The sequence below is a fragment of the Pseudomonas frederiksbergensis genome, assembly GCF_003732275.1.
Lineage (GTDB): Bacteria > Pseudomonadota > Gammaproteobacteria > Pseudomonadales > Pseudomonadaceae > Aquipseudomonas > Aquipseudomonas frederiksbergensis_H.
The window spans coordinates 57,490-115,160 of sequence record NZ_MOBM01000043.1 but is presented as its reverse complement, the minus strand read 5'-3'; the positions used below and the strand labels follow the sequence as shown (position 1 = coordinate 115,160).

Here is a 57,671-nt window from a genome sequence, read left to right as displayed (position 1 = left end):
GATTGTCAGCACGTTTTTTCATTGCTGAACTGATTAAATCCTCGCCAAGGAAGCGCGTAGGAAACGTTTCACGGGCGCATTGAAAAATGTCCCGTGAATTTTTTTGTGTGCAGTAAGGAGTTTTACCCATGGCATTAATAAGTGGGGCGACACACCGCGGAGCGAGATCAAAACGTTGGTTAGGCCTAAGCGTGCTGATGCTGCCTGTGTTGCTGGTGACAGTTGATAATACGGTGCTTGGATTCGCGCTACCAAAAATTGCCGAGGCCCTGCGTCCGAGCGCTAGCCAGCAGTTGTGGATGATCGATGCTTATTCGCTGGTCTTGGCGGGATTGCTGGTGTCGATGGGCAGTCTGGGAGATCGAATCGGTCATCGTAAGTTGTTGCTGGCCGGGTCTTTGGGTTTTGCCATTGTGTCGGTGCTAACCGCGTATTCCGATACTGCCACGCAACTGATTGCCGGGCGAGCTTGTATGGGCGTTTTCGGTGCAATGCTGATGCCCTCAACGTTGGCGTTGATACGTTCGGTGTTCGAGGACCGAGAAGAACGCAGGCTAGCAGTCGCGATCTGGGCAACGACGTTGACGGTCGGCTCGGCACTCGGTCCTTTGGTGGGCGGGGTGTTGCTGGAATTCTTCAGTTGGGGATCGATTTTCCTGTTGGCGGTGCCCGTATTGGTGCCACTGCTGTTATTGGGACCACTGTTGTTGCCCGAATCCGAGCGAGATGCTTCAGGGCCGTTGGATCCAATAAGCATCCTGCAATCGATGGTAGCCCTTGGTGCCATTGTTTATGGCATTAAACACAGCGCCAGTAATGGTATCGACTGGATGGCGCTGACAACATTTGCAGTAGGCGCAGTTGCAGGCTGGATGTTTGTGCGTCGACAGTTACGACTGCCAGTGCCGCTGATGGACCTGAGTCTGTTCCGCAGTGGCACCTTTAGCGGCTCTGTCGCGATCAATTTGATGAGTCTCGCGTTTCTCGTCGGCTTCGTATTCTTTACCACTCAGTTCCTGCAGATCGTTCTTCAGATGTCGCCCTTGAGTGCTAGTCTCGCGTTGGTGCCGGGTCAGATCATGGCAATTGTAGTGGGGATGGCGGTCGTGCCTGTTGCACAGCGATTACAGGTGCATGTGCTGATACCGATTTTGATGGCGTTTGCTGGAGCGGCGTTTTTGCTGGTCGCCAGCATGGGCAGTAGCCTGACCGTTCTAGTGGTGTCTTTTGCCTTGCTGAACATTGGCGTGGGCGCGATCGCGACGGTCTCCAATGATGTGATTTTGTCAGCCGCACCACCGGCAAAGGCGGGCGCTGCGTCCGCCATTAGCGAAACAGCCTATGAAGTGGGCGTAGTTTTGGGGACGACAGTAATCGGCGGTCTCGTCACTGCCTACTATCGCGGTGCATTGCAGCTTCCGGGGTTTTTGAGCGAAGTGCAGATGATGCTGGCGAGTGAGACGCTATCTGGTGCCCATCATGTGGCGGCAGACTTGTCGGGTGATCAAGCAAGAGAATTGATGATGCAGGCGGGAAGGGCATTCGAAGGTGGAATCAGTTTGGTTTCGTGGGTGACGTTCGGCTTGGCACTCATGGCTATTTTGATTGCTTGGCGAACTCTGCGGACACCGAAAACGCAATCTGCAAAGGGGCATTGATCAAAAATGAAGGTTGGGCCGCGCATCGCACGGCCCGAGCATTTCAGCGCAATGCTTGCTCAACAGCCGCCCGCAGGTATGCTGGTGACCTGCCAAGGAGATAGAAATGGCCTACGATTTTGACTTATATGTAATTGGCGCCGGTTCCGGCGGTGTGCGGGCTGCGCGGTTTGCGGCGGGTTTTGGCGCGAAAGTCGCCGTGGCCGAGAGCCGCTATCTGGGCGGTACGTGTGTGAACGTCGGCTGCGTGCCGAAAAAATTATTGGTCTACGGCGCGCACTTCGCCGACGACTTCGAGCAGTCGCAAGGCTTCGGCTGGGCCCCGGGTGAGGCGAAGTTCGACTGGGCGACGCTGATCGCCAACAAGGATCGCGAGATCAATCGCCTGAATGGCATTTATCGCAATCTGCTGGTCAACAGCGGTGTGGCCTTGCATGAAGGTCACGCGAAGATCGTCGATCCGCATCAGGTCGAGATCAATGGCGAGCGTTACACCGCCAAAAACATTCTGATTGCTACCGGTGGCTGGCCGCAGATCCCGGAGATTCCGGGGCACGAGCACGCGATCAGTTCCAACCAGGCGTTCTTCCTTAAACAGCTGCCCAAGCGCGTTCTGGTGGTTGGTGGTGGTTACATTGCGGTGGAGTTTGCCGGGATTTTCCACGGCCTGGGTGCCGAGACGACGCTGCTGTATCGCGGTGATCTGTTCCTGCGCGGCTTCGATGGCGCGGTGCGCAAGCATTTGCAGGAAGAGTTGACCAAGCGCGGCATGGACCTGCAATTCAATGCCGACATCGAACGTATCGACAAGCAAGCCGATGGCAGCCTGACAGCCACACTCAAGGACGGTCGTAAGCTGGAAGCGGACTGCGTGTTCTACGCCACCGGTCGACGTCCGATGCTCGACAATCTGGGGTTGGAAAATACCGGCGTCAAACTCGACAAGAAAGGTTTTGTCGAGGTTGATGAGCAGTATCAAACCGCAGAGCCATCGATCCTGGCCCTGGGCGATGTAATCGGTCGGGTGCAGCTCACGCCGGTCGCGCTGGCCGAAGGCATGGCCGTGGCGCGGCGCTTGTTCAAGCCCGAACAATATCGCCCGGTGGATTACAAGATGATCCCGACCGCCGTCTTCAGCTTGCCGAACATTGGCACTGTCGGCCTGACCGAGGAAGAGGCGCGAGAGGCCGGGCTCGATGTGGTGATCTTCGAAAGCCGTTTCCGGCCGATGAAGCTGACCCTGACCGAGTGCCAGGAACGCACCTTGATGAAGCTGGTGGTGGACGCCAAGACTGACAAAGTCTTGGGCTGCCACATGGTCGGCCCGGATGCCGGCGAGATCGTGCAAGGATTGGCGATTGCGCTGAAGGCGGGCGCGACCAAGCGTGATTTCGACGAAACCATCGGCGTGCATCCGACGGCCGCTGAAGAATTCGTCACCATGCGTACGCCAGTCGCGAATTAATCGTCCTTACGCGAGGCTGATGCGCCTGGCTCTGTCGCAACGACAGCGGCCAGGCGCGCGCTTTCATCCAGGCTTGCCTGCAACTTGATCAGTTCAATTTCCAGCGCTTTGTTGATGTGCGACTGTTCATCAATGTTCTGCTTGAGTGACTGACTTTCCAGCAAGGCAATGCGCAAGCGTTCCTGGAGGAGGGTGCGTTCGCTGTCGATACGGTTGACCTGTTCCAGTAGCTGATCCTGTCGGCTATTGGTGTGCTTGAGTTGCTCTTGCGACAGGCTCAGCTCGCGCAGCGTTCCGCGGTTTTCCGTCAGCAAGCGCTCGTTGTCGCGATGCAGTTGGGTGATTTCATCCTGGCGTACCAGTGCGCTTTGCTGCGCTTGACGCAACTCCATCTGAATCTGCTGCACCTGACCTTCGTGGCGCCGCTGTTCCTGCTCGCGCTGGTCTTTGACGGCGTTGCGATAGTGTTCCAGCGCTTCGCGGGCGTGCAGATGCTTTTCTTCCAGTGAGCGGATCTGCTCGTCCTTGTCCTGCAAGCGTAATTCGAAATCCGCCAGCGCCTGATTCAGTCCGGCATTGCGGGTTTGCTCGGTTTGCAGCATGGAGCGGGTGTCGTGCAGTTCCGCCGACTCCTGGGTCAGCGCCAGGCTTTGAAATTCGTATTGCTGCTGCAATTCGGTATTGGCCTCGCGGGCCTCGTGCAGTTGGGTTTCCAGCTCTTTTCGTTGTTGCTCGAACTGTGCGCGTGCTTGATCGATGGGTTCTTGCGCCTGTTCTTTCAGGCGTTGCGCCAGGCGCGACACCAGGCTTGCCAGCTCATCGTCGATAGGCTCGGAAGGTGCTTGCGCGGGCTCGGCGCCGTCATCGAGCTCCTTCATATAGCGATGGATTGTGGTTTTTGAACCGGTATTGCCCATCTCGATCCGCACCGCATCGATGCTCGGGTGTTCGCCCCGGGCGAGGATTGCTGAGCGTGCCGCCTGCACCAGTGCCTTGTTTACGCCGCCACGTGCCATGTGTTCTCCTACGATTTGATACTGTGGTACGTACCACTAATATACGCAATGTACCACGATGCTAATAAAGTTTAAATCCTATGATTTGTCATGCGGGATATACTGGTATTACCCCGTGTGATGCGCTGTAATCCGGGTTTCACCCGCCTGAGCGGTACGTTTTCGAGAACTGAGCCCATGACCGAACTGGATCGCTACCTGCAAGCCGCCACGCGCGACAACACCCGTCGCAGCTATCGCGCGGCCATCGAGCATTTCGAAGTCAGTTGGGGCGGGTTCCTGCCAGCGACGAGTGACAGCGTGGCGCGCTATCTCGTGGCTCATGCGGCCGTGCTGTCGATCAACACCTTGAAGTTGCGCTTGTCCGCGTTGGCGCAGTGGCACAACAGCCAGGGGTTCGCCGATCCCACCAAGGCACCCGTGGTGCGCAAAGTCTTCAAGGGTATTCGCGCGCTGCACCCGGCGCAGGAGAAACAGGCCGAGCCGTTGCAGCTTCAGCATCTGGAGCAAGTGGTGGCCTGGCTGGAGCAGGAAGCGCAAACCGCCAAGGCGCAGGGCGATCAACCGGGACTGCTGCGGGCCAGGCGCGACACAGCGTTAATTCTGTTGGGCTTTTGGCGCGGTTTTCGTAGCGATGAGTTGTGTCGGGTGCAGATTGAACATGTGCGGGCCAGCGCCGGCTCCGGCATCACCCTCTACCTGCCGCGCAGCAAGAGCGACCGCGAGAACCTCGGCCAGACATACCAGACGCCAGCCTTGCAGCGCTTGTGTCCGGTGCAGGCCTATATCCAATGGATCACTGAAGCGGCGTTGGTCCGAGGGCCGGTGTTTCGGGGCATCGACCGCTGGGGTCATTTGAGCGAAGAGAGCCTGCATGCCAATAGCGTGATCCCGTTATTGCGCCAAGCCCTGGAGCGCGCCGGTATTGCGGCCGAGCACTACACCAGTCACTCCTTGCGGCGTGGCTTTGCCACTTGGGCTCATCAGAGCGGTTGGGATTTGAAGTCATTGATGAATTACGTGGGCTGGAAGGATATGAAGTCGGCCATGCGCTATGTTGAAGCCAGCCCGTTTCTCGGGATGACCCGCATCGCTGAAAAGCCATTGGCACCGTAGATCACGTTTTCTTCTATTAATACTGTCGGCTAATAGCGAAAACCAATCAGCAGCATCAGGTTTGCCAATGAGCCAACCGGCGATCGGGTGGGTAGGATTCACCTCATCAACTTCTTAGCCCCTGACGGAGAGTCATCGATGCCTATCATCAACAGCCAAGTTAAACCGTTCAAAGCTGACGCCTTTAAAAATGGCGACTTCGTAAAAGTGTCGGACGCGGACCTGAAAGGCAAGTGGTCTGTCGTGTTCTTCTACCCAGCCGACTTCACCTTCGTCTGCCCGACCGAACTGGAAGACCTGGCTGACAACTACGCCGAGTTCCAGAAACTGGGCGTCGAGATCTACAGCGTTTCCACCGATACCCATTTTGCCCACGCTGCCTGGCACAACACTTCGCCAGCCATCGGCAAAATCCAGTACACCATGATCGGCGACCCGACTCACGCTATCTCCCGCAACTTCGACGTGCTGATCGAAGAAGCAGGTCTGGCTGACCGTGGCACCTTCGTGATCAACCCTGAAGGCCAGATCAAAATCGTTGAACTCAACGACGGCGGTGTAGGTCGTGACGCTTCCGAGCTGCTGCGCAAAATCAAGGCTGCTCAGTACGTTGCTGCTCACCCAGGCCAGGTTTGCCCAGCCAAGTGGAAAGAAGGCGAGGCCACTCTGGCTCCGTCCCTGGACCTGGTCGGCAAGATCTAAGTCTGTGACGCGCTTCATCAGGGCGGAACTCCGCACCTTCTAAGTAAGCTGCACCGCCCCTAAAAAACGCCCGGGCGAGATTCGCTCGGGCGTTTTTTTTCGACTTCTTTTTATCAAATACATGGAAATCGCCCGTATGTTGGACGCCAATCTTAAAGCCCAGTTGAAATCGTACCTGGAACGGGTCACCCAGCCGATCGAGATCGTTGCCTCCCTCGACGACGGTGCGAAATCCCAGGAAATGCTCGCATTACTCAAAGACGTTGCCAGTCTTTCCACCCAGATTACGTTGCTCGACAACGGTAACGATGCGCGTAAACCATCGTTCTCGATCAACCGCCCAGGGGCCGATATCAGCCTGCGTTTTGCCGGTATCCCGATGGGCCACGAATTCACTTCGCTGGTGCTGGCCCTGCTGCAAGTCGGCGGCCACCCTTCGAAGGCAAGTATTGAGGTGATCGAACAGATCCGCTCGCTCAAAGGCGAGTTCAACTTCGAGACTTACTTCTCGCTGTCCTGCCAGAACTGCCCGGACGTGGTCCAGGCATTGAACCTGATGGCTGTACTGAACCCGAACATCCGTCACGTCGCCATCGACGGCGCGCTGTTTCAGGCTGAAGTCGACGAGCGCCAGATCATGGCCGTGCCAAGCATTTACCTGAATGGTGTCAACTTCGGCCAGGGCCGCATGGGCCTGGAAGAGATCCTCGCCAAGATCGACACCAGCGGCATCGAGCGCCAGGCCGAGAAAATCAGCGCCAAAGAAGCCTTTGACGTACTGGTCGTCGGCGGCGGCCCGGCCGGTGCTTCGGCGGCGATCTACGCCGCTCGTAAAGGCATTCGCACCGGTGTGGCGGCTGAACGTTTTGGTGGTCAGGTGCTCGACACGATGGCCATCGAGAACTTCATCTCCGTGCAGGAAACTGAAGGGCCGAAACTGGCTGTGGCGCTGGAAGAGCACGTCAAGCAGTACGACGTGGACATCATGAACCTGCAACGCGCCGACAAGCTGGTGCCGGGCAAAAATGGCGAGCTGCACGAAATCCATTTCGCCAGCGGCGCCTCCTTGAAAGCCAAGACCGTGATTTTGGCGACCGGTGCCCGGTGGCGTGAAATGAACGTCCCGGGTGAGCAGCAATACCGCAACAAGGGCGTGGCGTACTGCCCGCACTGTGATGGTCCGCTGTTCAAAGGCAAGCGTGTGGCGGTGATCGGCGGCGGTAACTCCGGCGTCGAAGCGGCTATCGACCTGGCTGGTATCGTGTCCCACGTGACGCTGCTGGAGTTCGACGTACAACTGCGCGCCGACGCGGTGTTGCAGCGCAAGTTGCACAGCCTGCCGAACGTCACCGTGATCACCAGTGCGCAAACCACTGAAGTGACCGGCGATGGCCAAAAGGTCAACGGTCTGCGCTACAAGGATCGTCAGTCGGACGAGCTGCGCACTGTCGAGCTGGAAGGGATCTTTGTGCAGATCGGTCTGTTGCCTAACACCGATTGGCTCAAAGGCACCATCGAACTGTCGCCACGCGGCGAGATCATTGTCGATGCCCGTGGTGAAACGTCGATGCCCGGCGTGTTCGCGGCCGGTGACGTGACCACCGTGCCGTACAAGCAGATCGTGATTGCGGTAGGCGAGGGCGCCAAGGCTTCCCTGAGCGCATTCGATCACTTGATCCGCACCTCGGCGCCTGCATAAACGCCGACGCTGAAAACACAAAACCCCATGAGCGATCATGGGGTTTTTTGTGTATGCACATTCCAAATTGTGGGAGCGGGCTTGCTCGCGAAGGCGGACTGTCAGTCAGCATCACTGGTGAATGACACACCGCGTTCGCGAGCAAGCCCGCTCCCACAGGGGACCTGTGGTGGGGCGCTTACATCGGTGCTGGCTGAATAATTTCGACCCAGTAACCATCCGGGTCCTTGATGAAGGCCAGGCTCTTCATGCGACCGTCGTTCAGGCGTTTCTGGAAATCGCAGCCCAGCGCTTCAAAGCGCTCGCACGCGGCGCGAATGTCCGGCACCGAAATACAGATATGGCCGAAGCCGCGTGGGTCAGTGTTGCCGTTGTGATAAGCGAAATCCGCGTCGTTCTCGGTGCCGTGGTTATGAGTCAGTTCGAGAATGCCGGGGATCGATTTCATCCACTCGGTGCGCGCCGCGGCATCGGCCGGGATCTGGTTTTTATCGACCAGCGCCAGGAAATACAGGCTGAATTCGGCTTCCGGAAAATCACGCTTTTCCACCAGCGAGAACCCCAGGACGCGGGTGTAGAAATCCAGCGACTGGGTGATGTCCTTGACCCGCAGCATCGTGTGGTTGAAGACGAACTTCTGGGTGGCGGTGTCGGGTTGGGCGGTCACACCGGGAAATGTATTGAGTTCGTGCAGGCTCATGGGCCCTCCGGAAAATAAGTGGGGCTAGGGTCACAATGATACGCAAGGGCTCCGGCATCGCCAAACCAAAACCGCAGGCTTGCCTGACAGCCGGGTGAGGCTCAGACTTTACGGCTCAATTCGTGAGTGTTCATTGCAATGACCCGATTCTGTCGATCGATGTTCGTCCTGATGTATCTGCTTTCAGGTGTTACCCCCGCTTATGCAGAGTCTCCGGTCATGACCTGGCCAAACGGATGGACCGTCGAGGCCGTTCCGCAAGATGAGGCCAAACCGCAGGTTTCCCGGCAGCGCGCGGTAAAAAACGATCAGGAGGGTACACCGGTGATGGTGATGGAGTTGACCATGACTCAAGTGGAAAGTGGTCACCAGGTGAATCTGGAAGGCGTGCTGCTGGAAATGCGCAAGTCGGTGCAAAAGGACTTTTTTCAGGGTGGGTATCAGAGCGTTTGCACTAAAATTCACCCGACTACCTTGAGCCGGCTATCGGCGCTGGAAACTACCTGCACGATTACGCAGAATGGTCGACATGTGCTGTCTCAAACATTGGTCGCTGCGGTAGACGCCGATAAGGCCTATGTTCTTTCCTATGCGGGGCAGGCAGAGGTTTATAAGGCAAGTCAGGGCGACATAGCGGCTGCTCGAAACAGCTTGAAACTTTAGTTTGAGGTTTGCGTATCAGTAGATTTCAGCGTGTTCGGCATTTTTTAGATAGCCAAAGGGATTAAGCATAAAGTTGGACGATATGTAACGAATTGATCGGCGACTATCGTTGCATTTAGACGCTATCCATGAAAAAGCCCTGCATTGGCAGGGCTTTTTTTATGACCGCGAGTGCTTACCCACGCAGCCAGGAATCGACGGTGGCGGCACCGTATTGTTCCTTCCATGCTTTCAGGCCACGGTGGTTGCCGCCCTTGGTTTCAATCAGTTCACCGGTGTGCGGGTTCTGATAGACCTTGACCACGCGAGCGCGGCGGGTTTTAGGCGCTGTTGCCTGCTGCAGGCCGGATTTTGCCGGGTTCGGATCGAGGATGGCGATGATGTCGCGCAAGCTCTTGCCGTAGGTTTTCATCAGCCCCTGGAGCTTTTCTTCGAATTCGATTTCTTTCTTGAGCCCGGCATCGTTCTTCAGCGATTCCAACTGCTTGAGCTGTTCTTGAAGGGCCTTTTCAGCTGCACGGAATTCAGCGAGTCTGGACAATATCTTTACTCCAATAGTGTGTTTGGCTGATACCAACCGCAAACAAAGCTATAAGCCAAGAGCCTTGAAGCGACTCGGTGATAATGGCGCACCTGCCAGTTCTGCGCAGGCATGAAAAATTGTAGTAGTTAATTGGTCAAGAGTAAATCCTGACTTTTTCTTCATGTAACAAGAGTAGTCTTTTGATTCAATTTGGTGCGCATCTTCGTGGCTTCGATGCTTAAAGTGGTTAGTTAATGATCACTTAATGCTCTAATGAATTCTGCGCCGGGCATCGGCCGACCAAACAGATAACCTTGCAGGAAGTTCACGCCGTGGGCTGTCAGATAGTCACTTTGTTCCGCTGTTTCCACGCCTTCGGCGACGATACCCAGATCGAGTTTGGCCGAGAGCTCGATGATGCTGTCCAGAATGTGCCGGGAGAGGGCGTCGACACCAATCATGGCGACAAAGCTCTGATCGATCTTCAGGAAATCCACATTGAACTGACGTAAATAACCCAGGCTTGAGTGGCCGGTGCCGAAGTCATCGATCACGATCATCACGCCCAACCCGTGAAGCTGTTCGAACAATTGCAGGGTGATGGCTGTCGGCTCGATGAGTTCGCGTTCAGTCAGCTCCAGTACCAGGTTGATGCTGCCCGGGGCGAAAGCACTGAGGAATTCGCGACAGTCATCGACCAGTTCCAGATCCCGGCAGTGACTGGCGGTGATGTTGATGCCAATGTGAAATGGCCCCTCGAACGATGCCGATAAGGGTTCGAGCAACGCTGCGGTCTGTCTCATCAAGGAGCGAGTCATCGGTACGATCAACCCGGAATGTTCGGCAAACGGGATGAACAGATCAGGGCGCACCAAGCCTTCCTTGGGATGTTTCCAGCGCATCAATACTTCGGCGCCGGACCACTGCTTATTGTCGCCATGCACCACGGGCTGAAAGTAAGGAATGAACTCTGCTGCCTCCAGCGCACGCTGCATTTCGCGGCTGGGCGACATCGAGCGCTTCTGCAAGACATGCCCGATCGAGCCCGATACCACACCAAAGAACATCAGCAGACTGAACAGTGGCGGGTATTCGCTGCGCATGTAACGCCAGGTTTCTCCTTCGGGAAAGCCGGCGGCCACCGTAAAGGCATATCGCGCAGACGTCAGGGTGTTTTGCGCCACCGGCAAGATGGGCAGGGCATTGTCGTGGACCTTGCCGTCGGCCGACAACCAGTGGGGGCCGACTTGCAGCAACAATAATGTTTGGCGACCAATAAGGCGCAGCACGTTACTCAGGTGATAACCGTCCAGGGTGGACAATGCGCCCTGGTTTCCTTCACTAATCCGATACACCAGCAACGCAGTATTGGGCGTGACCGGGTTGCCGTTCATGAGCCATAGCTTGCCTTGGGTGTAATCGCCGGGATTGATCTTTTCCTGATATTCACCGAACAACGAACTGCAATAGAGGTTGTTGTCCCACACAAGGTTGGTCGAGCGCACGAACGGCCGGCGGGTGACTTGTTCACGCAGGGCCAGTTTGACGTCGTTGCAATTCTGACCGGCCAGCGGCAATAGCTCTTGCGCCGCTTGGGCGGTGTTGTCGAGCATCAGCTCGAATTGGCGAATGGCTTGTTCGCCAGTCAGTTCAGTACTTTGCTTGAGGGTACGTTCAGCCTGCAGGTAGAGAATGGCGACTCCCAACAACACCGGAAGCAATCCGCTCAAAACAGTCACAGCGATCCGGGTGCCACGCTTGCGGCGACTTTTGACGTTCAGTGGCATTCGCAAATCCATCGCGATAAAAGAGGGCTCTCAAAGACTGGCAGGACGACGCGCCTTCCAAAAGAGTTCAGCCATGATAGTTGGCCGACAGCACTTATGCCGTTCAATGATCATTCAGGCTCGAAGCCAGTTTGATAAAGGCCAGCGTCGCGGGTGATGACTGACGCTGATCGAGCACCGCCAGCCCGACCTGGCGGCTGACCGGTGGCGACAGCGGTTTTTTCACGTAGCGGTTGTCGTTGTCGTCAGGCAAAGAGCTTTCGGCAACAACGGTCAGGGCATCGCCACGGCCGACGGTGTCCAGCGTGCTGAGCAACTGCGAGCAGCGATAGCGAATGTTCGGCGTCAACCGCGCCGCATTGAATAGGCGCGACACCAGTTCCGAAGAGCCGGCTTCGGTCAGCACAAAAGGGTCGTGGCATAAATCGCTCAAGCTCAAACTGTCGCGACCGGCCAGCGCATGGTCGGCAGGCAGCAGCGCGACCATCTGGTCCTCGATCAGTCTAAACGTGTCGAAACGCTCCTGGGGCAACACCACAAAGCCGATATCGATACGTCGCTCTTCCAGCCACTGGATCACCTGACGGTCCGGACCTTCGTCGATGTGAACCTCGATGCCCGGGTGTGCGGCGCGGTAATGCTGCAGGATCCTCGGCAGCAGTTTGATCGATGAGGTCGGGCCGAACGAACCGATGCGCAAGGTGCCGCGTTTCATTCCTCTAGCATCGGCCGCTTCCTGGCGCAACGTGTTGGCCAGCCCGAGCATCGCCCGCGCGCGCAGTAATAGCTGCTGGCCGATATCACTCAGCTCGACCTGGGACTGATGCCGGCGCAGCAGTTCAACGCCCAATTCCTGTTCCAGCGACTTGAGCGCGTGGGACACCGCGGATTGGGAAATCTCCAAACGATTGGCCGCCGCGGTGAAGCCGCGCAGTTCGGCCACCAGCGAAAAAATCTCGAGTTGGGTGAGGGTCATGAGTATTTACTCATTTTACGATGATCGGGCATTTAATCGAATGATACGCCATGTGCCCGATTTCTGATGGTGGAGACTTATGACTACGTGTGAACAGACCCTGGCGAATTCCTCGGATGTACCGGTTTATCTGAAACTGGCAGCGGTCACCATGATCTGGGGCGGGACGTTTGTCGCCGGGCGGTTTCTGGCCGACAGCCTCAGTCCGTTGTTGGCCGCGAGCCTGCGGTTCTTGCTGGCGAGCGTGGCGTTGCTGCTGTTTCTGTTGCTGGCACGGGTGCCTTTGGTGCGGCCCAGCGCTCGGCAATGGCTCCAGTTGGCGTTGTTAGGATTCTTCGGAATTTTTTTCTACAACCTGTGCTTCTTTTACGGGCTGCATTACATCAACGCATCACGGGCGTCCTTGATAGTGGCATTGAATCCAGCGGTGATCGGCCTGGCGTCGTGGCTGCTGTTCAAGGAGCGACTGAGCGGGGCGAAAGTGGCGGGGATTACGATCTGCATTGCCGGCGCCAGTCTGGTGATCGTCAGCCGCAATCCGCAATTGCTGGCCGGTGGTACGGATGCCTGGATCGGCGATCTGTTGATCTTCGGCTGCGTGCTCGGCTGGGGCATTTATTCGCTGTTTTCCAAAAGCCTGAATCAAACGCTGGGGCCGGTGCAGACGGTGACGTACTCGATTTTGCTGGGCACGCTGATGCTCTGGGTGACCAGTGCCGTGCGTGGTGAGCTGAGTGTTGCGGCGCTCGCCGAACTCGGCACGCAACAATGGTTGAGCCTGATGTACCTGGGCGTGCTGGGGTCGGCATTGGCCTATATTGGTTATTACGACGGTATCCGCAAAATCGGTGCGACGCGCTCGGGTGTGTTCATCGCCTTGAACCCGCTGACCGCCGTTCTTTTTGGCGCGATGTTGCTGGATGAGCAATTGACGCTGGTGATGTGCCTGGGCGGCGGGCTGATCCTGGCGGGGATTTTTCTGTGCAACAAACCGCTTGCGCAGGCTACAAAAAGGGGGATTTTATAAGAAGGCGGACAAACTGATTTACGCTGTGTAGAATCGGGTTACGCATATAAGAATAATCGTCTTCTGGCAGCAGAAGCCTCGCCCGTAATAGCCTTGGGTCGACAATGAAGATATTTGGGTTTCAATTGATCTACGGTGACTTCCTCGCCCGCAGCGTGCGGGGCATCTCCTGCGCGCCACCCGCCGGTCTCAGCATTGCTAGCAACTAACAATCCGTTAATTGATAAGAAATGATGAGGCGCCAAAATGGCAGATTTATACGAAAACCCAATGGGCCTGATGGGCTTTGAGTTCATCGAATTCGCATCGCCGACCCCCAACACCCTGGAGCCGATCTTCGAGATCATGGGCTTCAGCAAGGTCGCGACCCACCGTTCCAAAGACGTGCATCTGTATCGCCAGGGCGCGATCAACCTGATCCTCAACAACGAACCCAACAGCGTGGCGTCGTACTTCGCGGCCGAGCACGGCCCGTCGGTGTGCGGCATGGCGTTCCGCGTCAAGGATTCGCAAAAGGCTTACAAGCGTGCCCTGGAACTCGGCGCCCAACCGATCCATATCGAAACCGGTCCGATGGAACTGCACCTGCCGGCGATCAAAGGCATTGGCGGCGCGCCGCTGTACCTGATCGACCGTTTTGGCGAAGGCAGTTCGATCTACGACATCGACTTCGTATTCATCGAAGGCGTGGACCGCAACCCGGTCGGGGCCGGCCTGAAGATCATCGATCACCTGACCCACAACGTGTACCGCGGTCGTATGGCCTACTGGGCCAACTTCTACGAGAAGCTGTTCAACTTCCGCGAAATCCGCTACTTCGATATCAAAGGCGAATACACCGGCCTGACCTCCAAGGCCATGACCGCGCCGGACAGCATGATCCGTATCCCGCTGAACGAAGAGTCGTCCAAGGGCGCTGGGCAGATCGAAGAGTTCCTGATGCAGTTCAACGGCGAGGGCATCCAGCACGTGGCCTTCCTCAGCGATGACCTGATCAAGACCTGGGATCACTTGAAAAGCATCGGCATGCGCTTCATGACACCGCCGCCAGACACCTACTACGAAATGCTCGAAGGCCGTTTGCCGAATCACGGCGAGCCGGTCAACGAATTGCAAGCGCGGGGCATTTTGCTGGACGGTTCGTCCGAGTCGGGCGACAAGCGTCTGCTGCTGCAGATCTTCTCGGAAACCCTGATGGGGCCGGTGTTCTTCGAGTTCATCCAGCGTAAAGGCGACGATGGTTTCGGCGAAGGCAACTTCAAGGCGCTGTTCGAATCCATCGAGCGTGATCAGGTTCGTCGGGGTGTGCTCTCCACCGATTAATCCGGTTCAGGCATGAAAAAGCCCGGTCATTGACCGGGCTTTTTTAGATCAAAAGATCGCAGCCTTCGGCAGCTCCTACAGGTGCGTGTTCATCCGCAAATATCGCGGCGAACACGGTCAATGTAGGAGCTGCCGAAGGCTGCGATCTTTTGCGTTATGGACGTCGATGACGCATCAAATGCTTGAACCCTTCAAACACCAACACCAGCACCGCCAACCAGATCGGAATGTAGGTCAGCCATTCGCCGGCTTTGATACTTTCCCCCAGCAGCAACGCAACACCGAGCAACAGCACCGGCTCAACGTAACTCAACAACCCGAACAGGCTGAACGGCAGCAGCCGACTGGCAATGATGTAGACCACCAGCGCCGAAGCGCTGATCACTCCGAGTATCGGGATCAACAGCGACAGCCACGGATGTTGATCAAACACGCCGAAACCTTGCTCGCCGCCCTGCACGAACCAGAACGCCACTGGCAGCATCAAGGCCATGTCCAGCCAGAGCCCGCCAAGGTTGTCCGTCGCCAGGCGCTTGCGCAGGATGAAATAGATCGGATAACCGACCACCACCAGCAAGGTCGCCCAGGAAAAACCGCCGACCTGATACAACTCGTTGAGTACGCCGAGGCTGGCGAAGAACACCGCTATTTTCTGCAGATAGGAAAGACGCTCGCCATAGACAATTCGTCCAGTCAGGACCATCGACAGCGGCAACAGGAAATACCCCAGCGACACGTCGAGGCTATAACCGTTGAGCGGTGCCCACATGAACAACCAGAGTTGCAGGCCCAGCAGCACTGCAGAGCCAATCAGGCCGACAATCAGCTTCGGCTTGCCAGCCAGCCGCCGAACAATCTCGACCACGCGCTTCCATTCACCGGACACCACCATGAACACAGTCATGCATGGCGCGGTCAGCAGCATCCGCCAGCCGAAAATCTCCACGCCGCTCAGGGGTGAGAGCAGCGAGGTGTAGTAATACATGACGGCAAACAGCACCGAGGCCGAAACCGATAAAGCGATACCTTTAGACAAACTGCCCTCGCGAGGTTGAACGTGAAACGGGGGGCGGAGGATACGTGGTTTTCGAACCGAATATTGTCCGACCGATCAACACCCAACGAGTGTGGCAGAAGCACAGGCAAATGGTGGATGCAAAACCGCCATCGCGAGCAGGCTCGCTCCCACATTTTGGCCGGTGTTGTACTCAATACCTGCGGTCCACACAAAACCCTGTGGGAGCGGGCTTGCTCGCGAAAGCGGACTACCCGCCAACATCCATGTTGAATGTGAAACCGCCATCGCGAGCAAGCCCGCTCACACAGTTGAACGCGACGTCCACAGAGCTTGTGATCGACACAAGACCTCCGTGGGAGCGAGCCTGCTCTCGATAAATCTCAAGCCATACGCGGTTTACGCCCCGGCACAAAATGGCTCACATCATTGAACCCCGGCGTCGACGAATGCCCCGGTGTCACCAGCGAATCAATAAACGCTTCGTCCTCAGCCGTGATCTTCACCGCCTGCGCTTTGGTGTACGCATCCCACTGTTGCTCAGTCCGGGGCCCGACGATGGCTGAAGTCACAGCGCCATTGTTCAGCACCCAGGCAATCGCAAACTCGACGATGCCCACGCCACGGCCCTGAGTGTATTCCTGGATCTGCTGGGCAATGCGCAGCGACTCAACCCGCCATTCGGTTTCGAGGATGCGTTTGTCCTGACGCCCCGCGCGGCTGTTGGCGTCTGGTGTCACGTCGGGCGCGTACTTGCCGCTGAGCACGCCGCGCGCCAGCGGGCTGTAAGGCACCACACCGAGGCCATAGTTTTGCGCGGCGGTGATCTGCTCGGTTTCTGCCTGACGGTTGACGATGTTGTACAGCGGCTGGCTGATGACAGGTCTGTCGACACCAAGTTTGTCAGCCACACGAATCACTTCAGCGATGCGCCAGCCACGGTAGTTCGACAGGCCCCAGTAGCGGATCTTGCCCTGGCGGATCAAATCGCCGATCGCCGACACCGTGACTTCCAGCGGTGTGTCGTGGTCTTCGCGGTGCAGGTAATAGATGTCCAGATAATCGGTGCCCAACCGCGTCAGGCTGGCGTCGATGCCGTTGAACAGGTGCTTGCGGCTCAGGCCGCTGCGGTTCGGTACACCGTCCACCGGGCCATAACCGACTTTGGTGGCGAGCACCCATTCGTGGCGGTTACCGGCAATCGCTTCGCCGACGATCTCTTCGGAGCGGCCGTTGGTGTACACGTCCGCGGTGTCGATGAAATTGATGCCCTGATCCCAGGCCTTGTCGATGATTCGCAGGGAATCTTCGGTGCTGGTCTGTTCGCCGAACATCATGGTGCCCAATGTGAGGGTCGACACCTGTAAACCCGAATGACCCAGCGTGCGATAGCTCATGACGAAATCCTTTTACCGGTCAGAAAGCCCTAATCAAATACCAGAACGGCTGTCGGGAGCAATCTGAATTATCAGCTCAATACTCCTGTGGGAGCGACCTGTGGCGAGGGGGCTGTTGTGGCGAGGGGGCTTGCCCCCGTTCGGCTGCGAAGCAGTCGTAATCCCGTTACATGGGGTTTTAACTTTGAAATGCCGGGGCCGCTTCGCGACCCAACGGGGGCAAGCCCCCTCGCCACAACAACATCTGTGCGCCCATGAAATGAGAAACGGCCCGAAAGGGCCGTTTTTGTTTTCGCAGAACCTTACGCGCGCAACGTCCGCGTCATGCGCAACGCCAGCAAACTCCCACAAACAATCACACCCGCCAGCAGATACAACGCCGCATCAGTCGACCCGGTGCTGTCCTTGACCCAGCCCACCAGATACGGGCTAAGGAAACCCGCCATCTGCCCCATGGAGTTGATCAGCGCCAACCCACCGGCAGCCGCACCCGCGCTGAGCATGGCGGTCGGCACAGGCCAGAACATCGGCAGGCCGGTGAGGGCGCCCATGGTGGCGAGGGTCAGGCCGAGGATGGCGATGGCCGGGTTGGCGGCGAAGTTCACCGCGATCAGCAAGCCCACCGCGCCCATCAGCATCGGCACCATCAAGTGCCAACGGCGTTCTTTGCGCAGGTCCGCCGAGCGACCGACCATCAACATGAACACCGCCGCCAGCAGATACGGAATCGCACTGAGCCAACCAATCACCAGGTTATCGCTGAAACCGAGGTTTTTGATGATCGACGGCAACCAGAAGTTGATCGCGTAGACACCGCTCTGGATGCAGAAATAAATCAGGCCGAAGGCCCAGATCGCCGGGTTCTTGAACACCGCCAACAACGAATCAGTAGCGGTTTTCGGTTTGCTGGCCAGGTCTTCAGCGTGATCGGCCTCAAGCACCGAGCGCTCGTAAAGGGTCAGCCACTTTGCGTTGGCGTAACTGTCGCTGAGCAGGAAGTAGGCGAGGGCGCCGAGGATCACCGTCGGAATACCTTGCAGCAGGAACATCCACTGCCAGCCGGCCAAACCGGCCTGGCCTGCGCCGAAGTGGTTGAGAATCCAGCCGGAAAACGGGCTGCCGAGCAAACCGGACACCGGAATCGCCGACATGAACAACGCCATGATGCGGCCACGGCGGAACGTCGGGAACCATTGCGAGAGGTAAAGCACCACGCCCGGAAAGAACCCCGCTTCGGCGGCACCGGTAAACAGGCGCAGGGTGTAGAACTCGGTGGGTGTGGTGACGAACAACAGGCAAGTCGAGAGCGTGCCCCAGGTGATCATCATCAGCGCGATCCAGCGGCGCGGGCCGAATTTGGTCAGGGCCAGGTTGCTCGGTACGCCACAGAGCACGTAGCCGATGAAGAAGATCCCGGCACCGAGGCCGTACACGGTTTCGCTGAATTTCAGTGCGTCGAGCATCTGCAGTTTGGCGAACCCGACATTCACCCGGTCGAGGTAATTGAACAGGTAGCAGATGAAAATGAAGGGGATCAAACGCAGGGTAATGCGTTTGTAGACGGCGTTTTTGTCGTCAGCGGTGGCCAGGGTAGCTGCGGCGCTCTGTGACATGGCGGGCTCTCTCTTTATTATGATTTTTTTGCGACGCAAGGGTAACGTTGATCGCCCAGTGAGTCTCGGCCACCCCTTGGGTGGTTGTCTTTGTGCCTGAGCACAGGGTTTACGACCAAGGCCTGTGCGGGTGAACAACCCGCTCCATCACGTTTTCAAGGAACCGCGCTATGTTCGAACTCGATCACGACCTGGCCCAGGACATCGTCGACCGGGCGATGGCCATCCTGCCGTACAACGTCAATGTCATGGACAGTCAGGGATTGATTCTCGGCAGCGGCGAACCGGAGCGCATCAACACCCGCCACGAAGGCGCGCAATTGGTGCTGGCCAACGGGCGCGTGGTGGAGATCGACGCGCAGACCGCGATTCACCTCAAAGGCGTGCAACCGGGCATCAATCTGCCGCTGTTGCTCGATCAGCGTTTGATTGGGGTGCTGGGCATCACTGGCGAACCCGAGCAATTGCGCACTTACGCTGAATTGGTGCGCATGACCGCCGAGATGCTAGTGGGCCAGCGCAATCAGCAGGCCGAGCAGCAATGGCGGCGCCAGCGGTGCGATGATCTGCTGGCGCTGCTGCTCAGCGAGGCGGGGGATTCGCCGCGGTTGCTGGACGAAGCGCAGCAACTGGGGCTCAAACCGCAGTTGACGCGAGTGCCGTATCTGTTCGAGTTGGGCATGGAACACGGTCCGGGCCAGACCGTCGAAGCGCTCAGCGCCTGGTTGATGTCGCGCTACCCGGACAGTTGGTGCGTGAGCTCGGCCAAGTCCTCGTTGCTGTGGTGCCGACCGGCGACGCCTGCGATCGAGAACGATCGGCTGCTGGAGAAGCTCGATGGCCTGGGCTGGAATATTTTGCGCATCGCCGTGGGCGGGCAGGCCGATGGATTGTCGGGGTTGCGCCGCTGCTATCGCCGGGTTGGTGACTTGCTGGCCTATGGTCGTGATGTATTGCCGCATTCGCGCTTGCTGACCCTGAACCGTTATCGATTGCCGGTGATGCTCTGGCGGCACCGCAACGACGATGCGCTGGATGAACTGCTGCGACCGCTGCGCAAAGTCATCGCCAAGGATGGCAACGGCCAGCTGCTGGCGACCCTGCGCAGTTGGTGCGAACACGACGGCCAGAGCCAGGCCTGTGCCGATGCCTTGGGCATCCATCGCAACAGTTTGCGCTATCGCATGGAGCGGATCGCCGAACTCAGCGGCGTCGACCCGCTAAAACTGGATGGGATGCTCGCACTCTACCTCGGCGTCCAGCTTCTGCCCCAAACCGACTGATACATAGGGTCTCACCGGTCGATCACGTGTATTCATTCGCACGCGTTCAAATGTAGGAGCTGGCGAAGCCTGCGATCTTTTTATTTGATCTTCAGTGAGCCCGAAAAGAGCAGGATCAAAAGATCGCAGCCTTCGGCAGCTCCTACGGTGAGAATGTGTGTAGGCAGTGGGTTTTGTGAAAATGAACAATAATCCTCTTGGGCGCTTGTGCAGCGGACCGGCGTTATTGTTCATGGCGGCTGGCAGCATGGACGCATTGGAACTGGAGAATTCGCATGAAAATCGTCATCGCCCCCGATTCGTTCAAGGACAGCCTGAGTGCCCAAGGTGTGGCCGAGGCCATTGCGCTGGGGGTGGCCGAAGTCTGGCCGGATGCACACTTGCTCAAGTGCCCGATGGCTGACGGCGGGGAAGGCACGGTCGAGTCGATTCTGGCCGCGTGCGACGGCGAACTGCGCCGTACCCATGTTCGCGGGCCGCTGGGCGCCACGGTCGATGCCGCTTGGGGCTGGTTGCCACAGAGCCACACCGCGATCATCGAAATGGCCGAGGCCAGTGGCCTGCAACTGGTTCCGCCGAACCTGCGGGATGCCTGCACCAGCAGCACCTATGGCACCGGTGAATTGATCCGCGCCGCGCTGGATGCCGGCGCGCAACGGGTGATTCTGGCGATTGGCGGCAGCGCCACCAACGATGGCGGCGCCGGGGCGATGCAGGCTTTGGGTGTGAAACTACTGGACGCTCAAGACCAAACCCTGATCCCGGGCGGTCTGGCCCTGGCGCAACTGGCCCGCCTCGATCTGAGTGACATCGATCCGCGTCTGGCCGAGGTGCGCTTCGACATCGCCGCCGACGTCAATAACCCGCTGTGCGGCCCTCATGGTGCCTCAGCGATTTTCGGCCCGCAGAAAGGTGCGTCGCCCGAACAAGTCGAGCAACTGGACCACGCCCTCGGCCACTTTGCCGAACTCTGCGCGCAAGCGCTGGACAAAGACGTGCGCGACGAGCCGGGCAGCGGCGCGGCGGGCGGCCTGGGGTTTGCCGCCAAGGCGTTTCTCGGCGCGCAGTTCCAGGCCGGGGTGGAAGTGGTCGCCGAATTGGTGGGGCTGGCCGAGGCGGTCAAAGGCGCCGATCTGGTGATCACCGGTGAAGGACGTTTCGATGCCCAGACATTACGCGGCAAAACACCGTTTGGCGTGGCACGCATTGCGCGGCAACACGGCGTGCCGGTCATCGTCATCGCCGGCACCTTGGGCGAGGGGTATCAGGCGCTGTACGAGCATGGCATCGATGCGGCCTTTGCCTTGGCCAGCGGACCGATGACATTGGAGCAGGCCTGCGCCGAAGCGCCGCGTTTGTTGCGCGAGCGCGCCCGTGATATTGCGCGGGTATGGCGGGTGGCGGCCCGCAAGGCCTGGTAAACACCGCAGCCCTTGTGGGAGCGAGCCTGCTCGCGATAGCGGCGGGTCAGATGACATTGATGCTGAAGGTGCCGCCGTCATCGCGAGCAGGCTCGCTCCCACAAATTCCGCGTCTTGACGGGTGAGTGTTTCACCGCTGAAACACTCCTGCTTCCCTCGAAAAATATTTCTCCAACCCCTGCAACAAACCTCAACCCCGGCCGATACAGCGAACAGGCGCACACAAACCAACTACAAAAGTGGCGCCAAAACTGCAAGGTACGCGCGCCATCGCCCGCCCGAACAGTGATCACCGCAAGGATGCTCGCCGCCTCAATTACCGAGATCATCCTATGTCACTGCGTAATCTGAACATCGCGCCTCGAGCTTTCCTGGGTTTCGCCTTCATTGCCTTGCTGGTGATCGTGCTGGGTGTGTTTGCCGTGAACCGCATGTCGATCATTCGCCAGGCCTCTGTCGATATGGAAATGACGCAGTTACCCAGCATCGGGTTTCTGGGCAACGTGACGGAAAACGTCCTGCGGCTGCGGATTCTCTCGTTCCGCGTACTGGTCAACCGTGATCCGGCTGCGTTGCAGGAAGCCCAGACGCGCATCGGCGTGCTCGTCGACAAGGTGCGCACCGCCCAGGCCAGTTATGCCGTCTTGCCGGCCGGCCCTGAAGAAGCAGCGCTGTACAAAACCTTCGCGACAACCCTCGACAACTACATGCAGGCCCAGAGCCAGATGCTGGAACTGTCGCGGCAGAACAAACTGGATGAGATGCGCGCCCTGATCAATACGCGGATCAAGGAAGGCACTGATCAGATGGGCGAGCAACTGAACAAACTGGTGGCGATCAATGCCGCCGATGCCAAAGCCGCGTCGGCCAAAGCGGGTGAGCACTACAGCGAAGCCTTTATCGGTATCGTGACGGTGGCGGTGATGGCTTCGTTGCTGACCGTGCTGCTGGCCTGGCTGTTGACCCGCAGCATCCTCACGCCGCTGAACCGCGCAGTGCTCGCCGCCGAAACCATTGCCGGCGGTAACCTGAGCAAGGTCATCGAAGTCGACGGTAACGACGAACCCGCGCGTTTGCTCGGTGCCTTGTCCGCCATGCAGACCAACCTGCGCAAAACCATCGAGCAAATCGCCGGCTCCGCGACGCAACTGGGCGCCGCCGCGGAAGAACTCAGCACCGTGACGCAAGAAGCGTCCCGCGGCCTGCAACAGCAAAACAACGAAATCGAACAAGCCGCCACCGCCGTCAACGAAATGACTGCCGCGGTTGAAGAAGTGGCGCGCAACGCGGTGTCGACCTCCGAAGCCTCGAACCAGTCGACCCAAGCGGCCCGCGAAGGTCGTGACCGGGTGGTAGAAACTGTCGACGCGATCCAGACCATGACCCACGATGTGCAAAACACGGCGTTGATGATCGAGGGTCTGGCGGCTCAGGGCCGCGACATCGGCAAAGTGCTGGACGTGATCCGCGCCATTGCCGAGCAGACCAACCTGCTGGCCCTCAACGCCGCGATTGAAGCGGCCCGTGCCGGGGAAGCCGGGCGTGGGTTTGCGGTGGTGGCGGATGAGGTTCGGGCATTGGCCCATCGCACCGCGCAGTCGACCCAGGAAATCGAGAAAATGGTCGCCGGCATCCAGAACGGCACCGGCGAAGCGGTCTCGTCAATGCAGCAAAGCAATCAGCGCACCCAAAGCACCCTGGAAATGGCCCGTGCTGCAGGTATCGCCCTGGAGCAGATCACTCAATCGATTCAACTGATCAACGAACGCAATCTGGTGATTGCCAGCGCCTCGGAAGAGCAGGCTCAGGTGTCCCGTGAAGTCGACCGCAACCTGGTGAACATTCGCGACCTGGCCACCCAGTCCGCCGCCGGTGCCAACCAGACCAGCGCCGCCACCCACGAACTGTCGCGATTGGCAGTTGATTTGAACGCAATGGTGGCGCGTTTCGTGATTTGAGATAGGGTTGAAACTGGAACTCGCGCGTTAGGAGAAGTACATGCGCTATTCAGCCTTGACCCAACGAATCGCCGGTGACGGAGCGGCAGCCTGGAAGATTCACGATCGAGCGCTGGAATTGCGCGAGCAGGGTGTCGACGTGCTGTTGCTGTCGATCGGCGATCCGGATTTCGACACGCCGCTGCCGATCATTCACGCCGCCATCGATAGCCTGTTGGCCGGCGACACCCATTACTCGGATGTACGCGGCACCCGCACACTGCGCAGCAGCATCGCCAGCCGTCACCAGCGGCGCAGCGGCCAGTTGGTGGATGCCGACCATGTGATCGTGCTGCCCGGCGCGCAGTGCGCGGTGTATTCGGTTGCCCAATGTTTGCTCGATCCTGGCGACGAAGTGATCGTCGCCGAACCGATGTATGTGACCTATGAAGGTGTGTTCGGCGCCTGCGGGGCCAGCGTGGTGCCGGTGGCGGTGTGTCCAGAGAACGGCTTTCGGGTTGAACCGGCAGATGTCGCGGCGCTGATCACCCCGAAAACCCGCGTCATTTTGCTCAACAGCCCGAACAATCCCTCCGGTGCCAGTCTGTCGTTGAAGAGCTGGCAGGCGTTGGCCGCGTTGTGCGTGCGGCATGACCTTTGGCTGATCAGCGATGAGGTCTACAGCGACCTGCTGTATGAGGGCGAGCACATCAGCCCGGCCAGTCTGCCGGGCATGGCCGAGCGCACCGCGACGATCAACAGTTTGTCCAAATCCCATGCCATGACCGGCTGGCGGGTGGGCTGGATGATCGGCCCGAAACCGTTGGCTGAACATTTGATGCATCTGTCGCTGTGCATGCTGTTCGGCCTTCCGGATTTCGTCCAGAACGCCGCGCAAGTAGCGCTCGATAAAGACTTGCCGGAAGTGGCGCTGATGCGTGAGGAATATCGCCAGCGTCGTGACCTGGTGTGCGCGAGGTTAAGCGGCTGTCCGGGCATTCGGCCGATAAAACCCGATGGCGGGATGTTCGTGATGGTCGATGTGCGCCAGACCGGCCTTGGCGCACAAGGTTTTGCCGAGCGCTTGCTGGAAGACTATGGCGTGTCGGTGCTGGCCGGCGAAGCCTTCGGGCCGAGCGCGGCGGGGCATATTCGCATTGGCTTGGTGGTGGATCAGGGAAGGTTGGCGGACGCGTGCCGCCGGATTGCCTCGTGTGCGGCGGAGTTGCTGGAAGCGCGACGGGCGTGAGGTTTTTTGATGGGTTTCAGGGCGTCATCGTCGGCTCGATCTCAGCAAAAAAACAGGGGTCTACCTATCAACTTTGACAGTATCGCTTTTTGCTCGACGAGTGCTTAATGCGCCGAAGGTCAGTCAGGCCTGCTGCGCGCAAAAATTTATTGGACTTGCCCGCAGTGCCCTTGCTGTCGACCGACGGAGTGGCCGTAGCCTCGCCTATGGCTCAAATGGCGTGACAGGAGGGTTGGAGCATGTCGATCAAACAGGACATACAAACGCCGCAAGAAGCGAATAGCGCATACCTGAAAATGCGCTCCGAGTATCGCGCGAAGCTTGCCGATATGGTGATAGAAATCAAGGATGAGGACTATGCCGACAAAGCGAGCGGTCTTCTCCATGGGCCCAGACTTGTGGAGAACAACGGGCTGACGCCGGGTATCCTTGCGTGGCCAAATCTGCCACCACCGGGGGCCAGCGATAGAGTCACACTTTATCTTGACAATGGATCAGGACGTTGGGACAAGGTGGCGGAACACGAGTTCACGATTCCGGCCGGTGGAGGACCTTTTCCGGAGTCATTTCCTTATCCCATGCCTATCAACGCCAATTATCTGCCGGACGATGCGACGTGCAGGCTGAAGTACATCATTACCGATTACACGGATTTCGAGACCGAATCATCGGAGACTCAGGTCATTTGTGATCGGCTGCCACCTCTCAAGCACCTCCCGCCAAACGCATTGAAACTCGCCGCTGATTACCTGGATGATGACAATCTTCCTGTCGGTGGTGACTTGAGCGTTACGATTCCTGGTTATCCGGACTGGGAAAGCAGCGATAAAATCGCGATTTATCTGGTGGATGCTGCAGAGATTCCTGAAGATCCAACAGACGCCACGTTAGTGTTCTTAAACAATGTTCCTTCCCCAGGTATTACCGATACGCCGGTGCAGATTCCTGCCGCCAGTATCCGTAATTTCGGCGATGCGGAATGCGTGTTTCTTTATGTGTTAATTGATAAGGCACAAAACCCCAGTGCAGTGTCGGTCCACAAAACCGTCGGCCTGACATTCGGGCCGCTTCCCGCTAATTTACATCCGCCGAAAGTTCCACAAGCCGATCCCGGACCGCTGGTGAATGAGCATGTTCGGGCAGGCGTAAGTGTATGGCTCGATAAGTACGATAACTGGAAAGCCGGCGACAAGGTTCGGGTGACATGGGGCGCTACTCGCGTGCAGCCGGATCTCGACTTTCTCAATATGCCCACTGTGGAGGTTCCGGTGTTGCCCGCCGAGCTCTTGCTTAGAGAATACGGAGAAAACACCACCGGCATCAAATCAACGGCAGTCAGTTATCAGATCTTGCGCAAGGGGCGCCCCTTTGGCCCTCAAACCAAAAACTTTCCGGTCAACTTCGAGGTGCCCATTCCGTGGGTGCCCTGGCCTCCCATTGACTGGCCGGATCCCGTCCATCCAGACCTGGGGGAAGGGGAAGTCAAGAATCACGATGAAACCCGAACAAATGAACTGACAAGGGCCGACAAAGGCGAAAACGCTAAATTCATTTTCACTTGGTATGACACGGCACAGAATGACGATGTCGTCGATTTTTTCTGGAATGGGGTGATTGTCGAAAGTGCTCAAGTCATCTTTGATGATGCAATCCATACCCCAGGCGATGATCACGAAGTCGTTATTCCCTGGAATAACATCAAAGCGGGGGGCAACAATTCAACGGTGCCTGTGCATTATCAAGTCCACCGTCCAGACGTGGAAAACGATTTGTGTTCGTCACCCACCAAGGTTGATGTCAATGCGATAGCGGTTGAGCTGCCAGCCGCCAGCTTCCCGAAAATTCCCAATCCAACAGGTTATCCAGGCTGTTCGGCTCTGGAGGCTGATGGAGCATTAATGGTCCGGATGCCCGACCTGACAGGGCTGCTAAAGCCTGGAGAAACCATCAGCTTCGAGTTCATTCCCATGAAAGGCAGCGATCTTGCCCAACCCGACGATCCAATTCCCGGTGTGAAGTTCGAAAAGGATTTTGTATTGGGTAGCGCTGATGCGCCCCTGACGGGCTTCGATTTTCCGGTAGAGCCTTACAGCACCTATATCCAACCGCTTTATGACGAAAATCCGGATCGCAGGGGCGCGCCAAGATTCAGTATTTCTTCAATGACGGTACGGAGAACGTCTCCTCCGAAGCATTAGTCACACGCACCGCGTTTCATAGTCCGAGTGACCAGTGTCCGATTACGCCTTAGTTACATTTTCAGGGTCGACACGGATGTTTGCTGTCCGTGCCGACTTTGATTCAAGCAAGGTCTATGAACTGGGCCATACAGTTATCTGAGAGAGTTTCTGTGCTCGTTAGGATTAGTCCTACATATCTGTCGTAGGAAGTTGATTAGGATCGCCAGCCTTTCAGAAACACGATCTGTGAGGTGCTAGCAGGTGGTGTTTCTACCTATAGCCGACAGACTCAGGAGCGACACTATGCACGTCAGCCACTCATTCTCAGTTTCACTGCTCGCCCGGACGCTCAAACTTGCCACTCTGGCGCCGATGCTGTTGATCAGTCCGGGTGCGCTGGCACTATCGACGATCGAAAACGGCAGCTCAAGGACGATTGATGACACGACGACGATTGACAGTTGGCTGGTGCGTGACGGCTCCAGTCTGACAGCCAACGGCGCCACCACCGACGAGATTCGGGCGCAGGCGGGTTCCAGGCTGGTGCTCAACGACACGAAGGTAACTGCCTCAGGTACAAGCAACGGCGTCGAGTTGTCCAACAGTGCTGCAACCATCACCAATAAAAGTCGAATCGTCAGCGATCGTACTGGGCTGCGTCTGATAGCGACGGCCCTCGGCGGCTCCACTGCACGGGTCAGCGACAGCGAGATCATCGGCGGCCAGTTTGGTGCAAGCCTCAGCGCGCAATCGCAACTGAGCCTGGAATCCGGTACCACAGTCACGGCCACAAACCCTGATGGCATCGGCGTCCAGAGTTTCGGCGGCAAAGTCCTTGCCAGCGAAAGCAGGATCGTTGGCGGGCTCCATGGTGTCAGTCTGTTTGCCGCCGGTAATTTGCCTGCGAACAATACGTTGATTCTCGATAAAACCCATGTCGAAGGCCAGAGCGGATCGGCCATCATTGTTAACGGCCAGACCCAGACCAACGTCGAGCGGGTTAATATTCAGGTCAACAATGGTTCCACACTGAAGGGCGGCAACGGTACGCTGCTGGAGGTCATCAACGGTGCTTCGGCCAACTTCAACCTCGATAACAGCCATCTTATCGGTGATGTCATCGTGGCAAATGGCGCCAGTGCCGACGTCCTGCTCGACCATTCCGCAACCCTGACCGGGCGCCTGGAAAACGTTCAGAATCTGGCAGTCAACAACGATGCCAGCTGGGTGATGGTGGGTGATGGTCAGGTGCAGAACCTGACGTTGAACGGCGGTGCTGTCCAGTTTGGCAATCCGGGGCAGTACTTCAAATTGTCCGTGGACACGCTCTCGGGTGAGGGCGGTACGTTTCACATGCACAACGATTTTACCACCGGCCAAGTCGACACCCTGACGGTGACGGGAAATGCCAGCGGCAACCATACGATTGCGCTCGACAGCCGAGGCACAGAACCGGTGGGGGCAGGCGCGACGCCCATAGTCCATATTGGTTCTGGCGACGCAACCTTCGCCCTTAAGGGCGGCGCCGTAAACCTGGGAGCTTTTTCTTACGACCTGATCAAGCAGGGTAATAATGACTGGGTCCTGGACGCCGCCAGCCGGGTCATCAGCCCAGGCACTCAATCGGTGCTGGCACTGTTCAACGCCGCGCCGACTGTCTGGTACGGCGAACTCAGCACCCTGCGCACCCGCATGGGTGAAGTGCGCATGGACCACGGCAAGGCCGGAGGCTGGATTCGTGCCTATGGCAATAAATACGATGTGAGCGAAAGCGCCGGCGTTGCCTACAAGCAAACCCAGCAAGGCCTGTCTTTCGGAGCCGACGCGCCGTTGCCGATCGGCGATGGGCAATGGCTGATGGGTGTGCTGGCCGGTTACAGCAAATCGGACCTGGACATGAGTCGTGGCACCACCGGTGAAGTCGACAGTTACTACCTGGGTGCTTACACCACATGGCTGGATGCACAGAGCGGTTACTACTTCGACGGAGTCGTGAAGTACAACCGATTCCAGAACGAGTCCGACGTGCAACTCAGCGACGGGAAAAAAGCCAAGGGCGACTACAACAATAATGGCGTGGGTGCGTCGCTGGAGTTCGGCCGGCATATCAAGCTGGCTGATGATTACTTTGTCGAACCGTATGCGCAATTGTCCGGCCTGATCATCGACGGCGCCAATTATGACCTGGACAACGGTCTGTCTGCCGATGGCGATCGTGCCCATTCCTTGCTCGGCAAGGTGGGCGCCACTGTCGGGCGCAACTTCAAGTGGGCCGAAGGCAAAACTGTACAACCTTACCTGCGCGCTGCTTATGTGCACGAATTTGCCAACAATTCTGACGTGGATGTCAACAACATCGGTTTTAAAACCGATCTGTCCGGTTCCCGTGGCGAGCTCGGTGCAGGTGTGGCGTTGGCCGTGACCGACAAGGTTTCGATGCATATGGATCTTGATTACAGCAACGGCGACAAAATCGAACAACCCTGGGGTGTCAACGTGGGCGCCCGTTACAGCTGGTAAACACATGAGCTGAGGTAGTCGCGCAGGCGTGTTGGCTGCGCTGCGGTTCAACGTTCTTTAAATAAAGTGGGGGGTGGTGGCCTAGGTCATTGTCCCCTTGCTCTTTTCTAAGGAGTCTTGTCCATGAGCGAGCCAAAAAATCCCCCGGCCTTCAGAACCCTTTTACCCTCACCTCGGGTGGATGGGTTGCTTGAAGATGTGCCCGGCGGCGACCCCAATCTGCTTCCGCAAGCCAAAACAGATGATGACCTGAAGGTCTGGTTTGAGCTATGGGCAAACTCCGACCCTTCGCTGGGCGATGAATCGGTCGAGTTGTTCTTTGACGATGGACATGCAGATATCAGGGTATGGGATGCACCCATCGAGGTTTCAGACCGGTTCGTCACATTGCCCCAACGAATGCTGCGCGGCAACGACGGACAGCACCGGTTGCGCTACGAGGTCACAGGCTACAACGGCGAAGCTGATGACTCTCTTGAACTGGTTATCTCGCTCGATACCACAGCCCACGTTCTGGCGACCGACAGCCGATTGATTTTCCCTCCTGAAGTCTCCCCCCCTCCTAAAAAAATCACTGCCGCTTACCTGGCCGACCCCGCAAACAGCGATCAGGTGGAGGCAAAGCTGCCTGATTACAACGAAAAAAAAGTGGGCGATGTGATCACTTGGTATTGGGAAGAGTTTCCCGACAGTGAAGATGTTGTCGATACCCTGACACTGGACCCGACCAATATCGGCCACCCTTTGCTGCTTTCTTTCAAGGGGGATATGCTGCGCGATCGCGATAATGGAATGCGCTATGCCACCTATCGAGTGCGCGATCGGGCTGGCAATGAGTCCACCCCTTCGGCGAATGTGCGCATTCAAGTGGAAATCCTGCCACCGCCACTGAGGCGACATCCCACCGTTGAAGAAGCACAAAATGGGGTAGGGACAGCGGTGTTGGATCCACTGTTTTATGGTGTTTCAGGTGTGACTGTCATGATCCCGAGGCAGGACGACGAGGGCCAGGGGCATAAGCGTGAGGTTTATTGGCGTGGGTACGGTGATTTGGGGTCTCATCATGCCTTGGAGCCAGCCCCCTCTGATCCATCCAGATTTCCCATTCCAGCCACAGCCATTCCAGCCAACATTGGTGCGAATAGAATGGTAGAGGTTACTTATCGCGTGAACGGTGAGCCTGAATCAGATCCCCTCAGGCTTACAGTCCGCGCTATCGCGGCGAGTAAATTCATGCAAATTGATTGTCCCCAGGCCGCACGAGGTAGCCCTCTGAAACTCAGTCGCAATGCTGTTCCGCCTGGAGGAACAGACCTGACATTAGCGGCCTGGGTTTATCAGGCGCAGACTCAGCTGATCAATATCTGGTTGACCGCTGCCAGTCTTCCTGACGAGACCATACGTAGCGCATGGCCGGTCACCAGAGGAATAAACAGAGCGACGTTACCTAAATCGTACCTGGAGCGCCTAAGTATCAACTCCATATTTAGGGTCAATGTCAGTGTCAGCTTTGATGGGGGAGATAGCTATCTCGCCTTTCCGGCCCGGGACATACAACTACTCACGTGATCGACGTCGTTCAGGCTCAAAGATACGTAATGGTAAAGCTCAACGAACCCTTGGTTGAGCCTGCTGCTACCCGATCCGACGGTTCGGTCTGGTAGAGGCGAGCCTTGAAGCCAAGTGTCGTATTACCGGGGGTAATGGGCTTTAGCCGAACGTCACTGGCCAAACCGATGGGCGTTTCATCTTCATGCAGTATTTGTATGACAACCCCTCTAGCGGTCGAGCCGGTGCCCAGGGTAAATTGGCCTAAATTGGCGTCATGGGTCATTGACCCTGCAGTGGGGTCCAGCCGGATATGTGCATAGGTGATAGTTTCCGGGGGCAGTCGATTATCGGCAATGCATGAATTCAGTGTGATGTTGAAAGATTGTGGCGTTGTGGTGTGGCCGACACTAGTGAACTCCGAGACGTCCCACGCTCCCAGATCCACGGGGTCAGCGCTGACCGGGTTTGAGGAAACCGAGCACTCCGCCTGAATGACAGTACCTGTCAGGGATACATTAAAGCCGGTGCCGATTCCGGTAAATTCACCGCCCAGCAGATTCGATACATTCAGGGTATGTATGCCTGGCCCGATATCGCCTGTTTTGATCAATGTAATCTGCGGTATCAGCAGCGAATGAGAAAGCACGTTTGGCATATAACGATTTATGTAGGCCTCATAGGGAACTGCGAAACTGCGGCTGGACGACGTCCATTGCGTGGAATAGGGAGTCCCCAGTTTGACTCTGACACCGATACCATCAATATTGGTTCTTATCACTTTCCCAGTGATGTCTTCGCCGTTAACGGGGTCAAAAATACCTGGCGCGATCGGTTCACGATTCTGTGCCTTAAAGTCGATTTGGGCCCCCTGGGTGAGGCAGTCAACTGCCAGCCCGCCACCGGATACTGGCCCATAGCGCTTGTCCACTGGGCCGATAGGTGTGCTTCGTCGGACGTCTCTGGGCACGTAATGGGTTCCTACATTCACACTGTATGAAATAGGTCCGGCGTTGCCGTCCTTCCAGTAACAGCCATCGGCAGCGTACCCAAGGCTGAAAGGGATCATGGGGCTAACCACAACAAAGGTCAGGCTTCTCAGCAGGTGTTTGTTCGGTGTCATTTTCAATCCTGAGATAAACAAGCCGATACATTCTCAGTGCATCGGCTTAGTCGCCTTACATCAAAGGCAGGCTGATTCCCGTATCTGATAGCCTTGTTCTTCAGGCTGGCTGTCAGCGTCCAGATGCAATTGGCATTGCTCGGCAGGTTTTTCACCCCAGCGCACATGCAATATTTGTATATTGTGGGTAGTTCCCAGCATGAACTGTCCGGCTTGTCCGACAATTCCCAGTGGCTTACCCGTCGCGTCGCTGACTTGAGCGCCGAATGGCAAGGGCTCGCCGTCGCTATTACGTGCAGTAATGACCAAGCGTTGGACCTTGCGTGCACTAAAGCCTGCCTTGACCACCGCACCGCGGCGCGGCACCACGTGTGCTACGCCATTGTCGATTTCAACGTTCGGACCCAGTTCGCTGCTATCGAGCACTACCCGGTTGACCCGGTAAGGTCGTAGATATGGAATCAAGGCATAACCACGCTCATTGGTCTTGACGGCGGTGCTGTTCAATACCCGATGCCGGCGATATCCGGGACGTCTACCAGGCCGCTGGTTTCGCCCAGGTAAGGCCCCATTTCAAGTCCGCCTTCGTGCAACAGCAGTGCGCCACTGGCATTCATCGAAAGGCTGCTGTACCGCGCGCTTTGCGTCACACCAGCACCAACGCTCGCAACGGGCGCTTGATAGTTCATCGACAATTCCGCGGCTTGCTGGTTGTGCGTACTGTTGGACAGAGCGGCGCGATAGTTCATGCGGTATTGGTCGGCGCTACCGGAAAGACTGGCGCGCTGGCTGAACTGCCCTTGGCTCTCTCTGATATCGAAGGTGGCCGTTGTCGACCGGGCGAAGTCCAGTGGAAGCGAAATGCCAAAACTTATTTGCCGGTCGCTGAGCCCCGACTCAGTCAGCGATTGTGAGGCGTACAGGTTGTAACTGACGTTTTTGTATTGCGTATTGAACTGAAACTGGAACTGCCGTTGCTGGTAATGGGTACGCCAATAGTCTTCTTGGGACAAGGTCAGATTTATCGAACTTGAGGTGCCGATATTTTGATAGATCGCTGCCTCAAGGCGACTGCGCCGGCTGCCGTTGAAGCGAGTATCGTGAGCACGCTCGCGCAGCGCTTCGTCGAAGTCACGATAACCTTCTGTTGAATAGCGATAGCCGGCAAATCGCAGATTGGTACGGGTTTCGAAGGTTTTCCCGTACTTCAGGGCGTAGCTCATGCCCTGCGTATGCTGACCATTATTGGTGGGGTCGGTATCGGCACGGGATTGAGTAACATCGAACGAGAGCGCCCCTATCTGTCCGAGATTTGTACCAAACCCCAATGCGCCGGCTCGATAAAAATCGCTGGCCAGCAGACCACCGTACAGCGTCGAAGTCGCACTGGCGCCGACAGCCAAAGTGCCTTGCCAGAGCAGCGGGTCCTCCAGGGTAACGCCAGGCGCGTTGTAGCGACCTACGCTGGTGCTATAGCGCCAAACGCCTTCACGTAGCAGGTTGCTGAGCGTGGAATAGGATTGGGTGAAACGCCGGACCTGTCCATCGGCTTCGGTCAAGATGATTTCCAGTTCGCCACTGCCGCCGCCGGTGCTGAGATCATTGATCTCATAGGGGCCGGCGCTGACGTAGGTCGAATAAATCGGATAGCCATTCTGACGAACTTCGAGTTTGGCCCTTGTCTGCGCAACCCCACGAATGATCGGCGCGTAGCTTTGCAAGGTATCGGGTAGCATCTCCATGTCCGAGGCCAATTGCACGCCTTTGATGGGTACGCTACGGAAGACGTCACCGGGCGTGGTGGTCTCGCCGATGGTCAATTGCGAGCGAGTGCCGGGCACATCTCGCTGTACATAGGTATAAGCCCGGGTCCATTCACGCTGGCCCTGGCTGTCGTGACGGAATGCATGATTACTGCGCAGACGCCAAGATCCCAGATTGATACCACTGTTTAGATACAGATCCTGGTTATTAGACTGCCCGGCGCTTGCGTTCCGGCCTTGTTGGGCTGAAGCCTGATAACTAACAAAAGCGGCATTGATGCCGTAGTCCCACAATTGCGGGTCGACATAGCCGGCCACATCACGACGCATAGCAATCTGTGGGATGGATACCGATAGTAGCAGTTGACTGGCATCGAAGTCGGTGATGGCGCCGGGTATAAACGTGCCGATATCGATGCAAGAAGGTGCAGTGCCTTCAAGCTCTGGAAAACTATCGAGCTTGATGCCCATTTCCTTGAGCAGCCCGTATGACAGGCAGGGATAGATTTCTCCAGTGCCGGGGGAAGCCAGGAAGTCGATTTCACGCTGATCAAAAAAAACGTGATTGATGTGGATACGGACCAGGTAACGGCCCGGGCCTAAATCCTGATGGGCGGCCAAGGCATTCAACGCCAGGGCGCCGGCATTACCAGGGTGGCTGTCGAGTTGACGCATGAACGTGGACTGGAATTCCAGCGTTTCGCTCGCACGCGCTGAGTCGATCTCCAAGAGCAGGATGCTACCGCTGCTGATAACAAAGAGAGGAAAGAGACACCGCCGAGTCGATGGGCACAGACGCCGGGTTGGAGAAGACATAGTCATGTTCCGGACAAGAGCATTTACGCCAGAGACTTAAAAGCCAGAGCTGACGGGCAAAGTAATAGGCTGGGTAAAACCGCCATAATCGGTAATCGCCGAAAACGTAACTTGCATGCCTTGGGTGGGCTTGACGCCGCGTAGATTGTAACGTTGGCTGGAAAGAGGCGAGAGCATGGCGGTGTTATCCAGTACAACGACCTGGCCGTTGCTGATGACTTCTATCCGGATGAACGACACGTGAAACGGGCTGGGATTACTTGCCAATAAATAAATCTGATTCCGTTCTTTTTGTAATGACCAGCTCAGGTCTTTCAGCCGATCTACTGGATTGTCTTTTAATTCCTGCGGTCGGTAAAAAAATTTAATCCGAGTGCGCAGGGCAATATTGAGTTGATTCGCTTCGGTGGTCTGTATTTGGGGAATTTCTTGTACATTTAGATAAAACAGAGACTCGCGATCACGGGGCAATGCGTTGGGTAAGCCATTGATTTGAATTTGCTGTTCCTTGTTCGCGTTTAATCGGAATAATGGCGGGGAGACAATAAACGGCACCGCAGTGGTTTGATCGTCAGTAACGGTATTGACCCAACTTTGAACAGCGAAAGCTTTGTCGCTCGGGTTGGAAATGGTCAATGAAACATTGCGTTTTTCGCCATTGAAAACAACCCGCGTACCACTGAGGGTCAATGCTGCTTGAGTGCTGGGCAAATAAAGGGAAAAAAAAGCAGTGAATGTGCAAGTGATGCTCACGGCTCTGATATTTAGCGGCCATTTAAATAAGCCAGGCATGAATGAGTTTCCTTGAACGATTTGTCAAACAGACCCGGCGGGCCGTAACTAAAATAGAGCGCCAGAAAATCGAAATTTTCTGGCGAGTGTAATGCGGAACTTAAATGATATTGACGGTGAAGTTAACGTCCGATTCCGCAGGGCCTGCGGTTACGGCAGTCAGATACGACTTGTAAACGGCATGGAAGGTCAGGGTGCTTGGGTCCGTAATAGAGATTGGATACGATCTGGAGGCGTCGCCATTAGGGATGAGAGCTCCTCTGCTGTCTTTGATCGCTACGCCAAGGCCTTGGGCAACACCTGCAAGAGGTTTAAGGCCGTGATAAGCATCGCTCGGGCCTACTCCGCCATAAACCGAACTGAACGTCACAGTCGCCGCGGTACTACCCGGCGGCACCACGCAACCACCGCCTGGGGTCAATTTTAGTGCAAATGTTTTGCCGGCGCTTTCGTCGCCGATGCTGGTGAACTGTTTGGTGTTGGCAAAACCAATAAGAACGGGACCGTTTACTGAACCGCTAACCGGATCAATGACTTCGATGGGGCACGTAGCGCTGTCAATTCGGCCCTGGAAGTTGATGGTGCCGGTGAAAGCAAATGCCGCCTGGCCTGCGAGAGTTAGCGTCAGGCCCAGCGGTAAAGTCAATAAAGATTTCTTCATGTTGCCATTCCTTTGAATAGAAAAAGTCCGAGAATTAAAGTGCGAGACAGTCTCGGGAAGCTTGCCGCGCGGTAAGCGGGGTGAGTGGATGTAGTGCGTTGTCTCGGAAGAAGGAGTTTAAAAGTAGGGCGGGGAGGGGGATATGAGAGAACTCTCAATTATGTGAAAAGGCTCCAGCCTTTTTCATAAGATTGGGCTGGAGCTTATTCTCGGTTTCGGTTGTTAGAAACGTTGCGCTAGAATTAGTTGGTTTAAAATCCGTACGCGATTGGTCCTAAATGATACATCACCTCGGTCGCCAGCAAATCTGGGTGGAGTATCTGAGACAAACATGGTGATGTCTTCGTCTTGGTACTGCCATGATTCAGGTAGATTCATATCTACTGTTTTGTTATTTAAGACAGGCTCGCTGGGTTTTGTCTTTACCTGAGTCACTTTGGGCGTGGCATTTCTCGATAATGAATTGGAAACTTTAAGGCTAGGTACGGCCGGGACTTTAGGTGCAGATTCTACCGCCACATTTTTTGTTATATTACCGTTAGCCGGATTCGGACTAATAGAGGTGCGAACTAGATTTTTTGAACTTTTCAGATTTGAAAAAACTGGAGCCTCTATAGTCTCCATCCTTAAAGGCGACTGTGGTACTGAGGTCTTCACCGCCGCTGCCCCAATCCGTCCCATCGCATACACCCCCAACCCCGCCCCCATTGCAATGTACCCAGTGTACATACTGGCTTTTTCCATACCCTCATTCCCCGTCACAATCGCGGCCACCCCTGTAATGGCGCTCGCGGCACTCGCAGCGAAGGAGGTGATCGTCAGTAAACCGCCAGCCATACTTGCGGCACTGGCCCCGGCAGATCGATGTCCTTGGGCAACGCCAGACATACACCTATAACGCTCGCGCACAGTTGACTGAAACCCGACTGGGCGACACCTGTTCGACGTTCACCTACGATGACCTGGCGCGAATCAAAACGATCAAGACGGTCGATGGTGCTCAGGCGCTGGAGACTGGTATTGCCTACGACGACTTCGGTCGCGAAGCGTTGCGTACCTTCAAGTTTGGCCAGGAGGAAGCCACCCAGACATTGGCCCAGGTTTACGATGAGGCCGATCGGCTGATAAACCGAACCTTGAAACAAGGCAGCGATGTCTTGCGCGACGAAACTTATGCCTATGACGACCGCGGGCGATTGGTGGATTACAGTTGCGAAGGTAGTCAATGCCCGGTGGATCCTTATGGCAAAACCATCATTGGCCAGATGTTCGGTTTCGATGAAAAGGACAATCTGACTTTTCTGGAGACGACATTCGATGAAGGGCACCACACGATCGATTTCGAATACAACAATGACGACCCTTGTCAGCTGAGCGCGCTGGTAAACACATTGCGACCTGAGCGCCCTGATGATCCGTCCTATCCGCCCAGGATTGATTTCGAGTATGACGCCAACGGCAATTTGTTGAATGACGAAGCGGGTCGTTCCCTGGACTATGACAGTTTGAGTCGCTTGATCAGCGTCAGTGCCTTGTCCGGTGAAACGGCTAATGACTATCACTATGACTCGCTGGATACCCTCAGCGGCAGCCAGTCGGATGGCAGTGCCGAGCAGCGCTTCTACCAGAACGGTGAGCTGGCGAATAGTGTTCGGGGCGCTGACACCAGTACCTTTGTGCGAGCTGAAGGTATCGTGCTCGCCGAGCACCAGGAAGGTGCTGGCCCAAAGTCCCTGTTGCTGGCCAGTGATGACAAGAACAGCGTGCTGTGTGAGGTGAGCCTGGATGGGCGCAATGAAATCGCTTATTCGGCGTACGGGCATCGTGGGGATGACGCGGCGATGAGGAGTCATTTGGGTTACAACGGCGAATTTCGGGAAGCACAAACGGGGTGCTACTTGTTGGGCGGTGGGTATCGGGCGTTCAATCCGGGGTTGATGCGGTTTCATAGTCCGGACAGTTTGAGTCCGTTTGGGGACGGGGGATTGAATGCGTATATGTATTGTCTGGGGAATCCGGTCAGTTTTACTGACCCGACAGGGCATATTTCAATCCTTTCCAAGCTTGTCGTGTTCTTTATGATGACTGGTGACGATGTAACCCGAGTGGCAGGTAGCGCTGGTTCAAATGCCGCAAAAACAGCAGGCCGCAGTTCTCGACAATTAGCGAACGTCACCGATGAGCTGGCAAGCGTTTCTGTGTCTGCCCGACCTTCAAGACCGTTCGCGCGTCAGTCTGCGACAGGTGCCCGTTCTAGAACACCAACACCGGACTATGACTCCTCTGTTCCACAAACCTTGGCCAGAGAGAGGGGGTTCTACGTCGCGTCCAACTCACCAGAGGAAGCATCTAGGATGACGTTCAAGCAGGCGAAAGCTGAAAATCCAGCTCTTGAAATGCCAGTCACTAGAACATCACCTGCGCACAAAAAAGTTTCAGCTCCCGACCAACACTCATCCAGACCAAAACAACCAAAACAACCAAAAACACAAACTGAGCAGGAGAAGCGGGATGCGGCTTTTTTAAGCAGGAAACGAATTGAGGACATCAGGAAAAACGACGGCAGGTTTTAAACCCTGATCATCGAGATACACATTCGGGTAGTTCGATGTGTAGTAGTGGACTCACCCCCACAACCCGCTCACCCGCGCAAACTCCACCAACCCACTGTCATGGCCAAGCCCCAACTTGTCCATGGCGGTGCGTTTTTGTCGGCTGATGGTTTTTTCGCTGCGGTTCAGTTGCGCGGCAATTTGTCGGCCGGACAGGCCCTGGACGAACAGCCGCACCACTTCCATTTCTCGTTGAGAAAGACTCACCGATGGCGTCTCAGTGCTTGAGGACGACAAGGTCTGGGCATTGAGAGTCTCGGCAAAAGAAGGGCTGAGGTAGCGACGGCCCTTGAGCACGGTCTGCACGGCCCGTTTCAATTCGATCAAAGGGCTGCGTTTGTCGAACAGGCCGCAGACGCCATGATTGAGCAGTGCTTGCAGAAGGGAAGCGTTGCGCAACATGGTCATCACGATCAGTGGTAGGTGGCGAAAGTGCCGGTTCAAATAACCCATCAACGCCAGGCCATCGGGAAAGCGCCCGTAGGGCATCGAATAGTCACTGATCAGTATGTCGCACGGTGTGCGTTCCAGATGGGCGATCAGTTCATCGGCGTTGTGCGCCTGGGCGACAATCGAGAACGCGTTGCCGCAGAGGGCCATTTCGGCCCCCATCAGCACCACGGGGTGGTCATCGGCGAGGATGATCCGGAGTGCTTTCGGATCGCAATGCCGACGCGATATCGGGGCATCGTCGCAGGCATTGTCGAGGGGCAGAACAAGGGGCAAGTCGGTAAGCGTCTGGGCCGGGTTCATGCGGTGTCTCTGTGAAGAACAATGGGCGCCGTACGCCCCGGCCAGCCCCGGTTCAAGGCATATGTATCAAGCCTTGTCCCAGCGCTTTGACCACGGCGCTCCAGCGTGAACTCACGCCGAACTTTCGGCGGATGTTGCAAAAGTGGTAATTCACCCCGGCTTCGGTACAGTTGACGATCTGACCGATTTCCCAAGACGACTTGCCGACTGCGCTCCATTGCAGAACTTCTCTTTCCCTGGAAGTGAGTGTTATCGCTTTGCGTTGTTCGGGCTCCTCTGACTGAAAACTGACCTGGGCTGGCGATGACCGGACTGGAGTTGGGTTGGTACGGTACATAACGGGCACTCTCCCATTTATCATCAATGATGGCGTGGGCGCGGCAGAATCTTCCTTCTTCATAAAGGGCATGGTTCGCGCGACTGCCTTCAAGTACCTCTATCAGGGCTTGTCGGCATGGCTGAGTTATAACGCGAAATCACGCCCTTGGAACCTGTCAGAAATTACAGGTAGGCGATTTTAATGAGGAGATTGTCGAAATAGCTGTCGGCTATTGCGCTCTTCTGGGTAGGAATTTTCTTTCTACTGCCTCATGAAACATCCTGAACAGTAAAGCCATGATTAAACTAGATTTTTTGTATTTTTCTGGTGAGTGTAAGCGCTGGAAACGAAAAGGATTTTCCAGATTTTTGCCGGCCCCGGGTATCAGATATCCCACCTCGATTCCTCGTCCCAGCCGATGAACGGAGCATCGTGATGCTGAATAAAACCTGAAGTCCTAGACCGGTGAGCAGGACATGCCCAAAGGTAGAGCACCATCATGAAAAATAGCCGGGTGCAACTAGCAGTTCTGTCAGTGGTGTTGCTGCCGGGAGGGATATTTAATGGAGTCTGATTCCACTGACGGGACAGATCGAGATGAACTCTGACGAAGAGGCACCATCGCAAGCTATCAGTCATGCGACAGCCCAAGCGCTATCTCCGCCCCAGGCTGGATTAGCGCGACCCGGTATACCAATTGCGGTAGTAATTGGTACTTCAGAATCATCCATCAAAATTTCATGGGCATACGCTGCTGGTGGGTCGGAGACCGGATCTCGGGTGAAATGGGGACTCGATCCGTCGCCCGACTCGTTCATCGACCAGATAAATCTCCTTTTACCCATGAAAATTTTTGATATCACCGCCCTGATGCCCGGGACCCGTTATTACATCCATGTATACGGTACCAAAGCGGAGGAGTTGTCAGCGCCGAAGCGGATTGTTGAAACGACCAAACCTGCCACGTCTGTACCCGTCAGCCCGACGAATCTCAAGGCTGTGCCAACCAACAACACGGTGGCGCTGACCTGGACCGGCCCGCCTAATGCCTCCAGCTACAAGATCGGTTATGGCATTGCACCCAGCGGCTCGGTAACCAATACCACTTCGCTCAGTCCAGCCTGTACGATCAGTGGGCTGATTTCCAATACCAACTATTACTTCGACGTTCGCTCGTCTAATAGCAATGGCGATTCGGCACCGACACGCATCGTTAAACAGACGCTGCAGGTACCTGCGCCGCCAAATGATCTGCGTGCAACGCCAGCGATCATCACGATGGATCTGAACTGGACCGCATCCGCTGGGGCTACCCAATATGTCATCCGTTATGGTGTCGAGCCCGGTGGCCCCCCTCAGACTATAGTGACGAGATCCACGAACTATCAGCTGACCGGCCTGAGTAAAAATACGCTGTACTTTGTCGAAGTGAGTGCAGCCAATACCAACGGCGAATCGTTGCCGACGCGGATCACGCCAACCACGTTAGACGGCCCCCCCTTGCCACGTCCCCCCTATAACCTTGTAGCTGCGGCCTTGGCGGGGCAGATTACTTTCCGATGGAGTGGAGATCCTAATGCAACGAAGTACGAAGTCAGTTATGGCCTCGCGGACAGTGAGGACGTCATTGGCAGAGACAGCACCAGTTATGACATTCATACGTTCAAGGGGCTGATGCCAGACACCCGTTATTCGCTGAGGGTGCAAGCTACAAATGCCAGCGGCAGTTCAGCTCCGGCAAGCACCAGCGCACGTACCCAACGGTTGAATCCGCCAGTGGTTTTTTCGGCTCACTCAAGGTTGGATTATCTTTTCGTGTCGTGGTCAGCAGGCGAAGGCGCAACGGGATACAACCTCAGTTATGGTCTTGAAGCCAATGGTATTGTTATCAACACCATATCTACCGCCACCTTGAACCATGTGATTACGGGCCTGCTTGAGAACACCCGCTACTTTGTCGAGTTGCGCTCCACTAATGGGGATGCAGTTTCGGAGCCAAAACGTATTGTCAAGCCGACAGCCAAACCAATGATCGCTCCCCTGAATTTACGTAACCCCGGAAGGACTTACAATCAAGCCGCTTTGGTTTGGGATCGCCCCGAGGATAGTTGGGGATTTATCGATTACGAGATTAGCCGCAATGGCGAGCGAGAGGCACGGAGCACTGTGGGAAGCTTTCTTGCTACGAACTTGATCCCGGGTGTTTCCAATACCTTCAGGATACGTACACGGGTCATACCGAACACGCTTTCGGACCCTGTTTCCATCGTCGTAACCACTTACGACTGGGTGCCTCCGACCAAGCCGAAAGTACTGAAGCTCACACCCTTGGCACCTGGCAGTGCAACGTTGAGTTGGCTCGCCGCAGAAGACAATGTGGGCGTGACCGGTTATGAAGTCCGCCGCAATGGTGAGGCCTGGCGCCCGGTGAGCGGAACCAGCCACCCTGTCACCGGTTTGATAGATGGCATCCTCAATACATTCGAGGTACGGGCCAAAGATGCTGCCGGAAATAAATCTATCCCGGCTTCACTCACGTATATTCCTGATTTGACTAAACCGACGATGCCCGGCATTCCAGTCTCAAGCAACTTAACGGAGACGTCGGCCGTACTGACCTGGACACCATCAACTGACAATGTAGGGGTGAAGACCTATCGGGTCTCCCTCAATGGCGCAGCCCCGGTCCTGGTTGCCCAGAACAGCTACCTTTTCACCGACTTGAAAGAGGCTACCCCATACACTGTTGTGGTTAGTGCTGTGGATGCAGCGGGAAATATTTCCGATTCAAGTACGGGAATATTCAGCACACTGGATGTGACAGCGCCTGGCAAACCGGGCACACCAGTAATCAGCAACCTGACCGTCAACTCGGCGACGGTGACCTGGACCGCATCCACTGACAATGTGGCAGTGACGGGCTATAAAGTCTCCCTCAATGGCGCTGTACCTTTCTCTGTCGCCCAGAACAGCCACCGTTTTACTGATCTGAAAGAGGCGACCCCATACACAGTCGTAGTGAACGCTGTAGATGCCGCTGAAAATGTATCCATCCCCAGCTCGGCTACGTTTATCACTCTGGATGTCACGAAGCCAACCCAACCGACCGGACTTGTTGATGTCAATGTTTCCAGCAGAGCCGTTGCCCTTGTCTGGAACAGGTCAAGCGACAACGTAGGAGTCACCCACTATGAAATCCTGAAAGAGGGAGGCGTTATCGATACAACCAAGGACTCAACGCCGGCCTATCTCGCTATCGGGCTTACAGCGGGAACCTGCTACAGCTTTGCCGTACAGGCTCTTGACGCGGCGGGTAATTGCTCTGAGCCAAGCATGGCCATTGCGGTAAAAACTGCGCCTCTAAGTGCGCCAAAAAATGTTCGGACGTCAGTCAGCCACAACACGATACACCTTCAGTGGGACCGGCCGGATGATGCAATCGGGTTGCTGGGGTACAGGACAGAAGCAGACGATCACAACGGCTCTTATCGGAAAGTCGAAGCGCCTTTGCAGTCAGTAGCGTTGACCCTGCTCAAGCCATCAACCGAATATACCGTTAGCATTCGCGCTCATGATGCCTCGCAGTTCTACGGGGAGCCATTAACGTTCAAGGTAACCACAAAAGCGAGATGAGTGACTGTAGACCTTTAGGGGGGCTCAACCAAAGAGCCTCGCCGCAATAGAGAAACCAAGTATCGCGGCATTGAACAGAAACCCGGTGACCTATGAAGGTGTATTCGGCGCTTGCTGAGCGAAAGTGGTGCCAGTGACGGTGCGCTCGGAGAATGGCTTTCGCGTCGATCCGGCGGCTGTTGCGGCGCTGATTACGCCCAAGATAGCTGTCATGCCAGTGTGGGTCATAGGCGTGCCCCTCGAAATGCGCGCGCAGCGTCTCGATGCCGGGGTCGGCGTCCTGGGCCAGGTCGATCCAGTTGCGAGAGGTCATGCTGCACCTGTGAGACGATGCTGTGGAATTTAACGCTGCACCGAGGGGTTCAGGCGCTTGGCAGCAGCATCAATTTAACGGGGTGTTGGTGTCCGGTTTTGTGGGGGCAAGTCCAGACATCGTTTTTACTGGGCCACAGGGCAACAATCTCCCTTACGGCACGACCCAGACGTCCTTGAAACCGCTCTTGTATCCATTGACACACTACAAAGTCAGCATCACCGCACTTGACGCCATTGGACGTTCACTACCGTTGAACGACGAGTTTACAACGTAATACGGTCCACCCCGGATTGATGGAGAGGGCGTTCACCCAAACAACCCTGCGGCGATATTGATCGAAAACCCCAATATCGCCGTATTGAACAAAAAGCCAATCAACGATTGCGCCAGCACGATCTTGCGCATGCCCCGGGTGGCCACACCGACATCCGAGGTCTGCACCGCCACGCCGATGGTGAAGGAGAAGTACAGAAAGTCCCAATAGTTGGGCGTTGTCAGGTCTTCGGTAAAGCGCAATGCCGGCTCCCTGCCGTTCCAGGTGTAAAACAGCCGAGCGTAATGCACGCTGAAGATCACCCCGGTCAGCAGCCAAGAGCCGATCACCGTCAAGCCGGTGAAGCCGTAGCGCAGGAGTTTGTGGGTGGTGTCCAGGTCTTTGCTGCCGACCAGTTCGAAGGTAATGGTGGCGAGGCTGGCTATCGCCGCGATGCAGACCACCAACAGCACCAGCCCGGCATTTTCGTCTTCGATTTCGGCAATGCGTTTGACGTCCGGGGCCTTGGCACGCATGGTCAGCCAGAGCATCAGCATCAGATAGGTCCAGACCCCGGCGTTCCAGCCGATGAGAATTTTGCTGATGATCGAGTCGGCTGGAGCCAGAATGTCCACCGCGACGCCGAGTGTGGCAGCGGCGGACAGGCGAGGGTGGGTGCGGGCGAGTAGGGGCATGGAGGCTCGATGCGTCTGGGCTTTGCAAACACCATAGCCCAGCGTTATCCATTGTGACCACAAAGCTGAATCCAATGGGCTCTAATGTGGGAGCGAGCTTGCTCGCGAAGGCGGCGTGTCAGTCAACATCAATGTTGAATGTGACGGCCCTTTCGCGAGCAAGCCCGCTCCCACAGGTGATTGGTGTTGTTGGTTAGAGGTCCTTGTGGCGTTTGCGCACCAGCTTCATCACCACCACAAAGAACACCGGTACGAACACCACCGCCAGGGTCGCGGTGATCATCCCGCCGATCACCCCGGTGCCGATGGCTTGCTGGCTCGCCGAACTGGCGCCGGTGGCAATCGCCAGCGGTACCACGCCAAGGATGAACGCCAGCGAGGTCATTACGATGGGGCGAAGTCGCAGGCGTGCGGCTTGCAGGGTGGCGTCGATCAGGTCATGACCTTCGTCATACAGGCTTTTGGCGAATTCGATGATCAGGATCGCGTTCTTCGCCGACAGACCGATGATGGTAATCAGCCCGACCTTGAAGAACACGTCATTGGGCATCCCGCGCAGGGTCACGGCCAGTACCGCACCGAGCACACCCAGTGGCACCACCAGCAGCACCGACGTCGGAATCGACCAGCTCTCGTACAGCGCCGCCAGGCACAGGAACACGATCAACAGCGACAGCCCGAGCAGAATCGGTGCCTGGCTGCCGGACAAGCGTTCCTGCAACGACAACCCGGTCCATTCCTGACCCAACCCCGCCGGCCCTAGCGCCACCAGCCGTTCGATTTCCGCCATGGCTTCGCCGGTGCTGTAACCGGGCGCCGGTTCGCCGGAAATGCTGATGGCCGGGTAGCCGTTGTAGCGGGTCAACTGCGCCGGGCCCTGGGTCCAGTTCGCCCGGACGAAGGACGACAATGGCACCATCTTTTCGGCGTCGTTGCGCACGTGAATCTTCAGCAGATCATCGACCTGACTGCGTTGATCACCTTCAGCCTGAACCACCACCCGTTGCATCCTTCCCTGGTTGGGGAAGTCGTTGATGTAGGCTGACCCGACCGCCGTGGACAACACATTGCCAATATCGGCAAACGAAATGCCCAGGGCGTTGGCTTGCTTGCGGTCGACTTCCAGTTGCACCTGCGGCGCTTCGGCCAGGGCGCTTTCGCGTACGTTCATCAGGATCGGGCTCTTCTCGGCGGCGGCCAGCAATTGGCTGCGCGCCTGCATCAGCGTGGCATGGCCGAGGCCGCCGCGGTCTTGCAGACGGAACTCAAAACCGCTGGACGTGCCGAGGCCATCGACCGGCGGCGGCAACACCGCAAAGGCCATGGCGTCCTTGATCTGACTTAGCGCGATGTTGGCACGGTCGGCAATCGAACTCGCCGAGTCGTCGCTGCCGCGATCCGACCAATCCTTGAGCGTGGTGAACGCCAACGCGGCGTTCTGCCCGCTGCCGGAGAAGCTGAAACCGAGAATCACCGTGCTGTCACCAACGCCCGGTTCAGTGGCGTTGTGCGCTTCGATCTGTTCGACCACCTGCACCGTGCGATTCTTGCTCGCGCCCGGTGGCAGTTGAATGTCGGTGATGGTGTAACCCTGGTCTTCCACCGGCAGAAACGAGGAGGGCAGACGACTGAAGCACAGCCCCAGACCGATCAGCAGCACGCCGTAGATCAACAGGTAACGGCCGGTGCGTTTCAGTGCGTAGGCAACCCAGCCCTGATAGCGCTCGGTCAGCTGTTCGAAGCGTCGGTTGAACCAGCCGAAGAAACCGCCCTTGGCATGATGCTCGCCCTTGGCAATTGGCTTGAGCAGCGTCGCGCACAGCGCCGGGGTCAAGGTCAGGGCGAGGAATGCCGAGAACAGAATCGAGGTGGCCATCGACAACGAGAACTGCCGGTAAATCACCCCGACCGAGCCCTGCATGAACGCCATCGGAATGAACACCGCCACCAGCACCAGGGTGATGCCGATGATCGCCCCGGTGATTTGCTTCATCGCCTTGCGCGTCGCGTCCTTGGGCGACAGGCCCTCGGTGGCCATGATCCGCTCGACGTTCTCCACCACCACAATCGCGTCGTCCACCAGAATGCCGATGGCCAGCACCATGCCGAACATGGTCAGCACATTGATCGAGAAGCCCAGCGCGAGCATGGTCGCGAAAGTCCCCATCAATGCCACCGGCACCACCAGCGTCGGAATCAGCGTGTAGCGGATGTTCTGCAGGAACAGGAACATCACCGCAAACACCAGCACCATCGCCTCGGCGAGGGTATAGACCACTTTGGTGATCGAGACTTTGACGAAGGGCGAGGTGTCGTACGGAATCTTGTATTCGACGCCGGCCGGGAAGTAACGCGCCAGTTCATCCATCTTCGCCCGCACCAGCGTCGCGGTGCTCAGGGCATTGGCACCCGGCGACAGTTGCACGCTGACGGCGATTGACGGTTTACCGTTCAGCCGCGTGGAGAATTGATATTCCTGGCTGCCGATCTCGACGCGCGCCACATCGCCGATGCGCACCGTGGAGCCGTCAGGATTGGCCTTGAGCACAATGTCGGCGAATTCTTGAGGCGTCGACAGCTGGCCTTTGACCAGAATGGTCGCGGTGATTTCCTGCGTGGTGCGCGTCGGCAAGTCGCCGATGCTGCCCGCGGAAACCTGAGCATTTTGCGCAACGATGGCGGCATTGACATCGGCCGGGGTCAGGTTGAAGCCGATCAACTTCTGCGGATCGATCCAGATCCGCATCGCCCGTTCGGCACCGTACAGCTGGGCCTTGCCGACGCCGTCCAGACGCTTGATCTCGTTCATCACGTTGCGCGCCAGGTAATCGCTGAGCGCTACGTCGTCGAGCTTGCCATCGCTGGAGGTGAGGGTGATCAGTAGCAGGAAACCGGCGGAGACTTTCTCCACCTGCAAACCCTGCTGAGTCACCGCTTGCGGTAAACGCGACTCCACCACTTTGAGGCGGTTTTGCACATCGACCTGTGCCATTTCCGGGTCAGTGCCCGGCTGGAACGTTGCGGTGATGGTGGCGCTGCCGAGGCTGCTTTGGGATTCGAAATACAGCAGATGGTCGGCGCCGTTGAGTTCTTCCTCGATCAGGCTGACCACGCTTTCGTCCACGGTTTGCGCCGAAGCGCCCGGGTAAGTGGCATAGATTTCGACTTTCGGCGGCGCAACGTTCGGGTATTGCGCCACCGGCAACTGCACAATGGCCAGCGCACCGGCGAGCAGGATGAACAAGGCGATCACCCAGGCGAACACCGGGCGGTCGATAAAGAACTGCGGCATAAAAAAGCGTCCTGCTTACTGACCAGAAACCTGGGCAAGTGGGAGAGGGGTGTCATCTATCTGGACTTTTTCACCGGGGCGCGCATGTTGCAGGCCTTCAGTGACGATGCGGTCGCCGGGCTTGAGGCCGCGGGTGACGATCCAGCGATCGTTCTGCACCGCGCCCAGTTCGACCGGTTGCTGGCCGACGCGCTGCTCGGCGTCGAGCAGCAATACTTGGGCAACGCCGGCGCTGTCACGCTGGATGGCCCGTTGCGGCACGCTGATGCCTTGCTGATTGAACGCTTGCTCCAGACGCACACGAACGAAGCTGCCCGGCAGCAAGTCGAGGTCCGGGTTGGGGAACTCGCTGCGCAGAATGATCTGACCGGTGCCCGGGTCGACGGTGATGTCGGTGAACAACAACTTGCCCGGCAGCGGGTAGAGGCTGCCGTCGTCCTGAATCAGCGTGGCTTTGGCCTGACCTTGACCCACTTCCTTTAACTGGCCGGAACGGAACGCGCGGCGCAGGTCGTTGAGTTCACGGGTCGATTGCGTCAGGTCGGCGTGGATCGGGTTCAACTGCTGAATCAGTGCCAGCGGCGTGGTTTCGTTCTGCCCGACCAGCGCGCCTTCGGTTACCAGCGCTCGGCCGATGCGCCCGGAAATCGGTGCGGTGACGGTGGCGTAACCCAGGTTCAGTTTCGCCCGCTCCACGGCGGCTTTATTGGCGGCGACATCGGCGGCGGTCTGCCGGGCATTGGCCCGAGCGTTGTCGTAATCCTGACCGCTGATAGCGTTGCCTTCGATCAATTGGGCGTAACGCTGCTCTTGCAGTCTGGCCTGGAACGCATTGGCTTCGGCCTTGCGTAGTGCCGCCTCGGCGCTGTCCAGATCGGCCTTGAACGGCGCCGGATCGATACGGAATAGAACGTCGCCTTTTTTTACGTCGCTGCCTTCGCGAAAGGCCCGTTGCAACACCACGCCGGCCACACGGGCGCGCACTTCGGCGATGCGTGGCGCGACAATCCGCCCGCTCAGTTCGCTGCTGATCGACAGCGGCCGGGCTTCGATGGTCTCGATCCGCACGGTGGCCAGTGGCGCCTGTTCTTCGGCGGTCGAGGACTGGTCACAAGCGCTCAGCGTCAACGCCAGTGCAATCAGGCTGAGCCGGGCAAGCAGATTCTTTGACATGTAAGTACCCCAATAATGACCTCCCGTATCCTACGGGGGGCCGGCGAGGGTAGCGGTGAAGCTTTGTAGGGGCTGTGTGAAATTGTGTAAGGGTTTTGCTCATGGGAGTGTGAGGGCGTATATCCTTGGCGGCTTGATTCCTTTGCGCCTGTTATGCCGCCTTCGCGAGCAAGCCCGCTCCCACACTGGATCAGCGTCGCACTGAAGATCAAATGTGGGAGCGGGCTTGCTCGCGAAGAGGCCCTGACAGGCGCCACTGCACTTTCTGGAAACACCCCATGCCCAACATCCTCCTGGTCGAAGACGACACCGCGCTCTCCGAACTGATTGCCAGCTACCTGGAACGCAACGGCTATTGCGTCAGCGTGATCAGCCGTGGCGACCTTGTGCGCGAGCGGGCGCGGGTCAATCCTCCGGACCTGGTGATTCTCGATCTGATGCTGCCGGGGCTTGATGGCTTGCAAGTTTGCCGCTTGCTGCGAGCCGATTCGGCGACCTTGCCGATCCTGATGCTCACCGCCCGCGACGACAGCCACGATCAAGTGCTGGGCCTGGAGATGGGCGCCGACGACTACGTCACCAAACCCTGCGAACCACGGGTGTTGCTGGCCCGGGTGCGCACCTTGCTGCGCCGCAGTAGCCTCAGCGAACCGCTGACCGCCAATGACCGTATTCTCATGGGCAATCTGTGCATCGACCTGTCCGAGCGCACCGTGACCTGGCGCGAGCAACTGGTCGAACTGTCCAGCGGTGAATACAACCTGCTGGTGGTGCTGGCCCGACATGCCGGCGAAGTGCTCAGCCGCGACCAGATTCTGCAACGCTTGCGCGGTATCGAATTCAACGGCACCGACCGCTCGGTGGACGTGGCCATCTCCAAGCTGCGGCGCAAGTTTGACGACCACGCCGGCGAGGCGCGCAAGATCAAAACCGTGTGGGGCAAGGGTTACTTGTTCAGCCGCTCCGAGTGGGAATGCTGAGTCGATGTTCAGAATCCTGTTTCGCCTCTATCTGGTGACCGTCGTCTCGTTCAGCGCGGCGATCTATCTGGTGCCGGACCTGGTGATCCAGGTCTTTCATGAGCGCTTCATGACCTACAACCTCGATTACTCCCGAGGTTTGCAAACGCTGATCGTCAAGCAGTTTCGCGCGGTTCCGATTGAGCAGTGGCCGGCGCTGGCGGCCGAAATGGACAAGGAATTCCAGCCGCTGCACATCGTACTGACCCGCAACGACGACGCCGAATTTACCCTGAATGAACGTGCGCGCTTGCAGCGCGGGGAAAACGTGGTGCGCATCGGCGACTGGGGCTGGCGCACCTTGGCCGTGACACCGTTGAACGAGCAAATGGTGGTGGAAATGGTCGTGCCGCCGGACCCGACGGACGTCAGTTGGTTGTACTGGAGCATCAACGTGCTGATCGGCGCGACCATGCTCGCCTGTCTGTTGCTGTGGTTGCGCCCGCACTGGCGTGATCTGGAACGTCTCAAAGGCACCGCCGAACGCTTCGGCAAGGGCCACCTGAGCGAGCGCACGCAGATTTCCCCCAACTCCAACATCGGTAGCCTGGCCCACGTGTTCGACACCATGGCCGGCGACATCGAAAACCTGCTCAACCAGCAGCGCGATCTGCTCAACGCCGTGTCCCACGAACTGCGCACGCCACTGACACGGCTGGACTTCGGCCTGGCCCTGGCGCTGTCCGACGACTTGCCGGCCACCAGCCGCGAACGTCTGCAAGGCTTGGTCGCACACATTCGCGAGCTGGATGAATTGGTACTGGAATTGCTGTCTTACAGCCGTCTACAAAACCCGGGGCAGTTGCCGGAGCAGGTCGACGTGTCGCTGGATGAGTTCATCGACAGCATCCTCGGCAGTGTCGACGAAGAACTGGAATCCCCGGAAATCGTCATCGATGTGCTGCTTAACGGCCAGCTCGAACGCTTCTCGCTGGACCCGCGATTGACCGCCCGGGCGATCCAGAACCTGCTGCGCAATGCCATGCGCTATTGCGAAAAGCGGATTCAGATCGGTGTGCAGGTGTGCGCCAAGGGCTGTGAAATCTGGGTGGATGACGATGGCATCGGCATTCCGGAGGAAGAGCGGGAACGGATTTTCGAGCCGTTCTATCGGCTGGATCGTAGTCGGGATCGCGCAACGGGTGGGTTTGGGTTGGGCCTGGCGATCAGCCGCCGGGCGCTGGAAGCACAGGGCGGCACACTCACCGCGCAAACGTCGCCGCTGGGCGGTGCGCGGTTTCGACTTTGGCTGCCGACCCCGGTTTAAAGGCACTTTCTCCGACGATTCGCGTTTGCGGGTTTTACTCGATCCAAATGTAGGAGCTGCCGAAGGCTGCGATCTTTTGATCTGGCTTTTCAAAGAACAAAATCAAAAGATCGCAGCCTTCGGCAGCTCCTACAGAGAGCGGGGCTGCATCGCGACCCAACAGGGCGGCGTTCCGACAAGCCCCCTCGCCACAGGAATCACCAAGCACAGGTTTTTGACAAGCTCAGCCGAGTATTTCGGTTGATGAAATCAGCCCAACCCCAGCCACCTGCATCCGGTCAATTGCTGCCGCCAGCGATCCATCCAGATCAATCGCCCGACACGCATCCAGCACCACAAACGCATTGAACCCCGCCGCCCGCGCGTCCAGCGCAGAAAAAATTACGCAGAAATCCAGTGCCAGCCCGACCATGTAAACCGCGTCGATGCCGCGCTCTTTAAGGTACCCGGCCAAGCCTGTGGTCGTGGTTCGATCCGCTTCCAGAAACGCCGAATAACTGTCGATGTCCGGGTTGCAGCCCTTGCGGATGATCAGTTGGGCGTGGGGCAGGTCCAGTTCTGGGTGGAACTCGGCGCCGGGTGTGGCTCGCACGCAATGCTCAGGCCAAAGTGTCTGTTCACCATAAGGCAACTGAATCACGTCATAAGGCTTGCGACCGGGGTGGCTGGAAGCGAATGAGGCGTGGCCGGGCGGGTGCCAGTCCTAGGCGATGATGACCTGCTTGAACTGGCGGCCGAGGCGGTTGATCAAAGGCACGATCAGGTCGCCCTCCGGCACCGGCAATTGACCGCCGGGGATGAAGTCGTTCTGTACGTCGATAACCAGCAGGGCTGCACGTGAAGAGATTGGCATGGGTGGGGTTCCTCCTTGGAAAGTCAGGTGCAAGCATAGTGACAACTTTGCTCGTGCGCTAAGCCGGTTTCTCAATAATTTCGGTGGTGCGGCCAATCGCGAGCAGGCTCGCTCCCACATTGGATCTGGGGCGTTCACAAATCCCCTGTGGGAGCGAGCCTGCTCGCGATGAGGTCACCCCAGACGCTAAAGATTTATAAGCAAGTCCCGCATTTGGCCGAACCGCTGCCTTACTGCCGGCACTGATGCCTTGTTATAGTTCGGGCCTCATATTCTGCCCGGTAAAGGATCACTGCCATGTCTCAATACACCGCCTTCAGCGTCGAACTGGCCGATAACATCGCCCATGTGCAGATCAACCGCCCGGAAAAGATCAATTCGATGAATGCCGCGTTCTGGAGCGAGATCATCGAGATTTTCCAGTGGATCGACGATACCGATGAAGTGCGGGTGGTGGTACTCAGTGGCGCCGGCAAGCATTTTTCTTCGGGCATCGACCTGATGATGCTGGCCGGTGTGGCCAATGAGCTGGGCAAGGATGTCGGCCGCAATGCGCGTTTGCTACGGCGCAAAATCCTTGCACTACAAGCGTCCTTCAATGCCGTCGACAACTGCCGCAAACCGGTGCTGGCGGCGATTCAGGGTTATTGCCTGGGTGGCGCCATCGACCTGATTTCAGCCTGCGATATGCGTTACGCCGCCGAGGATGCGCAATTTTCCATCAAGGAAATCGACATCGGCATGGCAGCCGATGTGGGCACTTTGCAACGCTTGCCACGGATAATCGGTGACGGCATGCTGCGTGAACTGGCTTACACTGGTCGCACCTTTGGCGCGGAGGAAGCGCGCAGCATTGGCCTGGTCAATCGCGTCTACAGCGATACCGCCAGTCTGCTTGAAGGCGTGATGGGCATTGCCCGTGAAATCGCCGGCAAGTCGCCGATTGCTATCACCGGCACCAAAGAGATGATCAGCTACATGCGTGACCATCGCATCGACGACGGCCTCGAATACGTCGCCACCTGGAACGCCGCCATGCTGCAATCCACCGATCTGCGCGTGGCCATGGCCGCCCATATGAGCAAACAGAAACCCGAATTTCCGGATTGATTAACCATGATTTCACGCTGGACCACCGCAGTACTGGACACCGATCAACCCGGCGGTTGGGCCGTGGCGCGCAGCCCTGAAGGCTTTTTGTTCGATGACAATGGCGCGCTGTTTCCACGGGAATGGCTCAAGCGTCAGGACCTGTCGATTCTCGCCGAGCATGGCATCGGTCACCTGGATGGCGAACCGGTTTATCTGCTGGAGCTGCGCAGTCACAGCGAAGTGCCGGGCTGCAACTGGAAAGGCCTGCGAGCGTTCATGCTCGAGGGCGATCATACCGTTTACAAGGTTCTCGGCTACGCCGCGCAAATAGGTACCTGGGCCCGTGAACACCGCTTCTGCGGCAATTGCGGGCAGGTGATGAGCCAGGTGCCGCGTGAGCGGGCGATGTACTGTGAGCCGTGTGACATACGCCACTATCCGCGCATTTCACCGAGCATGATCGTGCTGGTGACCCGCGGCGACGAGGTTCTGCTGGCTCGTTCGCCGCGCTTTGTCACCGGGGTCTACAGCACGTTGGCGGGGTTTGCCGAGCCGGGTGAGTCGGCCGAGGATTGCCTGATTCGCGAGGTCCGCGAAGAGGTGCAGATCGAGGTCAAGAACATCCAGTACATGGGCAGTCAGTGCTGGCCGTTCCCGCATTCGATGATGCTCGGTTTTCACGCCGAGTACGCCGGGGGCGAGATTGTCTGTCAGGAAGACGAGATCGAAGACGCCCAGTGGTTCAACGTGCATGAACTGCCGCCGTTGCCGGCGTCACGCTCGATTGCCCGTTATCTGATCGACGTCTATGTGGCGCGGCGCTTAGGCCATGCTGAACCAGTGCTGCCAGGCTAACCGGACAGTCAAGCCGAGCACCACGGTGATGAACACCGGGCGAATGAATTTCGCACCGCCGCTGATGGCGGTGCGCGCGCCGAAGAAGGCGCCGACCATCACCGACAGGCCCATGCTCAGGCCGATGATCCAGTCCACCTGGCCGGAAAAGATGAACACCGACAGCGCCGCAATGTTGCTGACGAAGTTCATGCTGCGCGCCACGCCGCTGGCCTTGACCAGGTCGATGGGGTAGAGCAACAGGCTGCTGACGGTCCAGAACGCCCCCGTTCCCGGTCCGGCCACGCCGTCGTAGAAACCGAGGCTGAAGCCTTGGCTCGATTGCCACTTTTTCTTGATCGGTGCATCGCTGTCCAGTGGCGCCTTCGGTATGCCGCCGAACAACAGATAAAGGCCGCAGGCGAAAACGATCACCGGCAGCATCTTGTTCAGCCATTCCGCCGGCAAGTAATGAGCGACCACGGCGCCGGTGAGTGCGCCCACCAGTGTACCGACGATGGCGTGCGTCCATAGCCGAGGATGGAACAGCTTGCGCCGGTAGAAAGTGAAACTGGCAGTGGCCGAGCCGAAGGTCGAACTGAGCTTGTTGGTGCCCAGCACCAGGTGCGGCGGCAGGCCGGCAGTCAGCAGCGCCGGAGTGGTCAGCAGACCACCACCGCCGGCGATGGCGTCGATGAAACCGGCAATGAAAGCGACGAGGGCCAGAACGGCCAGAGTAGTGAGGTCAACGCTGAGTTCGAAAGGCATGGAATGGGCTTATTCGGCAGGGCGCAGAAAAGGGGCTGCGGGGGAAGGCCGGTATCTTACCCATATCCAAACTTTGCGGCGACCGGTCTGGCGCAATGCATTGTAGGAGCTGCCGAAGGCTGCGATCTTTTGATTTTGCCTTTTAAGATCAAAAGATCGCAGCCTTCGGCAGCTCCTACAGGGGTTGTGTGCAACCTTAGATTTTGTGCTGCGGCCCATTACCGATCTGCCACACAAACGGCGGTTCAGTCCCGTTAATCGCCCAGTCCCCGACAATCCGCGCCTTGTAGATCACCGGATTGTGCGACGACACGGTTCGCGCATTGCGCCAGTGCCGATCCAGCGATTTACCTTCGCGAACATCCGAAGCGCCCAAGGCATTGAACAGCGCCGTGGTCGCACGCTGGATCAATTCCGAGACCACCACCTGAGCCTTGGCCGACTCAATCTCCGCTGCCACATTCGCAGCGCGCTCCAGCGCTTCATCCTCCGAGAACCGCGCCAGATAAGCCCGCTGCGCCGGTTGCGCAGCCTTCAAGGCACTGGCTTCGGCGGCATACACCCATGCCGCCACTTCACCAACCACCTGCTGCACTTGCGAATCCTCGCTGACCCGCTGCGCATTGCCGTGGCTGTAGATGCGTTTACGCTCGCGCACCTGATGCGCCACATCGCGCAACGCGGCGCGGCCAATCCCGGCCAGGGTCGCCAGCAGCACCAACTGATAAAACGCCGTCTGGTATTTGAAGCGGGTAGCGAAGTCGATGATGTTCTCGGCGTCCACTTCAGCCTCGATAAACCGCGAAGTGCCGCTGCCCGTGGTGCGCTGACCGAAACCGTCCCAGTCATCGCTCTGCACAATTCCCGGTTGGCGTGTGCGGACCGCAGCGATCACATCGCCGCCGGTATCGCTGCGTTGGGCATAGACGTCGATCCAGTCAGAGAAAATGCTGCCGGTGCTGTAGAACTTCTCGCCGTTGAGTCGCCACTGATCACCGTCGGGCGAAACCTTGGTGATCACATCACCAATCGCCACGCTGCCGATTTCGGTCCAGGCGCAACCGACGATATCGCCCTCCACGAAGCGTTTGAACCAGACATCCCGAGCCGGCCCCGGTGCCGCGTTCAACCGATCCTCGGCAAAAGCGAAATGCCCGCGCAGGGCCTGGGGCACGTTGGAATCGGCTTCGGCCAGTTCGATCAACAACTCGAACAACTGCGGCAGGGACGCGCCGCCACCGCCGTATTCAACCGGCACCCGCACCGCGCCGAAGCCAGCGTCCTTGAGCCATTGAATCGGTTCATGAGGCAGACTGCGGGTTTGTTCGCGCTCAACGGCACCGGCGGCGATGCGCTGGAAGATCGGTCGAAAACGTGCGGCCAGCGCTTCATAGTCGGTGCCGGTGGACAGCGGGTTGATTACTTGATGTTCGGTCATGGGACAGCTCCTTGGAACGGCAGTGAGTGCCATGGGGGATTGCACGGTCCATGCCGAAGCTCGCAGACCATGGTTTATTGGATGTTGTGGATTTCGGCGCGGCCTGAATTGTTGCTGTGCCAACAGCGCATCAGCAAATTGTTTCAGCACATCACATACCAGTGGCGAGGGAGCTTGCTCCCGCTGGGCTGCGCAGCGGCCCCAAAATATTTGTGAGCGCTGCGCACTCAAGCGGGAGCAAGCTCCCTCGCCACAGTGTTGCCTCAAGATTCAGCGCTGGCACGGTTGCTGCTCTGGCCTCAAGACTTACCTGAAAACCCGAGGACACGCCAATGAGTCAGCAAGCCGTCAAATTTGCCTACTGGGTACCGAACGTCAGCGGCGGGCTGGTGGTCAGCAAGATCGAGCAGCGCACCCACTGGGGCATCGACTACAACCGCAAACTGGCGCAACTGGCCGAAGAGGCGGGGTTCGAATATGCCCTTACGCAGATTCGTTTCACCGCCGGTTATGGCGCCGAGTTCCAGCATGAATCCGTTGCTTTCAGCCATGCGCTGTTGGCCGCCACCACTAAACTGAAAGTCATCGCGGCGATTCTGCCCGGGCCATGGCAACCGGCGCTGGCGGCCAAACAACTGGCAACCATTGATCAACTCACCAACGGCCGGGTGGCGGTGAACATTGTCAGCGGCTGGTTCAAGGGCGAGTTTCAGGCCATCGGCGAACACTGGCTGGAGCACGATGAACGTTATCGCCGCTCTGAAGAATTTATTCGTGCATTGAAGGGCATCTGGACCCAGGACAACTTCACCTTTCGCGGCGACTTCTACCGCTTCGACAACTACAGCCTCAAACCCAAGCCGCTGGGTCAGCCGGAAGTCTTTCAGGGTGGCAGTTCCCGCGCGGCCCGGGACATGGCGGCGCGGGTTTCTGACTGGTACTTCACCAACGGCAACACCCCCGAAGGCATCAAGGCGCAGGTCGACGACATCCGCACGAAAGCGGCAGCGAACAATCATTCGGTGAAGGTCGGGGTGAATGCCTTTGTCATCGCTCGCGACACCGAAGAAGAGGCGCGGGCGGTGCTGGCGCAGATCATCGATCAGGCCGACCCGCAAGCGGTGAACGCGTTTGGCGATGCGGCGAAGCAAGCGGGCAGGGCGTCGCCGGAGGGCGAGGGCAACTGGGCGAAATCGACCTTTGAAGACCTGGTGCAGTACAACGATGGTTTCAAGACCAACCTGATCGGCACACCGCAGCAGATCGCCGAGCGGATCGTCGCGTTGAAAGCGGTGGGCGTGGATTTGGTGCTGGCGGGGTTTTTGCACTTTCAGGAAGAGGTGGAATACTTCGGGAAACGGGTGTTGCCGTTGGTGCGGGA

At 57.4% G+C, this 57,671-nt stretch carries 42 protein-coding genes and 4 pseudogenes (1 of these 46 running past the window's edge); 23 read left to right on the top strand and 23 right to left on the bottom strand.

What is annotated here, in order from left to right; translation table 11 throughout:
- Nucleotides 1-128: 128 nt before the first annotated feature.
- Both BK662_RS34205 and gorA read left to right on the top strand, forming a co-directional pair.
- The gene (locus BK662_RS34205) at nt 129-1,658 is read left to right on the top strand and encodes an MFS transporter (RefSeq protein ID WP_123361245.1); all 1,530 of its coding nucleotides are present in this window, start codon (nt 129-131) and stop codon (nt 1,656-1,658) included.
- A gap of 106 nt (nt 1,659-1,764) precedes the next feature.
- On the top strand, nt 1,765-3,123 hold the full coding sequence (gorA, locus tag BK662_RS34200; RefSeq protein ID WP_123361244.1) for a glutathione-disulfide reductase: 1,359 nt from the start codon (nt 1,765-1,767) through the stop codon (nt 3,121-3,123).
- Here the strand turns inward: gorA and BK662_RS34195 are convergent.
- Nucleotides 3,120-4,139: a DNA-binding protein gene (locus BK662_RS34195; protein ID WP_123361243.1), complete on the bottom strand. Its 1,020-nt coding sequence runs from the start codon at nt 4,137-4,139 to the stop codon at nt 3,120-3,122. The genes gorA and BK662_RS34195 overlap by 4 nt on opposite strands.
- A 177-nt stretch (nt 4,140-4,316) precedes the next feature.
- Here BK662_RS34195 and BK662_RS34190 point away from each other — a divergent pair, with 177 nt between their 5' ends.
- The 3 genes from BK662_RS34190 to ahpF all read left to right on the top strand — a co-directional run bounded on the left by BK662_RS34190 (nt 4,317) and on the right by ahpF (nt 7,656).
- The gene (locus tag BK662_RS34190; protein ID WP_123361242.1) at nt 4,317-5,255 is read left to right on the top strand and encodes a site-specific integrase; all 939 of its coding nucleotides are present in this window, start codon (nt 4,317-4,319) and stop codon (nt 5,253-5,255) included.
- 138 nt (nt 5,256-5,393) lie between these two features.
- A complete protein-coding gene (ahpC, locus tag BK662_RS34185; RefSeq protein WP_038983195.1) occupies nt 5,394-5,957 on the top strand; it encodes an alkyl hydroperoxide reductase subunit C in 564 nt (187 codons plus the stop codon).
- Between the two features lie 136 nt (nt 5,958-6,093).
- Nucleotides 6,094-7,656 carry an alkyl hydroperoxide reductase subunit F gene (ahpF, locus tag BK662_RS34180; protein ID WP_123361241.1) on the top strand — a complete coding sequence of 521 codons (1,563 nt, stop codon included), beginning with the start codon at nt 6,094-6,096 and terminating at the stop codon, nt 7,654-7,656.
- 178 nt (nt 7,657-7,834) lie between these two features.
- Here ahpF and gloA read toward each other — a convergent pair whose 3' ends face one another.
- Nucleotides 7,835-8,356 carry a lactoylglutathione lyase gene (gene gloA, locus BK662_RS34175; protein WP_030131431.1) on the bottom strand — a complete coding sequence of 174 codons (522 nt, stop codon included), beginning with the start codon at nt 8,354-8,356 and terminating at the stop codon, nt 7,835-7,837.
- Nucleotides 8,357-8,494: 138 nt separating this feature from the next.
- Between gloA and BK662_RS34170 the strand changes: the two genes are divergently transcribed.
- Nucleotides 8,495-9,019, top strand: coding sequence for a DUF4946 domain-containing protein (locus tag BK662_RS34170; protein WP_123361240.1), 525 nt, complete (start codon nt 8,495-8,497; stop codon nt 9,017-9,019).
- Nucleotides 9,020-9,194: 175 nt separating this feature from the next.
- On the opposite strand, the gene BK662_RS34165 is transcribed toward BK662_RS34170, so the two are convergent.
- The 3 genes from BK662_RS34165 to BK662_RS34155 all read right to left on the bottom strand — a co-directional run bounded on the left by BK662_RS34165 (nt 9,195) and on the right by BK662_RS34155 (nt 12,305).
- Nucleotides 9,195-9,560, bottom strand: coding sequence for a histone-like nucleoid-structuring protein, MvaT/MvaU family (locus tag BK662_RS34165; protein ID WP_007900052.1), 366 nt, complete (start codon nt 9,558-9,560; stop codon nt 9,195-9,197).
- 233 nt (nt 9,561-9,793) lie between these two features.
- Nucleotides 9,794-11,329, bottom strand: a complete 1,536-nt coding sequence (locus tag BK662_RS34160) for an EAL domain-containing protein (RefSeq protein WP_123361239.1) — start codon at nt 11,327-11,329, stop codon at nt 9,794-9,796.
- A 103-nt stretch (nt 11,330-11,432) separates the two neighbouring features.
- Entirely contained in the window at nt 11,433-12,305 is an 873-nt protein-coding gene (locus BK662_RS34155) for a LysR family transcriptional regulator (RefSeq protein WP_123361238.1), read from the bottom strand.
- A gap of 79 nt (nt 12,306-12,384) precedes the next feature.
- Here BK662_RS34155 and BK662_RS34150 point away from each other — a divergent pair, with 79 nt between their 5' ends.
- Together BK662_RS34150 and hppD are read left to right on the top strand one after the other, a co-directional pair.
- Nucleotides 12,385-13,332 carry a DMT family transporter gene (locus BK662_RS34150; RefSeq protein WP_123361237.1) on the top strand — a complete coding sequence of 316 codons (948 nt, stop codon included), beginning with the start codon at nt 12,385-12,387 and terminating at the stop codon, nt 13,330-13,332.
- Nucleotides 13,333-13,578: 246 nt separating this feature from the next.
- On the top strand, nt 13,579-14,655 hold the full coding sequence (gene hppD / locus BK662_RS34145; protein ID WP_123361236.1) for a 4-hydroxyphenylpyruvate dioxygenase: 1,077 nt from the start codon (nt 13,579-13,581) through the stop codon (nt 14,653-14,655).
- 154 nt (nt 14,656-14,809) lie between these two features.
- Here the strand turns inward: hppD and rarD are convergent, their stop codons facing one another.
- The 3 genes from rarD to BK662_RS34125 all read right to left on the bottom strand — a co-directional run bounded on the left by rarD (nt 14,810) and on the right by BK662_RS34125 (nt 18,680).
- A complete protein-coding gene (gene rarD, locus BK662_RS34140) occupies nt 14,810-15,691 on the bottom strand; it encodes an EamA family transporter RarD (RefSeq protein WP_123361235.1) in 882 nt (293 codons plus the stop codon).
- 362 nt (nt 15,692-16,053) lie between these two features.
- Nucleotides 16,054-17,067 (bottom strand): aldo/keto reductase, encoded by a 1,014-nt coding sequence (locus BK662_RS34130; protein ID WP_123361234.1) that lies wholly within the window; start codon nt 17,065-17,067, stop codon nt 16,054-16,056.
- A gap of 302 nt (nt 17,068-17,369) precedes the next feature.
- Nucleotides 17,370-18,680, bottom strand: a complete 1,311-nt coding sequence (locus BK662_RS34125) for an MFS transporter (RefSeq protein WP_123361233.1) — start codon at nt 18,678-18,680, stop codon at nt 17,370-17,372.
- A gap of 170 nt (nt 18,681-18,850) precedes the next feature.
- On the opposite strand from BK662_RS34125, the gene BK662_RS34120 reads away from it, so the two are divergent.
- The 7 genes from BK662_RS34120 (at nt 18,851) to BK662_RS34090 (ending at nt 30,839) form a co-directional block, all read left to right on the top strand.
- Nucleotides 18,851-19,963: a sugar diacid recognition domain-containing protein gene (locus tag BK662_RS34120; RefSeq protein ID WP_123361232.1), complete on the top strand. Its 1,113-nt coding sequence runs from the start codon at nt 18,851-18,853 to the stop codon at nt 19,961-19,963.
- 275 nt (nt 19,964-20,238) lie between these two features.
- Nucleotides 20,239-21,384, top strand: a complete 1,146-nt coding sequence (locus BK662_RS34115; protein ID WP_123361231.1) for a glycerate kinase — start codon at nt 20,239-20,241, stop codon at nt 21,382-21,384.
- Between the two features lie 332 nt (nt 21,385-21,716).
- Nucleotides 21,717-23,342: a methyl-accepting chemotaxis protein gene (locus tag BK662_RS34110; RefSeq protein ID WP_123361230.1), complete on the top strand. Its 1,626-nt coding sequence runs from the start codon at nt 21,717-21,719 to the stop codon at nt 23,340-23,342.
- A 40-nt stretch (nt 23,343-23,382) separates the two neighbouring features.
- Complete coding sequence (locus tag BK662_RS34105) at nt 23,383-24,570, top strand: pyridoxal phosphate-dependent aminotransferase (protein ID WP_123361229.1); 1,188 nt, start codon at nt 23,383-23,385, stop codon at nt 24,568-24,570.
- Between the two features lie 239 nt (nt 24,571-24,809).
- Nucleotides 24,810-26,768: a hypothetical protein gene (locus BK662_RS34100; RefSeq protein WP_123361228.1), complete on the top strand. Its 1,959-nt coding sequence runs from the start codon at nt 24,810-24,812 to the stop codon at nt 26,766-26,768.
- A 285-nt stretch (nt 26,769-27,053) separates the two neighbouring features.
- Nucleotides 27,054-29,270: an autotransporter outer membrane beta-barrel domain-containing protein gene (locus BK662_RS34095; RefSeq protein WP_185047226.1), complete on the top strand. Its 2,217-nt coding sequence runs from the start codon at nt 27,054-27,056 to the stop codon at nt 29,268-29,270.
- Between the two features lie 123 nt (nt 29,271-29,393).
- Nucleotides 29,394-30,839, top strand: coding sequence for a hypothetical protein (locus tag BK662_RS34090; RefSeq protein ID WP_123361227.1), 1,446 nt, complete (start codon nt 29,394-29,396; stop codon nt 30,837-30,839).
- A 16-nt stretch (nt 30,840-30,855) separates the two neighbouring features.
- Here the strand turns inward: BK662_RS34090 and BK662_RS34085 are convergent, their stop codons facing one another.
- The 6 genes and pseudogenes from BK662_RS34085 to BK662_RS34065 form a co-directional block, all read right to left on the bottom strand.
- The gene (locus BK662_RS34085) at nt 30,856-31,941 is read right to left on the bottom strand and encodes a fimbrial protein (protein ID WP_123361226.1); all 1,086 of its coding nucleotides are present in this window, start codon (nt 31,939-31,941) and stop codon (nt 30,856-30,858) included.
- 60 nt (nt 31,942-32,001) lie between these two features.
- On the bottom strand, nt 32,002-32,289 hold the full coding sequence (locus BK662_RS35665; protein WP_259695983.1) for a FimD/PapC C-terminal domain-containing protein: 288 nt from the start codon (nt 32,287-32,289) through the stop codon (nt 32,002-32,004).
- A gap of 42 nt (nt 32,290-32,331) precedes the next feature.
- A pseudogene (locus BK662_RS34080) lies at nt 32,332-34,379 on the bottom strand (fimbria/pilus outer membrane usher protein); the annotation flags it as partial.
- Between the two features lie 177 nt (nt 34,380-34,556).
- Nucleotides 34,557-35,312, bottom strand: a complete 756-nt coding sequence (locus BK662_RS34075; protein ID WP_123361225.1) for a fimbrial biogenesis chaperone — start codon at nt 35,310-35,312, stop codon at nt 34,557-34,559.
- A 100-nt stretch (nt 35,313-35,412) separates the two neighbouring features.
- Nucleotides 35,413-35,973: a fimbrial protein gene (locus BK662_RS34070; RefSeq protein WP_123361224.1), complete on the bottom strand. Its 561-nt coding sequence runs from the start codon at nt 35,971-35,973 to the stop codon at nt 35,413-35,415.
- A gap of 222 nt (nt 35,974-36,195) precedes the next feature.
- A complete protein-coding gene (locus BK662_RS34065) occupies nt 36,196-36,717 on the bottom strand; it encodes a hypothetical protein (RefSeq protein ID WP_148057953.1) in 522 nt (173 codons plus the stop codon).
- Between the two features lie 167 nt (nt 36,718-36,884).
- On the opposite strand from BK662_RS34065, the gene BK662_RS34060 reads away from it, so the two are divergent.
- The gene (locus tag BK662_RS34060) at nt 36,885-38,546 is read left to right on the top strand and encodes an RHS repeat-associated core domain-containing protein (protein ID WP_148057952.1); all 1,662 of its coding nucleotides are present in this window, start codon (nt 36,885-36,887) and stop codon (nt 38,544-38,546) included.
- A gap of 51 nt (nt 38,547-38,597) precedes the next feature.
- On the opposite strand, the gene BK662_RS34055 is transcribed toward BK662_RS34060, so the two are convergent.
- Together BK662_RS34055 and BK662_RS34050 are read right to left on the bottom strand one after the other, a co-directional pair.
- Complete coding sequence (locus BK662_RS34055; protein WP_123361221.1) at nt 38,598-39,338, bottom strand: response regulator; 741 nt, start codon at nt 39,336-39,338, stop codon at nt 38,598-38,600.
- A gap of 52 nt (nt 39,339-39,390) precedes the next feature.
- Nucleotides 39,391-39,675 carry a helix-turn-helix transcriptional regulator gene (locus BK662_RS34050; RefSeq protein WP_259695981.1) on the bottom strand — a complete coding sequence of 95 codons (285 nt, stop codon included), beginning with the start codon at nt 39,673-39,675 and terminating at the stop codon, nt 39,391-39,393.
- A 762-nt stretch (nt 39,676-40,437) separates the two neighbouring features.
- Between BK662_RS34050 and BK662_RS34045 the strand changes: the two genes are divergently transcribed.
- Both BK662_RS34045 and BK662_RS35975 read left to right on the top strand, forming a co-directional pair.
- Nucleotides 40,438-43,290: a fibronectin type III domain-containing protein gene (locus tag BK662_RS34045; RefSeq protein WP_185047225.1), complete on the top strand. Its 2,853-nt coding sequence runs from the start codon at nt 40,438-40,440 to the stop codon at nt 43,288-43,290.
- An 85-nt stretch (nt 43,291-43,375) separates the two neighbouring features.
- Nucleotides 43,376-43,492: pseudogene (locus BK662_RS35975) on the top strand (hypothetical protein); the annotation flags it as partial.
- Here BK662_RS35975 and BK662_RS34040 read toward each other — a convergent pair.
- The 4 genes and pseudogenes from BK662_RS34040 to BK662_RS34025 all read right to left on the bottom strand — a co-directional run.
- Nucleotides 43,490-43,603, bottom strand: a pseudogene (locus BK662_RS34040) (AraC family transcriptional regulator); the annotation flags it as partial. The pseudogenes BK662_RS35975 and BK662_RS34040 sit on opposite strands and share 3 nt — an antisense overlap.
- A gap of 309 nt (nt 43,604-43,912) precedes the next feature.
- Nucleotides 43,913-44,554 carry a DUF1345 domain-containing protein gene (locus BK662_RS34035; protein WP_123361219.1) on the bottom strand — a complete coding sequence of 214 codons (642 nt, stop codon included), beginning with the start codon at nt 44,552-44,554 and terminating at the stop codon, nt 43,913-43,915.
- 193 nt (nt 44,555-44,747) lie between these two features.
- A complete protein-coding gene (locus BK662_RS34030; protein ID WP_123361218.1) occupies nt 44,748-47,846 on the bottom strand; it encodes a multidrug efflux RND transporter permease subunit in 3,099 nt (1,032 codons plus the stop codon).
- Nucleotides 47,847-47,861: 15 nt separating this feature from the next.
- A complete protein-coding gene (locus tag BK662_RS34025) occupies nt 47,862-49,019 on the bottom strand; it encodes an efflux RND transporter periplasmic adaptor subunit (protein ID WP_123361217.1) in 1,158 nt (385 codons plus the stop codon).
- A gap of 278 nt (nt 49,020-49,297) precedes the next feature.
- Between BK662_RS34025 and BK662_RS34020 the strand changes: the two genes are divergently transcribed.
- The gene (locus BK662_RS34020; RefSeq protein WP_123361216.1) at nt 49,298-49,999 is read left to right on the top strand and encodes a response regulator; all 702 of its coding nucleotides are present in this window, start codon (nt 49,298-49,300) and stop codon (nt 49,997-49,999) included.
- Between the two features lie 4 nt (nt 50,000-50,003).
- Nucleotides 50,004-51,305: an ATP-binding protein gene (locus BK662_RS34015; protein ID WP_123361215.1), complete on the top strand. Its 1,302-nt coding sequence runs from the start codon at nt 50,004-50,006 to the stop codon at nt 51,303-51,305.
- Between the two features lie 223 nt (nt 51,306-51,528).
- On the opposite strand, the pseudogene pncA reads toward BK662_RS34015, so the two are convergent.
- Nucleotides 51,529-52,158 (bottom strand): annotated as a pseudogene (pncA, locus tag BK662_RS34010) (bifunctional nicotinamidase/pyrazinamidase).
- Between the two features lie 297 nt (nt 52,159-52,455).
- Here pncA and BK662_RS34005 point away from each other — a divergent pair.
- Together BK662_RS34005 and nudC are read left to right on the top strand one after the other, a co-directional pair.
- The gene (locus BK662_RS34005; RefSeq protein ID WP_123361214.1) at nt 52,456-53,268 is read left to right on the top strand and encodes a crotonase/enoyl-CoA hydratase family protein; all 813 of its coding nucleotides are present in this window, start codon (nt 52,456-52,458) and stop codon (nt 53,266-53,268) included.
- Nucleotides 53,269-53,274: 6 nt separating this feature from the next.
- The gene (nudC, locus tag BK662_RS34000) at nt 53,275-54,105 is read left to right on the top strand and encodes an NAD(+) diphosphatase (RefSeq protein WP_123361213.1); all 831 of its coding nucleotides are present in this window, start codon (nt 53,275-53,277) and stop codon (nt 54,103-54,105) included.
- Here the strand turns inward: nudC and BK662_RS33995 are convergent.
- Both BK662_RS33995 and BK662_RS33985 read right to left on the bottom strand, forming a co-directional pair.
- Nucleotides 54,073-54,852 (bottom strand): TSUP family transporter, encoded by a 780-nt coding sequence (locus tag BK662_RS33995; protein ID WP_123361212.1) that lies wholly within the window; start codon nt 54,850-54,852, stop codon nt 54,073-54,075. The genes nudC and BK662_RS33995 overlap by 33 nt on opposite strands.
- A gap of 196 nt (nt 54,853-55,048) precedes the next feature.
- Nucleotides 55,049-56,290, bottom strand: a complete 1,242-nt coding sequence (locus tag BK662_RS33985) for an acyl-CoA dehydrogenase family protein (RefSeq protein WP_123361210.1) — start codon at nt 56,288-56,290, stop codon at nt 55,049-55,051.
- A gap of 332 nt (nt 56,291-56,622) precedes the next feature.
- Between BK662_RS33985 and sfnG the strand changes: the two genes are divergently transcribed.
- Nucleotides 56,623-57,671, top strand: the 5' portion of a protein-coding gene (gene sfnG, locus BK662_RS33980; RefSeq protein ID WP_123361209.1) for a dimethylsulfone monooxygenase SfnG. It continues 46 nt past the right edge of the window; 1,049 of the gene's 1,095 nt are visible here — the first part of the coding sequence; its start codon is at nt 56,623-56,625; its stop codon lies beyond the right edge, outside the window.

What these genes read in the sequence shown, in the direction of transcription:
- BK662_RS34015 (WP_123361215.1), top strand. Translation starts at nt 50,004, where the DNA reads ATGTTCAGAATCCTGTTTCGCCTCTATCTGGTGACCGTCGTCTCGTTC.
- ahpF (WP_123361241.1), top strand. Translation starts at nt 6,094, where the DNA reads ATGTTGGACGCCAATCTTAAAGCCCAGTTGAAATCGTACCTGGAACGG.
- BK662_RS34205 (WP_123361245.1), top strand. Translation starts at nt 129, where the DNA reads ATGGCATTAATAAGTGGGGCGACACACCGCGGAGCGAGATCAAAACGT.
- BK662_RS34105 (WP_123361229.1), top strand. Translation starts at nt 23,383, where the DNA reads ATGCGCTATTCAGCCTTGACCCAACGAATCGCCGGTGACGGAGCGGCA.
- BK662_RS34190 (WP_123361242.1), top strand. Translation starts at nt 4,317, where the DNA reads ATGACCGAACTGGATCGCTACCTGCAAGCCGCCACGCGCGACAACACC.
- BK662_RS34195 (WP_123361243.1), bottom strand. Translation starts at nt 4,139, where the DNA reads ATGGCACGTGGCGGCGTAAACAAGGCACTGGTGCAGGCGGCACGCTCA.
- BK662_RS34050 (WP_259695981.1), bottom strand. Translation starts at nt 39,675, where the DNA reads ATGTACCGTACCAACCCAACTCCAGTCCGGTCATCGCCAGCCCAGGTC.
- BK662_RS34110 (WP_123361230.1), top strand. Translation starts at nt 21,717, where the DNA reads ATGTCACTGCGTAATCTGAACATCGCGCCTCGAGCTTTCCTGGGTTTC.
- BK662_RS34005 (WP_123361214.1), top strand. Translation starts at nt 52,456, where the DNA reads ATGTCTCAATACACCGCCTTCAGCGTCGAACTGGCCGATAACATCGCC.
- BK662_RS34120 (WP_123361232.1), top strand. Translation starts at nt 18,851, where the DNA reads ATGTTCGAACTCGATCACGACCTGGCCCAGGACATCGTCGACCGGGCG.
- BK662_RS34155 (WP_123361238.1), bottom strand. Translation starts at nt 12,305, where the DNA reads ATGACCCTCACCCAACTCGAGATTTTTTCGCTGGTGGCCGAACTGCGC.
- BK662_RS34100 (WP_123361228.1), top strand. Translation starts at nt 24,810, where the DNA reads ATGTCGATCAAACAGGACATACAAACGCCGCAAGAAGCGAATAGCGCA.
- BK662_RS34115 (WP_123361231.1), top strand. Translation starts at nt 20,239, where the DNA reads ATGAAAATCGTCATCGCCCCCGATTCGTTCAAGGACAGCCTGAGTGCC.
- ahpC (WP_038983195.1), top strand. Translation starts at nt 5,394, where the DNA reads ATGCCTATCATCAACAGCCAAGTTAAACCGTTCAAAGCTGACGCCTTT.
- BK662_RS34020 (WP_123361216.1), top strand. Translation starts at nt 49,298, where the DNA reads ATGCCCAACATCCTCCTGGTCGAAGACGACACCGCGCTCTCCGAACTG.
- gloA (WP_030131431.1), bottom strand. Translation starts at nt 8,356, where the DNA reads ATGAGCCTGCACGAACTCAATACATTTCCCGGTGTGACCGCCCAACCC.
- BK662_RS34070 (WP_123361224.1), bottom strand. Translation starts at nt 35,973, where the DNA reads ATGAAGAAATCTTTATTGACTTTACCGCTGGGCCTGACGCTAACTCTC.
- BK662_RS34125 (WP_123361233.1), bottom strand. Translation starts at nt 18,680, where the DNA reads ATGTCACAGAGCGCCGCAGCTACCCTGGCCACCGCTGACGACAAAAAC.
- BK662_RS34160 (WP_123361239.1), bottom strand. Translation starts at nt 11,329, where the DNA reads ATGCCACTGAACGTCAAAAGTCGCCGCAAGCGTGGCACCCGGATCGCT.
- BK662_RS34090 (WP_123361227.1), top strand. Translation starts at nt 29,394, where the DNA reads ATGAGCGAGCCAAAAAATCCCCCGGCCTTCAGAACCCTTTTACCCTCA.
- BK662_RS34035 (WP_123361219.1), bottom strand. Translation starts at nt 44,554, where the DNA reads ATGCCCCTACTCGCCCGCACCCACCCTCGCCTGTCCGCCGCTGCCACA.
- BK662_RS34030 (WP_123361218.1), bottom strand. Translation starts at nt 47,846, where the DNA reads ATGCCGCAGTTCTTTATCGACCGCCCGGTGTTCGCCTGGGTGATCGCC.
- BK662_RS34170 (WP_123361240.1), top strand. Translation starts at nt 8,495, where the DNA reads ATGACCCGATTCTGTCGATCGATGTTCGTCCTGATGTATCTGCTTTCA.
- BK662_RS33985 (WP_123361210.1), bottom strand. Translation starts at nt 56,290, where the DNA reads ATGACCGAACATCAAGTAATCAACCCGCTGTCCACCGGCACCGACTAT.
- BK662_RS34130 (WP_123361234.1), bottom strand. Translation starts at nt 17,067, where the DNA reads ATGAGCTATCGCACGCTGGGTCATTCGGGTTTACAGGTGTCGACCCTC.
- BK662_RS33995 (WP_123361212.1), bottom strand. Translation starts at nt 54,852, where the DNA reads ATGCCTTTCGAACTCAGCGTTGACCTCACTACTCTGGCCGTTCTGGCC.
- hppD (WP_123361236.1), top strand. Translation starts at nt 13,579, where the DNA reads ATGGCAGATTTATACGAAAACCCAATGGGCCTGATGGGCTTTGAGTTC.
- BK662_RS34095 (WP_185047226.1), top strand. Translation starts at nt 27,054, where the DNA reads ATGCACGTCAGCCACTCATTCTCAGTTTCACTGCTCGCCCGGACGCTC.
- BK662_RS34075 (WP_123361225.1), bottom strand. Translation starts at nt 35,312, where the DNA reads ATGCCTGGCTTATTTAAATGGCCGCTAAATATCAGAGCCGTGAGCATC.
- BK662_RS34025 (WP_123361217.1), bottom strand. Translation starts at nt 49,019, where the DNA reads ATGTCAAAGAATCTGCTTGCCCGGCTCAGCCTGATTGCACTGGCGTTG.
- BK662_RS34055 (WP_123361221.1), bottom strand. Translation starts at nt 39,338, where the DNA reads ATGAACCCGGCCCAGACGCTTACCGACTTGCCCCTTGTTCTGCCCCTC.
- BK662_RS34150 (WP_123361237.1), top strand. Translation starts at nt 12,385, where the DNA reads ATGACTACGTGTGAACAGACCCTGGCGAATTCCTCGGATGTACCGGTT.
- gorA (WP_123361244.1), top strand. Translation starts at nt 1,765, where the DNA reads ATGGCCTACGATTTTGACTTATATGTAATTGGCGCCGGTTCCGGCGGT.
- BK662_RS34085 (WP_123361226.1), bottom strand. Translation starts at nt 31,941, where the DNA reads ATGACACCGAACAAACACCTGCTGAGAAGCCTGACCTTTGTTGTGGTT.
- nudC (WP_123361213.1), top strand. Translation starts at nt 53,275, where the DNA reads ATGATTTCACGCTGGACCACCGCAGTACTGGACACCGATCAACCCGGC.
- BK662_RS34065 (WP_148057953.1), bottom strand. Translation starts at nt 36,717, where the DNA reads ATGGAAAAAGCCAGTATGTACACTGGGTACATTGCAATGGGGGCGGGG.